The 57671-nt window shown below is 42.6% G+C and carries 55 protein-coding genes, 1 riboswitch and 1 other annotated feature (2 of these 57 running past the window's edge); of the genes, 41 read left to right on the top strand and 14 right to left on the bottom strand.

Features of this window, described 5'->3' with window-relative positions; translation table 11 throughout:
* Positions 1-7: the 3' portion of a lmo0937 family membrane protein gene (locus ACXAF2_RS07245; protein WP_113969836.1), read on the top strand. It extends 143 nt beyond the left edge of the window; the window shows 7 of its 150 coding nt (coding positions 144-150); the start codon falls outside the window, past its left edge; it ends in the stop codon at positions 5-7.
* A 52-nt stretch (positions 8-59) separates the two neighbouring features.
* On the opposite strand, the gene pckA is transcribed toward ACXAF2_RS07245, so the two are convergent.
* Positions 60-1649: a phosphoenolpyruvate carboxykinase (ATP) gene (pckA, locus tag ACXAF2_RS07240; RefSeq protein WP_475137986.1), complete on the bottom strand. Its 1590-nt coding sequence runs from the start codon at positions 1647-1649 to the stop codon at positions 60-62.
* A 324-nt stretch (positions 1650-1973) separates the two neighbouring features.
* Positions 1974-2118, top strand: a riboswitch (SAM riboswitch).
* Between the two features lie 212 nt (positions 2119-2330).
* Between pckA and metK the strand changes: the two genes are divergently transcribed.
* Positions 2331-3533, top strand: a complete 1203-nt coding sequence (metK, locus tag ACXAF2_RS07235) for a methionine adenosyltransferase (RefSeq protein WP_475137985.1) — start codon at positions 2331-2333, stop codon at positions 3531-3533.
* Between the two features lie 222 nt (positions 3534-3755).
* Here the strand turns inward: metK and ACXAF2_RS07230 are convergent, their stop codons facing one another.
* Entirely contained in the window at positions 3756-4271 is a 516-nt protein-coding gene (locus tag ACXAF2_RS07230) for a gamma carbonic anhydrase (RefSeq protein ID WP_475137984.1), read from the bottom strand.
* A gap of 84 nt (positions 4272-4355) precedes the next feature.
* Here ACXAF2_RS07230 and ACXAF2_RS07225 point away from each other — a divergent pair, with 84 nt between their 5' ends.
* The 4 genes from ACXAF2_RS07225 (at position 4356) to ACXAF2_RS07210 (ending at position 10047) form a co-directional block, all read left to right on the top strand.
* Entirely contained in the window at positions 4356-5159 is an 804-nt protein-coding gene (locus ACXAF2_RS07225; protein WP_148971009.1) for an alpha/beta hydrolase, read from the top strand.
* Between the two features lie 14 nt (positions 5160-5173).
* Entirely contained in the window at positions 5174-6247 is a 1074-nt protein-coding gene (locus ACXAF2_RS07220) for a tetraprenyl-beta-curcumene synthase family protein (RefSeq protein WP_475137983.1), read from the top strand.
* Positions 6248-6566: 319 nt separating this feature from the next.
* Positions 6567-8936 (top strand): immune inhibitor A domain-containing protein, encoded by a 2370-nt coding sequence (locus ACXAF2_RS07215; RefSeq protein ID WP_475137982.1) that lies wholly within the window; start codon positions 6567-6569, stop codon positions 8934-8936.
* Positions 8937-9042: 106 nt separating this feature from the next.
* Complete coding sequence (locus ACXAF2_RS07210) at positions 9043-10047, top strand: LLM class flavin-dependent oxidoreductase (RefSeq protein ID WP_475137981.1); 1005 nt, start codon at positions 9043-9045, stop codon at positions 10045-10047.
* A gap of 46 nt (positions 10048-10093) precedes the next feature.
* On the opposite strand, the gene mnmM is transcribed toward ACXAF2_RS07210, so the two are convergent.
* Complete coding sequence (gene mnmM, locus ACXAF2_RS07205) at positions 10094-10666, bottom strand: tRNA 5-(aminomethyl)-2-thiouridylate-methyltransferase MnmM (RefSeq protein WP_148971006.1); 573 nt, start codon at positions 10664-10666, stop codon at positions 10094-10096.
* On the bottom strand, positions 10663-11628 hold the full coding sequence (mnmL, locus tag ACXAF2_RS07200) for a tRNA modification radical SAM protein MnmL/YtqA (RefSeq protein WP_475137980.1): 966 nt from the start codon (positions 11626-11628) through the stop codon (positions 10663-10665). The genes mnmM and mnmL overlap by 4 nt, the downstream gene beginning before the upstream one ends.
* 201 nt (positions 11629-11829) lie before the next feature.
* Here mnmL and ACXAF2_RS07195 point away from each other — a divergent pair, with 201 nt between their 5' ends.
* The 3 genes from ACXAF2_RS07195 (at position 11830) to ACXAF2_RS07185 (ending at position 13627) form a co-directional block, all read left to right on the top strand.
* Positions 11830-12123: a YtzC family protein gene (locus ACXAF2_RS07195; RefSeq protein ID WP_113969827.1), complete on the top strand. Its 294-nt coding sequence runs from the start codon at positions 11830-11832 to the stop codon at positions 12121-12123.
* Complete coding sequence (locus ACXAF2_RS07190) at positions 12120-12284, top strand: glycogen biosynthesis protein GlgD (RefSeq protein WP_299739435.1); 165 nt, start codon at positions 12120-12122, stop codon at positions 12282-12284. Before ACXAF2_RS07195 ends, ACXAF2_RS07190 begins: the two co-directional genes overlap by 4 nt.
* Before the next feature lie 155 nt (positions 12285-12439).
* A complete protein-coding gene (locus ACXAF2_RS07185) occupies positions 12440-13627 on the top strand; it encodes an MDR family MFS transporter (protein WP_475137979.1) in 1188 nt (395 codons plus the stop codon).
* A gap of 343 nt (positions 13628-13970) precedes the next feature.
* Here ACXAF2_RS07185 and ACXAF2_RS07180 read toward each other — a convergent pair whose 3' ends face one another.
* The gene (locus ACXAF2_RS07180) at positions 13971-14480 is read right to left on the bottom strand and encodes a cupin domain-containing protein (RefSeq protein WP_475137978.1); all 510 of its coding nucleotides are present in this window, start codon (positions 14478-14480) and stop codon (positions 13971-13973) included.
* 174 nt (positions 14481-14654) lie between these two features.
* On the opposite strand from ACXAF2_RS07180, the gene ACXAF2_RS07175 reads away from it, so the two are divergent.
* The 6 genes from ACXAF2_RS07175 (at position 14655) to ACXAF2_RS07150 (ending at position 22500) form a co-directional block, all read left to right on the top strand.
* Complete coding sequence (locus ACXAF2_RS07175) at positions 14655-16016, top strand: sigma-54 interaction domain-containing protein (protein WP_475137977.1); 1362 nt, start codon at positions 14655-14657, stop codon at positions 16014-16016.
* 291 nt (positions 16017-16307) lie between these two features.
* Positions 16308-17630 (top strand): GntP family permease, encoded by a 1323-nt coding sequence (locus ACXAF2_RS07170; RefSeq protein ID WP_113969822.1) that lies wholly within the window; start codon positions 16308-16310, stop codon positions 17628-17630.
* A gap of 15 nt (positions 17631-17645) precedes the next feature.
* Positions 17646-18422 carry a 3-hydroxybutyrate dehydrogenase gene (locus tag ACXAF2_RS07165; protein ID WP_475137976.1) on the top strand — a complete coding sequence of 259 codons (777 nt, stop codon included), beginning with the start codon at positions 17646-17648 and terminating at the stop codon, positions 18420-18422.
* Positions 18423-18720: 298 nt separating this feature from the next.
* Positions 18721-18943, top strand: a binding site (T-box leader).
* Positions 18944-19026: 83 nt separating this feature from the next.
* On the top strand, positions 19027-21441 hold the full coding sequence (leuS, locus tag ACXAF2_RS07160; RefSeq protein WP_475137975.1) for a leucine--tRNA ligase: 2415 nt from the start codon (positions 19027-19029) through the stop codon (positions 21439-21441).
* Positions 21442-21731: 290 nt separating this feature from the next.
* Positions 21732-22046, top strand: a complete 315-nt coding sequence (locus ACXAF2_RS07155) for a rhodanese-like domain-containing protein (protein WP_113969819.1) — start codon at positions 21732-21734, stop codon at positions 22044-22046.
* 271 nt (positions 22047-22317) lie between these two features.
* The gene (locus ACXAF2_RS07150) at positions 22318-22500 is read left to right on the top strand and encodes a sporulation protein Cse60 (RefSeq protein WP_113969818.1); all 183 of its coding nucleotides are present in this window, start codon (positions 22318-22320) and stop codon (positions 22498-22500) included.
* Between the two features lie 50 nt (positions 22501-22550).
* Here ACXAF2_RS07150 and ACXAF2_RS07145 read toward each other — a convergent pair whose 3' ends face one another.
* Positions 22551-23813, bottom strand: a complete 1263-nt coding sequence (locus ACXAF2_RS07145; RefSeq protein WP_475139134.1) for a BaiN/RdsA family NAD(P)/FAD-dependent oxidoreductase — start codon at positions 23811-23813, stop codon at positions 22551-22553.
* Positions 23814-24016: 203 nt separating this feature from the next.
* Between ACXAF2_RS07145 and ACXAF2_RS07140 the strand changes: the two genes are divergently transcribed.
* On the top strand, positions 24017-25636 hold the full coding sequence (locus tag ACXAF2_RS07140) for a putative polysaccharide biosynthesis protein (RefSeq protein ID WP_475137974.1): 1620 nt from the start codon (positions 24017-24019) through the stop codon (positions 25634-25636).
* A gap of 114 nt (positions 25637-25750) precedes the next feature.
* Here ACXAF2_RS07140 and ACXAF2_RS07135 read toward each other — a convergent pair whose 3' ends face one another.
* The gene (locus ACXAF2_RS07135) at positions 25751-25975 is read right to left on the bottom strand and encodes a hypothetical protein (protein ID WP_475137973.1); all 225 of its coding nucleotides are present in this window, start codon (positions 25973-25975) and stop codon (positions 25751-25753) included.
* A gap of 150 nt (positions 25976-26125) precedes the next feature.
* On the opposite strand from ACXAF2_RS07135, the gene ACXAF2_RS07130 reads away from it, so the two are divergent.
* A complete protein-coding gene (locus tag ACXAF2_RS07130) occupies positions 26126-26851 on the top strand; it encodes a pseudouridine synthase (RefSeq protein ID WP_475137972.1) in 726 nt (241 codons plus the stop codon).
* A 112-nt stretch (positions 26852-26963) separates the two neighbouring features.
* Here ACXAF2_RS07130 and ACXAF2_RS07125 read toward each other — a convergent pair whose 3' ends face one another.
* Positions 26964-27185, bottom strand: coding sequence for a DeoR family transcriptional regulator (locus ACXAF2_RS07125; RefSeq protein ID WP_206851743.1), 222 nt, complete (start codon positions 27183-27185; stop codon positions 26964-26966).
* A 1133-nt stretch (positions 27186-28318) separates the two neighbouring features.
* On the opposite strand from ACXAF2_RS07125, the gene pepV reads away from it, so the two are divergent.
* From pepV to ACXAF2_RS07110, 3 genes are read left to right on the top strand one after another with little or no spacing between them, the layout of a single operon-like run.
* Positions 28319-29725: a dipeptidase PepV gene (gene pepV, locus ACXAF2_RS07120; protein ID WP_475137971.1), complete on the top strand. Its 1407-nt coding sequence runs from the start codon at positions 28319-28321 to the stop codon at positions 29723-29725.
* A 21-nt stretch (positions 29726-29746) separates the two neighbouring features.
* Positions 29747-30601, top strand: coding sequence for a D-amino-acid transaminase (gene dat / locus ACXAF2_RS07115; RefSeq protein WP_475137970.1), 855 nt, complete (start codon positions 29747-29749; stop codon positions 30599-30601).
* 13 nt (positions 30602-30614) lie between these two features.
* The gene (locus ACXAF2_RS07110; protein WP_475137969.1) at positions 30615-30893 is read left to right on the top strand and encodes a hypothetical protein; all 279 of its coding nucleotides are present in this window, start codon (positions 30615-30617) and stop codon (positions 30891-30893) included.
* A gap of 87 nt (positions 30894-30980) precedes the next feature.
* On the opposite strand, the gene cysK is transcribed toward ACXAF2_RS07110, so the two are convergent.
* On the bottom strand, positions 30981-31910 hold the full coding sequence (cysK, locus tag ACXAF2_RS07105) for a cysteine synthase A (protein WP_475137968.1): 930 nt from the start codon (positions 31908-31910) through the stop codon (positions 30981-30983).
* A gap of 165 nt (positions 31911-32075) precedes the next feature.
* Here cysK and thpR point away from each other — a divergent pair, with 165 nt between their 5' ends.
* The 5 genes from thpR (at position 32076) to ACXAF2_RS07080 (ending at position 37665) form a co-directional block, all read left to right on the top strand.
* Entirely contained in the window at positions 32076-32627 is a 552-nt protein-coding gene (gene thpR / locus ACXAF2_RS07100) for an RNA 2',3'-cyclic phosphodiesterase (RefSeq protein WP_475137967.1), read from the top strand.
* A 23-nt stretch (positions 32628-32650) separates the two neighbouring features.
* Positions 32651-33616, top strand: coding sequence for a nuclease-related domain-containing protein (locus ACXAF2_RS07095; protein WP_475137966.1), 966 nt, complete (start codon positions 32651-32653; stop codon positions 33614-33616).
* Entirely contained in the window at positions 33613-34566 is a 954-nt protein-coding gene (locus ACXAF2_RS07090) for a diacylglycerol/lipid kinase family protein (RefSeq protein WP_475137965.1), read from the top strand. Before ACXAF2_RS07095 ends, ACXAF2_RS07090 begins: the two co-directional genes overlap by 4 nt.
* On the top strand, positions 34560-36704 hold the full coding sequence (gene pulA, locus ACXAF2_RS07085; RefSeq protein ID WP_475137964.1) for a type I pullulanase: 2145 nt from the start codon (positions 34560-34562) through the stop codon (positions 36702-36704). Before ACXAF2_RS07090 ends, pulA begins: the two co-directional genes overlap by 7 nt.
* A 187-nt stretch (positions 36705-36891) precedes the next feature.
* Positions 36892-37665 (top strand): phosphotransferase family protein, encoded by a 774-nt coding sequence (locus tag ACXAF2_RS07080; RefSeq protein ID WP_148970986.1) that lies wholly within the window; start codon positions 36892-36894, stop codon positions 37663-37665.
* Between the two features lie 4 nt (positions 37666-37669).
* On the opposite strand, the gene ACXAF2_RS07075 is transcribed toward ACXAF2_RS07080, so the two are convergent.
* Entirely contained in the window at positions 37670-37948 is a 279-nt protein-coding gene (locus tag ACXAF2_RS07075; protein WP_475137963.1) for a YtzH-like family protein, read from the bottom strand.
* Between the two features lie 262 nt (positions 37949-38210).
* On the opposite strand from ACXAF2_RS07075, the gene trmB reads away from it, so the two are divergent.
* Together trmB and ACXAF2_RS07065 are read left to right on the top strand one after the other, a co-directional pair.
* Positions 38211-38855 carry a tRNA (guanosine(46)-N7)-methyltransferase TrmB gene (trmB, locus tag ACXAF2_RS07070; RefSeq protein WP_475137962.1) on the top strand — a complete coding sequence of 215 codons (645 nt, stop codon included), beginning with the start codon at positions 38211-38213 and terminating at the stop codon, positions 38853-38855.
* A gap of 141 nt (positions 38856-38996) precedes the next feature.
* Entirely contained in the window at positions 38997-39839 is an 843-nt protein-coding gene (locus tag ACXAF2_RS07065; protein WP_475137961.1) for a YtnP family quorum-quenching lactonase, read from the top strand.
* Positions 39840-39909: 70 nt separating this feature from the next.
* Here ACXAF2_RS07065 and ACXAF2_RS07060 read toward each other — a convergent pair whose 3' ends face one another.
* Entirely contained in the window at positions 39910-40224 is a 315-nt protein-coding gene (locus tag ACXAF2_RS07060; protein ID WP_475137960.1) for a hypothetical protein, read from the bottom strand.
* A gap of 222 nt (positions 40225-40446) precedes the next feature.
* On the opposite strand from ACXAF2_RS07060, the gene ACXAF2_RS07055 reads away from it, so the two are divergent.
* The 3 genes from ACXAF2_RS07055 (at position 40447) to ACXAF2_RS07045 (ending at position 42535) form a co-directional block, all read left to right on the top strand.
* Entirely contained in the window at positions 40447-41520 is a 1074-nt protein-coding gene (locus ACXAF2_RS07055) for a M42 family metallopeptidase (protein WP_475137959.1), read from the top strand.
* 114 nt (positions 41521-41634) lie between these two features.
* Positions 41635-42165 carry a DUF84 family protein gene (locus ACXAF2_RS07050; protein ID WP_475137958.1) on the top strand — a complete coding sequence of 177 codons (531 nt, stop codon included), beginning with the start codon at positions 41635-41637 and terminating at the stop codon, positions 42163-42165.
* Positions 42166-42304: 139 nt separating this feature from the next.
* Positions 42305-42535, top strand: coding sequence for a hypothetical protein (locus ACXAF2_RS07045; RefSeq protein WP_475137957.1), 231 nt, complete (start codon positions 42305-42307; stop codon positions 42533-42535).
* A 112-nt stretch (positions 42536-42647) separates the two neighbouring features.
* Here the strand turns inward: ACXAF2_RS07045 and ACXAF2_RS07040 are convergent, their stop codons facing one another.
* A complete protein-coding gene (locus ACXAF2_RS07040; protein WP_475137956.1) occupies positions 42648-44141 on the bottom strand; it encodes a peptide MFS transporter in 1494 nt (497 codons plus the stop codon).
* Between the two features lie 208 nt (positions 44142-44349).
* Positions 44350-44796 (bottom strand): YtoQ family protein, encoded by a 447-nt coding sequence (locus ACXAF2_RS07035; RefSeq protein WP_475137955.1) that lies wholly within the window; start codon positions 44794-44796, stop codon positions 44350-44352.
* Between the two features lie 172 nt (positions 44797-44968).
* Here ACXAF2_RS07035 and ACXAF2_RS07030 point away from each other — a divergent pair, with 172 nt between their 5' ends.
* The 9 genes from ACXAF2_RS07030 (at position 44969) to murC (ending at position 55091) form a co-directional block, all read left to right on the top strand.
* Positions 44969-45475, top strand: coding sequence for a hypothetical protein (locus ACXAF2_RS07030; RefSeq protein WP_475137954.1), 507 nt, complete (start codon positions 44969-44971; stop codon positions 45473-45475).
* A gap of 183 nt (positions 45476-45658) precedes the next feature.
* Positions 45659-46690, top strand: coding sequence for a PTS sugar transporter subunit IIC (locus ACXAF2_RS07025; protein ID WP_475137953.1), 1032 nt, complete (start codon positions 45659-45661; stop codon positions 46688-46690).
* Between the two features lies 1 nt (position 46691).
* Complete coding sequence (locus tag ACXAF2_RS07020; RefSeq protein WP_148970975.1) at positions 46692-47009, top strand: thioredoxin family protein; 318 nt, start codon at positions 46692-46694, stop codon at positions 47007-47009.
* 167 nt (positions 47010-47176) lie between these two features.
* Complete coding sequence (locus ACXAF2_RS07015; protein WP_475137952.1) at positions 47177-47986, top strand: DUF1444 domain-containing protein; 810 nt, start codon at positions 47177-47179, stop codon at positions 47984-47986.
* Entirely contained in the window at positions 47986-48591 is a 606-nt protein-coding gene (gene ytpR, locus ACXAF2_RS07010; RefSeq protein WP_475137951.1) for a YtpR family tRNA-binding protein, read from the top strand. Before ACXAF2_RS07015 ends, ytpR begins: the two co-directional genes overlap by 1 nt.
* A gap of 338 nt (positions 48592-48929) precedes the next feature.
* Positions 48930-51728, top strand: coding sequence for a DNA translocase FtsK (locus ACXAF2_RS07005; protein WP_475137950.1), 2799 nt, complete (start codon positions 48930-48932; stop codon positions 51726-51728).
* 108 nt (positions 51729-51836) lie between these two features.
* On the top strand, positions 51837-52940 hold the full coding sequence (locus tag ACXAF2_RS07000) for a nicotinate phosphoribosyltransferase (protein WP_475137949.1): 1104 nt from the start codon (positions 51837-51839) through the stop codon (positions 52938-52940).
* An 8-nt stretch (positions 52941-52948) separates the two neighbouring features.
* Positions 52949-53617 (top strand): hypothetical protein, encoded by a 669-nt coding sequence (locus ACXAF2_RS06995; protein WP_475137948.1) that lies wholly within the window; start codon positions 52949-52951, stop codon positions 53615-53617.
* Between the two features lie 157 nt (positions 53618-53774).
* A complete protein-coding gene (gene murC / locus ACXAF2_RS06990; protein WP_475137947.1) occupies positions 53775-55091 on the top strand; it encodes a UDP-N-acetylmuramate--L-alanine ligase in 1317 nt (438 codons plus the stop codon).
* A 260-nt stretch (positions 55092-55351) separates the two neighbouring features.
* Here murC and ACXAF2_RS06985 read toward each other — a convergent pair whose 3' ends face one another.
* The gene (locus tag ACXAF2_RS06985) at positions 55352-56467 is read right to left on the bottom strand and encodes an aminopeptidase (RefSeq protein WP_475137946.1); all 1116 of its coding nucleotides are present in this window, start codon (positions 56465-56467) and stop codon (positions 55352-55354) included.
* A 202-nt stretch (positions 56468-56669) separates the two neighbouring features.
* Here ACXAF2_RS06985 and ACXAF2_RS06980 point away from each other — a divergent pair, with 202 nt between their 5' ends.
* Both ACXAF2_RS06980 and ACXAF2_RS06975 read left to right on the top strand, forming a co-directional pair.
* Positions 56670-57182: a DUF948 domain-containing protein gene (locus tag ACXAF2_RS06980; RefSeq protein ID WP_475137945.1), complete on the top strand. Its 513-nt coding sequence runs from the start codon at positions 56670-56672 to the stop codon at positions 57180-57182.
* Between the two features lie 16 nt (positions 57183-57198).
* Positions 57199-57671, top strand: the 5' portion of a protein-coding gene (locus tag ACXAF2_RS06975; RefSeq protein ID WP_148970967.1) for a YtxH domain-containing protein. The gene runs 10 nt beyond the window's last position; the window shows 473 of its 483 coding nt (coding positions 1-473); the start codon lies at positions 57199-57201; the stop codon falls past the right edge of the window.

Here is a 57671-nt window from a genome sequence, read left to right as displayed (position 1 = left end):
ATTATAACCATAACAAAGGTCCGTCCCTCAAATAGAGGGACGGACCTTTGCTATATAGTTTATTTAACGGCAGGGCCGCCTTTAAGTTCGATTTCAGATGGTACGTTTGAGAATTTCTTGAAGTTTTCGTTGAATTTGTGGGCAAGTTCTTTTGCCTTCACTTCATAGGCTGCTTCATTGGACCAGGTTTTCTTTGGTTGAAGTACTTCGTCAGGAACACCAGGAACGTGAACAGGGATATTCAGACCAAAGATGTCGTCCGTTTCTGTTTCAACGTGAGTGAGTTCCCCTTCAAGAGCTGCTTGAATCATAGCACGGGTGTAGGATAACTTCATGCGGTTACCAACACCGTATTCTCCACCGGTCCAACCAGTGTTCACTAAGAATACTTGAGCATTGTGCTCATCGATTTTCTTCCCAAGCATCTCAGCATAACGAGTTGCCGGGAGTGGCAGGAATGGTGAGCCAAAGCATGTCGAGAATGTGGCCTGTGGTGAAGTGATTCCGCGCTCAGTACCTGCAAGCTTCGATGTATATCCGCTCAAGAAGTGGTACATTGCTTGTTCTTTCGTCAGTTTGCTGATTGGAGGTAATACCCCGAATGCATCTGCGGTTAAGAATACAATGGTATTTGGATGTCCTGCAACACTCGGTTCAACGATGTTATCCATCGCTTGAAGAGGGTACGCAGCACGAGTATTTTCTGTCAACGTGTTATCCTCATAATCAGCGATGCGGGAATTGTCATCAAGAACCACGTTTTCAAGGACAGAACCGAAACGGATCGCATCAAAGATTTGTGGCTCCTTTTCACGTGTCAGGCCGATACACTTAGCGTAGCAGCCGCCTTCGATATTGAATACACCGTTAGGAGACCATCCGTGCTCATCATCGCCGATTAAACGACGGTTCGGATCTGCGGACAATGTCGTTTTTCCTGTACCGGATAAACCGAAGAACAATGCCACATCTCCTTCACGTCCGACATTTGAAGAACAATGCATGGAAAGGATATCGGATTCTGGAAGTACGTAGTTCATGACAGAGAAGATCGATTTCTTCATTTCACCTGCATACTCAGTTCCACCAATCAGGACAATTCTTCTTTCAAATGATACAATGATAAATGTTTCAGAGTGAGTGCCATCTTCTGCTGGATCTGCCTTGAAGTTCGGGGCAGAAACGACGGTGAATTCTGATTGATGACCCTTTAGCTCTTCTTCTGTAGGGCGAATGAATAATTGGTGAGCGAAAAGATTATGCCAAGCGAATTCGTTGATCACTTGAATAGGTAGTCTATGTTTTGAGTCAGCACCTGCGAACCCTTTGAAAGAAAATACTTCTTCTTTTTCTTTTAAGTAATCTAATACTTTTGTATATAGTTTATCGAATGATTCTGAAGAGATTGGTTGATTGACAGAACCCCACTCAATCTTATCCTTTGTGGATGGTTCTTCTACAATGAATTTATCCTTAGGAGAGCGTCCTGTGTATTTACCAGTTTCTGCTCTGACTGCACCTGATGATGTTAAAACGCCTTCATTTCGTTGAAGGACTTTTTCAACTAGTTGGGAAACAGATAATTGTTCCTGAATGTTTTGACCGTTAAGTAATTCTGTTAATTCATTAGACATGCTCACTGAATTCATTAGAACCCTTCCTTTATATAAATTTAATGATCTCGTTTGCTTCACAAAAATAGTATAACACAATTGAACCATTAGTCTATACTATTTATTTAATTTTATAATGTGTCTTCATATTGTCACATTTTTTATCCGAAAATAGCTTGTACCTTCTTATATATATGAAGGAAAAATCATAATGTTTAGCCTCATTGCCTAATTAGGTTATTTTAAGAGGTCAAGATAGGTTGGAATCATGAAAAGACCAAGCTTGAATGGTTAAACATGTCACTTGAAAAAAGTTGACACCACCAGTACGAAACGTTATCATAGTTCCTTGAACGGATACTCTTATCCTGAGCTGGTGGAGGGAGCAGACCCTATGAAACCCAGCAACCTGCTAAATAGTGAATGGATCTTATTCTTTTGAAACGATCCGATTAAGCGAAGGTGCTAAACTGAGGCAAGGTCTGAGAACCTTGAACGATAAGAGAGAAAAGGCGCGGCTATGATCTGAAACCTTTCCTCTAATGCATGAATCATGAGGAAGGGTTTTTTCTGTTTATAGTGGATCAAATGCACATAATGCATGATTTTTTTATAAAAAAACCATGTTTACTTCATACTACTTAGGGAATGAGTACCGTATCTGTTTAATGTTTTGTTAGATCAAAGTCTAACAATTATGCTTAAGGAGGAACCTTGATGTCAACTAAACGTCGTCTGTTTACATCTGAGTCCGTAACCGAAGGACATCCAGATAAAATTTGTGACCAAATCTCTGATTCAATTCTTGATGCAATTCTTACAAATGATCCGAATGCTCGTGTAGCATGTGAAACGTCTGTTACGACGGGCCTTGTTCTTGTTGCGGGTGAAATTACAACGAGTACGTATGTCGATATTCCAAAAATCGTTCGTGAAACGATCCGTGAAATTGGCTACACTCGTGCGAAATATGGCTTTGATGCCGAGACATGTGCTGTATTAACATCCATCGATGAACAATCTGCTGATATCGCGCAAGGTGTAGATCAGGCACTAGAAGCTCGTGAAGGCCAAATGACGGATGAAGAAATCGATGCAATCGGTGCAGGTGACCAGGGGTTAATGTTTGGATTCGCTTGTAATGAAACGAAAGAGCTTATGCCTCTTCCGATTTCCCTTGCCCACAAAATTTCCCGTCGTCTGACTGAAGTTCGTAAAGAAGAAATCCTTCCTTACTTACGTCCGGATGGAAAAACTCAAGTAACCGTTGAATATGATGAAAACGATAAGCCGGTTCGTATTGACACAATCGTTATCTCAACTCAGCATCACCCTGAAGTGACGCTTGAGCAAATCCAACGTAACTTAAAAGAATATGTCATCGATCCTGTTGTACCGAAAGAACTGATCGATGAGCAAACAAAATACTTCATCAACCCGACTGGTCGTTTCGTTATCGGCGGACCACAAGGTGATGCAGGGTTAACAGGACGTAAAATCATCGTTGACACATACGGCGGATACGCTCGTCACGGTGGCGGTGCATTCTCTGGTAAGGATGCAACGAAAGTGGACCGTTCTGCGGCCTATGCAGCACGTTATGTAGCGAAGAACATTGTGGCAGCAGGACTTGCTGAAAAATGTGAAGTTCAATTAGCGTATGCAATCGGTGTGGCTCAACCGGTATCCATCTCAGTTGATACATTTGGAACAGGTAAAGTATCAGAAGACGTACTAATCGACGTTGTTCGCAATAACTTTGACCTGCGTCCTGCAGGAATCATCAAAATGCTGGATCTTCGTCGTCCGATCTATAAGCAGACAGCTGCTTACGGACACTTTGGCCGTAACGATATTGATCTTCCTTGGGAGCGTACAAACAAAGCGGAAGCATTAAAAGCGGAAGCATTAAGCGAATAAGGAAAGATAGTAGAAGAGACCAACACTTATCAAGGTGTTGGTCTCTTTTGCGATGTGTGACGGCGGTGGCGAAGGTTATTGTGCCAAATGGCAGGTAATCGTGATTTTGGCAGATATATGTTGAAAATGGCAGATGAATCCGAATCCGAAGCCGGGACCTGCTTACAAGAAAATCTTCCATGAGTATTCTCAGGAAGGTTGGGGTATCCCAAGTATAGGATATTAAAATGGTTTGATGCTTTTATAATATTGTCCTTTTTCTGCGTATTCTTTCGATATTCGCTTCATTTCGCTAATATCATGTTCATTTAACTCTCTCACCACTTTTGCTGGACGACCGAATGCCAGTGTGTTGGGAGGAATGACTTTCCCTTGTGGAACAAGGCTTCCTGCCCCAATAAATGCTCCTTCACCAATTTCAGCATTATCGAGAATGATGGATCCCATGCCGATCAATGCTTTCTTTCGGATTTTGCAGCTATGTAGAATCACTCCATGGCCTACGGTTACTTCATCTTCAAGAATAAGAGGGTTATTTGGACTCTGATGAAGAATTGAATTATCCTGTATATTTACTTTATTACCGATTTTGGTTGGAGCGACGTCCCCTCTGATGACGGTGTTGAACCAGATGCTGGACTCTTCACCGATCTCCACGTCCCCGGAGATGGTGACATAATCGGCAATGTATGCCGATTGAGCGATGATAGGTTTTTTATCATAATATGGATAGAGCATTTAATACTACCCCTTTCAAGAATATTTACTATAATAATGGTAGCAGAATTCATTCACATAGAGAACTATTAAGGAGGAATTGCCATGTGGAAATGGGAAACAGATCAAGAAGCAAAGGCAGTCATCGTCATCGTTCATGGAGCAATGGAGCATCATGGTCGGTACGGTTGGCTCATTGAAATGTGGCGTGCAGCAGGCTTCCATGTCATCATGGGCGATTTACCGGGTCAGGGGATGACTTCAAGAAGTAAAAGAGGACATATCGATTCGTTCGATGAATATATAGTGGAAGTAAAAGATTGGGTACAGGCGGCGTACCAATTTGAGTTGCCTGTATTTCTGATTGGTCATAGTATGGGTGGGCTTGTTGCGGTCCGTATGCTTCAGGAATCCCATGTGAACTTGGCGGGGGTGATCTTGTCCTCACCTTGTTTAGGCTTGGTCACGACTCCGTCAAAACCGATCGAGCTCTTGTCCCATGGTTTAAATAAGATCGCTCCCATGGTGAAGTTTCCATCAGGATTAACGATTGATATGGCAACGAGAAATGCCGATGTTCGTGAAATTGACAGCAACGATTCACTCTATATCACCAAGGTGTCTGTCCGCTGGTACAGGGAGCTCGCCCAAGCAATAAAACTGGCTTTTGTAAACCTGGAAAAAATGCCAGATGTCCCCCTGCTAGTGCTGCAGGCCGGTGACGACAAAATCGTTGACAAAAAAGCAGTGAAAAAATGGTTCAACGAACTGTCTTTATCTGAAATGCATTACAAAGAATGGCCGAAATGCTATCATGAAATCTATAATGAACCTGAAAGAGAAGATATCTTTGAGTACTCCAAAATTTTCATTGAAAGTCGTTTGAAAGCGCTAGGATACATTTTGTAAAAGAGGTGGTAAAGGTGTCGATACCAAGTGATCCCTTTTCGTTAATGACAAGAGTATACCGAAATGTTTTTCCGATTGTTCATAAAGAATTAGATGAGTGGAAGAGGCGGGCAGAAGCGATCCCCAATCAGGAATTAAGAAGTCAGGCCCTTGCCAGTATCGAACATAAAACGTTTCACTGTGAAGGTGGATCGATCCTTTCCCTGCTGGCACTGGACAAGAAAGAAGAAACGATTCGATTCATCGTCGCCTATCAAACGATAAGCGATTATTTGGATAATCTCTGTGATCGAAGCGTTTCCCTGGATCCCGACGATTTTGCCCTTCTTCATCAATCCATGAAAGACGCCCTGACGGTGGGCGCTGTGCCTGTCAATTACTATGCATTAAGGGCCGATCAGGATGACGGGGGGTACCTGAAAGATTTAGTGCTTGCCTGTCAGTCCGTTCTAGAAGCAATACAACACTATGGCAGCATTAAAAAGGATCTTATACAACTTTGTGAATACTACTGTGACTTGCAGATACATAAACATGTAAAGAAAGAAGAAAGGGTGGGAAGACTGCAGAGTTGGTTTGAAACTCACCGTTCGAACCTTCCTGAAATGAATTGGTACGAGTTTTCCGCCTGCTCCGGATCCACACTCGGTATCTTCTGTTTAGTGTCATACGCATGCCGGAGCGATTTTCAGCCGTCGCACACAGAAAAAATCAAACGTGGATATTTTCCATATATTCAGGGCTTACATATTCTTCTTGATTACTTCATTGATCAGGATGAGGACCAGGAGGGGGGAGACTTGAACTTCTGCTTCTATTACGAGGATGATGAGCATTTAAAAGAACGGCTGTTACATTTCCTTCAAAAAGCAGACGAACACACCCATGAACTGCCCCATGCCCATTTTCACCGCCTGATCAACAAAGGACTCATCGGCGTTTACCTGTCAGACGACAAGGCAAACAAACAAGAAAAAGTACAATCCTTCTCCAAACAATTCATCGCACAAGCCGGCTGGATCACCAGATTCTTCTACATCAACGGAAAAATCTACCGAAAATGGAGAAATCGTAGAAAAACATCCTAAAAAAGAGGGACGGACCTTCGACACTAGTGTCGAAGGTCCGTCCCTCTTTTTGTCTTTTTCATCAAACTTAAGTCGTATGAATAAATACTAAATTCGACTTTTAATACCATATTTATACAAAAAATATTCGTTGATTTCCTCCAAAATACGATAAAATACCCATCTGTTTTCTAGCGAAATATCGTACTATTTATCTGAAAATACATAATTTCGTAAGGCTAAATAACTAATGTATTCTGAAAATATTTACTTTTCAGAATAATGGAGTATATTTTAATTAGTGTAAAAATTTAGTACATAAAAAAAGGGGGAATACTGTTTGAAATCTCGTAAAGTATTATCGATGGCCATGGCTGCGGCATTGAGTGTAGGGGCATTTGCTGTACCTGCATCAGCTGCAACGACAGTACCTGAAAATGTGTTAGCGAAGCCGACGGTGAACAAATCTCATTCACATGGTGAAGGTCCATTTGACTTAGCCATTGCGAACGAAGAAAAGTTGATTGAAATGCTTCAAAAGAGCGGTAAATTATCTAAGAATGCCACAGCTGGACAAGCAGAAAAAGCTGTCCAAAAGTTCTTGAAAGAGAAATCTGAAGGCTTAAAGGAACTTGAAGATGACGGCGAATTAAAAGAAGAGAAAGAAAAGATCGAAAAAGATATCCATAAGCACAAAAAGGGCGATAAGCATAAAAAGAAAAAGAGAAATTTAGACCCTGTAGTGGAAGAGGATTATACTGGTGAAAAAAGAACCGATAAAGTTCTGGTATTATTAATGGAATTCCCTGATTTCCCGCATAATTCCATCAAACCGGAAGATTCTGATATGTATTATGAAGATTACGTAAAAGAACATTATGAGGATATGGTATTTGGAGAAGACGGATATACCGGTCCAAATGGCGAGAATCTCATTTCCATGAAGCAATTTTATGAGCAGCAAACGGACGGGGCCTATTCCGTTGAAGGTGAAGTAGCAGGCTGGTATCAAGCGTCTAAACCGGCAGCAGCTTATGGTGGGAATGATCCGGCAGCAGGAGATAATGATAAAGATGCAAGAGGACTTGTACGTGAAGCTTTAGTGGCGGCAGCAAATGACCCTGAAGTGGACTTGTCTGACTATGATCTGGAAGACCGCTATGATCTTGATGGCGACGGAAACACACGTGAAGCAGACGGATTAGTCGATCACTTAATGATTGTTCATTCAGCTGTAGGTGAAGAAGCTGGTGGAGGTAGTATTGGTGAAGATGCGATTTGGTCTCATCGCTGGAACTTAGGTGATGTGTTCCCTGTAGATGGTACGGAAGCGGAAGTTCCGTATTGGGGAGGTAATATGGCTGCATATGACTATACAGTTCAACCAGCTGATGGAGCTGCCGGCGTATTCGCCCATGAATATGGTCACGACCTCGGGTTACCTGATGAGTATGACACTCAATATACTGGTGAAGGTGAAGCGGTAGCATACTGGTCCATCATGGCAAGCGGAAGTTGGGCTGGTAAGGTTCCTGGAACAGAACCAACAGGCTTCAGTGCCTGGTCGAAAGAATTTTTGCAAGCAGCCCATGGTGGAAACTGGTTGAAACATGAAGAAGTGAATCTGGATGATATCGATAAAAAAGGTATTGAGGTTTACTTGGATCAGGCAAATACAAAAGGGACAAACCCTGATGCGGTTAAAATTAATCTACCTGATAAAGAAACAGTAGTGAATACACCGTTTAGCGGAGAATATGAGTACTTTAGTGGAAGTGGCAATGACCTGGATAATTCTGCGGTCATGAGTGTAGATTTAACATCTTCCCAAAATGCAGAACTTACATTCAAAGCATGGTATGACATTGAGCAGGATTGGGATTACGGTTCAGTTCAAGTTAGTGAAGACGGTGAAAATTGGACGAGCATTCCAGGAAATGTAACAACAGATACAGATCCGCATGATCAAAATCCTGGTCATGGAATTACTGGGAACTCAGGTGGATGGATAGATGCCGCATTTGATTTAAGTCAGTATGCAGGAAAAGAAATCCAAGTGAAAGTAAACTATTGGACAGACGTTGCAGCAGTGAATCCAGGATTATATGTGGATGATATCAAAGTGACAGCAGGCGGTAATGAGTTATTCTTTGATGATGCTGAAGGTGATGACACGAACGTTTCACTTGAAGGATTCACAAAAGATACTGGGGTGAAAACATCCAAGCATTACTACCTGTTGGAATGGAGAAACCATCAAGGTGTGGATGAAGGTTTAGCTCACATTCGCCGTGGTGACAGCCTGATGACCTATGATCCAGGTCTGGTGATCTGGTATGCAGATGAGAAATATGGTGACAACTGGACAGGTGCTCACCCAGGAGAAGGCTTCCTTGGAGTGGTGGATGCTGACCAACGTGAACTAAAATGGAGCGACAATTCAATGGCATCGACTCGATATCAAATTCATGACGCAGCATTCAGCATGGATAAGACAGAGAAAATGTTTATTGACTATCGAGAGTTATTAGGGTTAACACTCGAGGATAAACACACTCATAAGAATCAGGAGTTTAATGATAAGCGCAGCTACTTAAACGAGAAATTACCTGATGCAGGACGTAATGTACCTGAATATGGGTTAAAGATTAAAGTCACTGGTCAAAGTAAAGATAAATCAGTGGGAAGAATTGAAATTAGTAAAAAATAATTTCAACATCAAAGGGTGACTGCCTTCCCGGCAGTCACCCTTTAAGCATGTTATTGGACATTTTTTACTACTGAATTGATAATAATACTCACATCAATTAAAGGAGATGTCCATTTTGAAGCTCAGTGTTTTAGATCAATCACCCATTTCAGAAGGAATGAGCCCACAAGAGGCTTTACATCATACAGTACAACTAGCACAGCATGTCGAGAAGTTGGGATTCGAACGATTCTGGGTATCCGAGCATCATGATTCCACGGGACTTGCGGGTTCCTCCCCGGAGGTCTTGATCGCTCACCTTGCACAGAATACATCAAGAATTCGTGTCGGTTCCGGAGGGGTCATGCTTCCTCATTACTCTTCTTATAAAGTAGCGGAAAACTTCCGGTTGCTTGAAGGGCTGAATCCGAATCGGATTGACCTAGGCCTCGGTAGGGCACCAGGCGGAATGCCAATGGCGACGATGGCCCTGCACGACGGGAAGCCGAGGGACGTCAATCGTTATCCTGAACAAATCGATGATCTGCTGGGGTATTTAACTGATTCATTACCGGATACCCATCCCTATCAAGGGTTAACGGCAGCCCCGATGATTGAAACGATGCCTGAAGTGTGGATGCTCGGTTCAAGTCCGTCCAGTGCGATGCTTGCGGCACAAAAAGGATTACCGTATACCTTTGCCCAGTTTATTAACGGGGAAGGCGGCCCTCAATATTCGCAGGCTTACAGAAATAACTTTGTTCCTTCCGAATACCTGAAGGTGCCGAAGAACATCGTAGCCGTGTTTGCCATCTGTGCTGAAACGGATGAAGAAGCAGAAAGAGTCGCATCCAGCATAGACTTGGCGATCTTGATGATTGAACAGGGCATGCGTTCAAATGGGACACCGAGTCCTGAAAAAGCGGCAGCTTATCAGTACACACCTTTCGAAGAAATGAGAGTGCGGGAAAATCGCAAACGCATGGTAGTAGGAAATCCTAAAAAGGTGAAAGAACAACTACTTTCACTCAGTGAACAGTACGAAACAGATGAAATCATGCTCGTCAGCATCACCTATGATTTCCAGGACAAACTCAAATCATTCGAATTAATTGCAAACGAATTGTTATAAAAATAGGGACGGACCTCGAAAAGGTCCGTCCCTATTTTTATTATTTTCATCTCTTCTCCAACGCTACAATAAATGGAGGATTATTCAGCTGGTTCATGAATTGGTATCTCAGGACATGAACATAGTTTTGATCCAGCCTTTCAACATAGCGAAGGATATAATCCCTCTCTACCGCACCCTCAGGATGTCCGTGATAAATGACAAGGACGAGGATCCCTTCAGGTGCCATCATTTCCAGAATTTGATTCAAGGCGAGTATCGTCGTTTTCGGACGGGTAACAATATCCTTATCACCGCCCGGTAAGTATCCAAGATTAAATACCGCCCCCGTCACTTTCCCGTGATGCAATGGAGGAATGACGTTCATCACTGTTTCGTGCCCTTGGTGAAAGAGTGTCACCCGGTGAGCAAGATCATGGGTGATGAGCTGTTCTTTCGTGTTTTCTATGGCATCCTCTTGGATATCAAAACCGTATACACGGCCATTTTCTCCGACTAATCGAGCCAGGAATAAGGTGTCATGCCCATTCCCGAGTGTTGCGTCTATTGTAATGTCTCCAGGTTTGACAGCCCGTTCCAGAAGCTCTCTCGCAAAAGGTAAGATTCGATCTAATTTCATGCTTTCACATCCACTTTATAAAATTTTCCCTGCCAGCTGTCCCGGCGTTTAAGTTCATCGTCAATCGCGTTCAATACACTCCATTTGTTGACGCTCCACATCGGTCCGATCATCAGGTCGATAGGTCCGTCCCCCGTAATGCGGTGAACGATCATTTCAGGTGGTATGACTTCCAGCTGATCGCAAACCAGTTTTACGTAGTGGTGAAAATCCATGAAGTCGAGCAGTCCTTTTTCGTATTGCTTGACCATGGGAGTTCCTTTCAGCAAATGCAAAAGGTGGATTTTAATTCCCTGGACGTCAAGCTTGGCCACTTCACGTGCTGTTTCCATCATCATTTCTTCATCTTCTTGAGGAAGTCCGTTAATAATATGGGAACACACCCGTATACCGTGTTTTCTTAACTTATTGACTCCTTCGACATAGCATTGATAATCGTGGGCTCGATTGATCAGTCCGGCGGTCTTTTCATGAACGGTTTGCAGGCCCAGTTCTACCCATAAATAGGTTCTTTCGTTCAATTCAGCTAAGTATTCGACCACATCGTCAGGAAGACAATCCGGGCGGGTGGCGATGGAAATACCTACAACACCATCTTGCCCGAGAACTGATTCATATTTCTCTCTTAGCACATCCACAGGTGCGTGAGTGTTTGTGAAGGCTTGGAAATACGCCATATACTTACCGGCTTTCCACTTCTTATGCATTCTTCCTTTAATGTCATTGAATTGCTTTTCTAAGGAGTCGACCCTGCTCCCGGCAAAGTCCCCAGAGCCTGCTGCACTGCAAAAGGTACAGCCGCCATGGGCGACCGTGCCATCACGGTTCGGGCAATCAAAACCGCCATCCAAAGCAACCTTAAAGACTTTATGTCCAAAGTGATTTCGTAAATGGTAATTCCACGTATGATATCGTTTTAAATCTGTGGCATATGGAAATGGGTTTGTCTCGATGACAAACACCTCCTACGTTTCAATATGTGTAACAGTATGTATGACGCTCAAAAAGATTTTATCATGAACACGTGGTCAAATGTATCCTTCATAGAGAAATAGGTGAAGATTACCACTTCTGAAACGGGCAATCAAGTTCAAACTAAGATGGAGGAGAGTAAGGATGGGACCTTCCTCTTCTTTAGTCCAATCATCAAGGAGGTAGTCGTAATGGCAACAAGAAATTCGGTTGATGAATGCATTCAAAAGTGTGAAGATGCCATTCGTTACGCTCAGGAACAATATAAATCAGGGACACAGCAAGAGCATTATCATGATGTGGAGTATACTCAAGCCATGCAGCAGCTTGAAGAAGCGGTGAATGATGTGGCTCATTTGGCCAATAGCGCCAACTCTCAACAGCGTGAACAATTGCATCGCATGAGACTTCAGCTTCAGGCCTTACAAAATGAGATGATTTTGTTAGATCATGACCCTAATGTAGTGGGAGGTAAATTACATTGACCACACGTTCTGACAAAAAAAACCCTGAACAAAAGACCCGAAGTGATTTCCGTAATTTAGATACAGAATTCGGAGCTGAAAACAATCCTGTCAAAGCTGCGAAAAAGCGCTACGAAAAACAGGGACAGCCTGTTAAATCCGATCATCATAACGGAAAATAATGGACGTAAACCAGGTGCTCTTTAAATACGGGCACCTGGTTTTTTAATAGATGAAAAAGGACATCTATTTTAAGAAATAATTCTTGCCCCCTTTCGCAAAAAAGAGTAAAATCCTTTTGGGACTCGAAATAAAATGATGGAAAGGGGGCAGAAGCATGCCCAAATCTTTATGGTTGCTTGTCATTGGAATGATGGTGAATGTGACAGGTGCCTCTTTTTTATGGCCTCTTAATACAATTTATCTACATGAGAATTTAGGGAAATCACTGTCTATAGCGGGAATTGTGCTGATGATGAACGCTGGGGCAAGTGTAATCGGAAATCTGATCGGGGGAACACTTTTTGATAAATTTGGTGGATACCGCTCAATATTAGTAGGGATTTCCATTACTTTGACTGCTCTGGTCGGAATGAATATTTGGCATGGCTGGCCGCACTATGTGGTCTTCTTGACCATTGTTGGATTTGGTTCGGGAATCGTCTTTCCTTCCATGTATGCCATGGCAGGTTCGGTATGGCCTGAAGGTGGCCGAAAAGCCTTCAATTCCGTCTATGTGGCGCAAAATATCGGAGTTGCGGTTGGAGCTGCATTAGGTGGGTTCGTCGCCTCATTTTCCTTTAACTATATATTCTTAGCGAATCTTAGTATGTATATCGTCTTTTTCTTCATTGCTTTATTGGGTTATCGAAACATATCCGTAAGCGCTCATCAAACATCCGTTTTGAATGAATCTAAGGTGATTAGGGATAAATCGAAACTGAAGGCATTGCTCTTCATTTGTGTGGCCTATTTATTATGCTGGATGGGTTATGTACAATGGCAGTCCACCATTGCAACATACACCCAGGAAATCAACATCAGCCTGAAACAATACAGCCTATTGTGGACAATCAATGGGGCATTGATTGTGCTCGCACAGCCACTTTTATCAAAAGCCATCAAGCGTTTTGAACATAATTTAAAGCTTCAAATTATGATTGGGACGATTATTTTCATGGTTTCCTTCGCTGTGGCTTCGATAGCCGATCAATTTCAATGGTTTGCCATTGCGATGATCATTCTGACGATTGGTGAAATGCTCATATGGCCGGCTGTTCCGACCATTGCTAACTCACTTGCTCCAAAAGGGAGAGAGGGATTCTATCAGGGAATCGTCAATAGTACAGCAACAGGAGGAAGAATGATCGGACCGTTTATCGGAGGAGTATTAGTGGACGTATTCAGCATGCAGGTACTGTTTATGACGTTGATCGCTTTCTTCATGGTCTCATTAATCATTACGAGTCAATATGACCGACCGTTAAAAAAGAAAAGCGAAGTCTCCATATCGGTTCAACAATAAAGAAAACCCCAATGAGAATTCATTGGGGGTTATTCCATATAAAAAGGGCTCCCGTTTCCTACGGAAGCCCACTTGCAAAAAATTGAGGCGAGAGATCAGCAAACGCCACATCGTTTGTTGTCACAAGGACGTGATCCCCGACTTACACAATTCAGCTCATCGCTATAATAGAATAGCATAGGACTAATAAGAAAACAAGACTATTTTACAAAAAATAATCTAATCGCTTAGATTATAGGAAGTTTTAGAAATATTTATAGTCGTTTCTAAGAAGCATTACTATAGAAAAATAGGAATGGAAAATATCGAACAAAAGCGTAACGATTGGATGCAGAACGTTGGGTTAAACCATTTTTTTGAGCCAATATTTTATGAGTGGACCCGTTTCCCCAAACACAGGGTCCGATGATGGACGATGAACATTCTTAATTTCAATTAAAACACTCGGCCGTTCACGCAATGAACCTTTTTTCAAATTATAATCGTCACCGTTCGGATAGGCACCTGCGACTTTAAAATCGGGACTTGAGGATAATTTCTTATGGCCGGTCCCGGCTGGAAGGATGATCACATCACCTTTATGGACCGTCACCTCTTCGCCCATTTCACCACCTAATTGAACGGTTGCCTCACCTTCCATGACCCCTAATACTTCATGTGCATTACTATGGTAATGGTGGTAATCATATATGCCATTTGTCCAACTATTGAGCCATTGATTTCTGTTAAAGAGCTCTTCGGCGTCATGAGGATGATCAAGTGCATTCCGGTAAATGAGTGCGGGCAGGTCCGGGTTATTCGGGATGATTCCATCGTCTTCGAAATAAAATATTTTCAGTTCTGCGATTTTCATCCTTTCATTCCTCCATTCATTGTTAAGAAGTTTCCCTAATTCCGTATACATTAAACCGAATCTCCACTGGTAATTGAAAGATTTGCAATTCGCTTACATTTTCATATCGACAGTTAGTGTATGTGCTACTATAGATGTATATGTTCTCTTTCAAATACAGAGGAGGCAGTGGAAATGAGCAGCTTATTAAAAAAGGTATCCGTCGAAATGATCGAAATCATTCTTGAGAACGCTTTCGAATGGTTGGTCGTCGTTGATAACGAAGGCACGATTATCTATATAAATGACAATTACTGTCGCTTTCTTGAAGTTGAACGAGATAAAGCTATTGGCTCACATGTGACGAACGTCATCGAAAACACACGTATGCATATTGTTGCGGACAGTGGTAAAGAGGAAGTGGCAGACCTTCAATATATAAAAGGGAACTATATGATCGCCAATCGTATTCCGATTCGGGTTGATGGTAAAGTGATAGGAGCATTTGGATCGGTGATCTTCCGGGACACGAGTGAATGGATGCAAATGAGTTCTCACGTAAAGAACATGATGTCTAAAATTCAAAGCTACATCCAGGATATCAATACAGGCGTGAAATACACGCTGAATGATATTATCGGTGAATCACCTGGAATGTATGAATTGAAGGACAAAGCTCAAATGATTGCCCCCAGTGATATCTCGATCCTGATCAGAGGTGAGAGTGGAACGGGTAAAGAGCTGTTCGCCCACAGTATTCACCAGCTTAGCGAAAGAAGCGGGCAACCTTTTATTAAAGTAAACTGCGCCGCGATCCCGGAGCAGCTCCTGGAATCAGAGTTATTCGGTTATGAAGAAGGAGCTTTTACAGGTGCGAAAAAAGGTGGTAAAAAAGGAAAGTTTCAGCTGGCCCATAAGGGAACACTTTTCCTTGATGAAATCGGGGACATGCCTCTCAATATGCAGGCGAAGCTTCTCAGGGCTTTACAGGAAGGGGAGGTGGAGGCAGTTGGTTCAAACCGTGTTCAACATGTGGATGTCCGCATCATCGCAGCCACGAACCGGCCCCTTGAAAAAATGATGGAAGAAAAGCGATTTCGAAGCGACCTGTACTATCGTATTAATGTAGTTCCCTTTCAAATTCCCCCTCTTCGTGAGCGGAAGGAAGATATCGAGAATTTGGCTGCTTTTTTCTTGGGAAAATCCACAAAATCATCAGGGAAACGGATCCAAGGGTTTGAAAACGAAGTGATGCAGATTTTTCGTTCCTATAGTTGGCCAGGGAATTTGCGTGAATTAGAAAATGTCATAAACGCTTCCACCTATTTGTCCAATGAAAGCTGGATCTCTCTTCAGTCACTGCCTTCTTATATGAAGGTAGGAAACTTATATGATGTCGGCTCTAAAACATTAAAAGAAATCCTCGAAGAAACGGAGAAATCCGTGTTGACTCAAAGTCTGCAAACTCATCAGCATGATAAACGAAAGGTGGCAGAGACACTGGGAATAAGTAAATCAAGCATGTATGAGAAGTTAAATAAATATCAGCTTCTATAATTTGGTTGTGCAGGCAGTCCGGAAATGTGGAAAAAAGTCCATATTTCCGGACTGTTTTATTTTTAGTGTAAATATGTACATTTCGTGTCTGAAATGCCGGATTTGTCCAGAATCCTGGAATTGTTACAATGCGTGGGTGAGAAAATGATTGGATGATTAGTAATCTGAAAGTTGGCACAATTATTGCATGTATTCTATTTGAAAGTATTTTATGGAAAGGAGAGAAGAAGAGTAGATAAAAATGTAAACGATTTCATTTAATCATCTTTAGAGAACAAAGGGGGAAATATCATGTTAAGCATGATCGGTCTTATTGGAGGACTCATTTTATTAATCTTTTTAACGATGAGGGGCATGAACATATTGATTGTTGGTCCCATATCGGCTTTATTCGTAGCAGTACTGAGTGGGATGCCGCTCTTTCCGCAGTTAGCGGGTGAAGGGGAAGCGAACCTCGTTTCAAACTATATGTCAGGTTTTACAAGCTTCGTCGCTGCCTGGTATCTGATGTTCTTATTGGGTGCCGTGTTCGGAAAAGTAATGGAAGACAGCGGGGCAGCGGATAGTGTCTCCCGCTTTGTAGTAGAAAAACTGGGGATGAAGTATGCTGTGTTTGCCATTGTGCTTGCCTGTGCGGTTTTAACATATGGGGGAGTCAGTCTCTTTGTAGTGGCGTTCTCTGTATATCCTATGGCCGTTAGTTTATTTAAACAAGCGGATCTGCCGCGTCGCTTCATTCCTGCCGCATTAGCATTCGGGTCGGTCACGTTCACGATGACTTCTGCAGGTTCACCGGAAATCCAAAACTGGATTCCCATTGAATATCTGGGTACGACACCTTATGCAGGCTGGGAAGTCAGCTTGATCGTCGCCGTGTTTATGGCAGTGTTTGGTTACTGGTGGTTAAAGCGTATGATCACCAAAGCAGTCAATAAAGGAGAGAAGTTCCATTCACGTGAAGAAGATCCGGTCATTGATGAAGGAAGACCACTGCCTAACCCGTTCATGGGGTTGGTTCCATTATTAGTCGTCCTTATTCTGGCTTTCACTTTCCACGATTCTTTAAAACAATCAGCACTTATCATTGCCTTGTTAGGTGGTGTGATTTCTGCTTACGTGTTAAACCGCAAATATTTCAAAGGCTTCTGGGGTGCTGTTTCCGAGGGCACGGTTGGAGCATTGATCGCCATCGGTAACACAGCAGCCGTCGTTGGATTCGGAGGAGTGGCCAAAGCCGTTCCAGCCTTCAGTACAGCAGTCGATGTCATGACGAATATTCCTGGATCCCCATTGATCGGTGGGGCCATCGCGGTCAGTGTGATAGCAGGGATGACCGGTTCAGCATCCGGTGGTCAAGCGATCGCATTGCCGATCCTCGCACCTCACTATGTTGATATGGGGGTGAACCCTGAAGCCCTTCACCGGGTAGTGGCGATATCTTCAGGAGCACTGGATTCATTGCCGCACAATGGATATGTCGTAACGACGATCCGTTCGATCTGTAATGAATCACATGGAGAAGCGTATGGTGCAGTAGGAGCAGTAACCGTCATTGTCCCACTTATCGGTTTAGCATTAGCGATTCTTTTATTCTCATTTGGCGTAGGGATCTAAGAAAGGAGTATCATCATGATTGAAAATAAAGTTGTATTCATAACAGGGGCAGCACAAGGGATCGGCTTCGAAATCGGAAAAGAATTCGCTGCAAATGGAGCCAAAGTCGTATTGACGGATCTGCAGGAAGATGCCGTTCAAAAAGCTTCTAATGCCCTTGAGGCAGAAGGATATGAAGTTCTTGGATTGCGCTGTGACGTGACATCGGAATCCGATTTAAAAGAGGCAATCGCTAAAACGGTGGATCACTACGGGAAGCTGGACGTATTAATCAATAATGCAGGACTTCAACATGTGTCCCATATTGAAGAGTTCCCGACTGAGAAATTCGAACTTCTCATAAAAGTCATGCTGACCGCTCCATTTGTTGCGATCAAGCATGTCCTTCCCCACATGAAGGAGCAGGGATTTGGACGGATCATCAACATGGCGTCCATTAACGGATTAGTCGGTTTTTCCGGCAAAGCAGCCTATAATTCTGCCAAACACGGAGTCATCGGCTTGACGAAGGTAGCTGCATTGGAAGCGGCACAACATGGAATTACCGTAAATGCGGTTTGTCCGGGGTACGTTGACACTCCGCTGGTTCGCAATCAGCTGGGGGACCTTGCCAAAACGCGCAATATACCGTTTGAAAGAGTGATAGAAGAAGTCATCTATCCTCTCGTACCGCAGCGAAGGTTACTGGATGTAAAAGAAATTGCAGACTATACCATGTTCCTGTGCAGTGATGCAGCGAAGGGAATCACCGGGCAGGCAGTTGTATTGGATGGAGGGTATACGGTTCAATAGGTAGGTGAAGGAAAAACGACCTTTTAGGAGGTCGTTTTTTTGATGTGGAGTGGAGGGAAAGGTGAAGTGTGTATATTTGGATAAAACGTCAATCGGCTGGATTTTTGATGAAAACGGCCGGATTATCCTCGGTTTTGGCTGGATTTTTCGTCAAAGAGGACAAAATTTACCCTTGAGCGACACCTGGAACCTCATACAATTTAATAAAAAGTCAATAATCTCATCCATTAACCAACAATAGGCTTGCGCTTCTGTATATTTTTCACTAAAATAGTGAATACATATATTGTTTACTTATATCGAAACGTTGATCAGGAGTAGTAATGACGGATTTCTGACTTAGAGAGTTGACGGGTGGTGAAAGTCAACCAGAAACATCATGAACTCGCCTGCTGAGTTGCAAGTGTGAACGAACAGTAAGACTTGCCGTTTTCCGCGTTAAGGATGAATGAAGCTGAGTGCGCGTACACTAATGTGGGTGGTACCGCGGGAGAATGTACATACAGACTCTCGTCCCAAATATTTATTTGGGATGAGAGTTTTTTTATTTTTTAAAAAAGAGGGGCACCTGCCTTTCAAATGACAATTAAAGGAGGATCTCAATATGAGTTTTGATCATAAAAGTGTTGAGACAAAATGGCAGCAGTATTGGGAAGAAAACAAAACGTTCAAGACGACAGAAGACGAGGGGAAATCCAATTTTTACGCACTGGATATGTTCCCGTATCCATCAGGCGCAGGCCTTCACGTAGGACATCCGGAAGGGTTTACGGCAACGGACATCCTTTCACGCATGAAGCGTATGCAAGGGTACAATGTCCTTCATCCGATGGGGTGGGATGCATTCGGTTTACCGGCTGAGCAGTATGCCCTTGATACAGGGAATGACCCGGCAGAATTCACACAAAAAAATATCGATACCTTCCGCCGTCAAATTAAAGCACTAGGATTTTCTTATGATTGGGACCGCGAAGTCAATACAACAGATCCAGGCTACTACAAATGGACACAATGGATCTTCACCAAACTTTATGAAAAAGGCTTGGCTTATGTGGATGAGGTTGCCGTGAATTGGTGTCCGGCACTGGGGACGGTCCTTGCCAATGAAGAAGTCATCGATGGGAAGAGTGAACGTGGAGGGCATCCTGTAGAGCGTCGTCCGATGAAGCAGTGGATGCTGAAGATCACCGCTTATGCCGACCGTCTTGTGGAAGACCTTGAAGATGTAGATTGGCCTGAAAGTATTAAAGATATGCAACGCAACTGGATCGGACGCTCTGAAGGTGCAGAAATCAATTTTACGATTGATGGTCATGACGAATCTTTCGATGTTTTCACAACACGTCCGGATACGATCTTTGGTGCAACGTACGCGGTTCTTGCTCCTGAGCATCCGTTCGTCGCGAAAATCACAACGGACGAACAACGCTCGAAAGTGAATGAGTATATCGACAAGATCAAGTCGAAAAGTGATCTTGAACGTACAGATCTTGCGAAAGAAAAAACGGGTGTATTCACTGGCGCGTATGCGATCAATCCGGCTAACGGAAGCAAAATGCCGATCTGGATTGCCGATTACGTTCTAATGAGCTACGGTTCTGGTGCAATCATGGCCGTTCCTGCTCATGACGAGAGAGATTATGAGTTTGCCAAAGAATTCGACCTTCCAATCGTGGAAGTTGTCGCTGGAGGCAACGTTGAGAAAGAAGCTTATACAGGTGACGGAGATCATGTGAATTCCGGTTTCCTTGATGGACTTGGGAAGGAAGAAGCGATTGCAAAAGCCATTTCATGGTTGGAAGATAAAAACATCGGAACGAAGAAAGTGACATATCGCCTTCGTGACTGGCTATTCAGCCGTCAGCGATATTGGGGTGAGCCGATTCCAGTCATCCACTGGGAAGATGGCACAACGACAACCGTTCCAGAAAGTGAGCTTCCACTTGTCCTTCCAAAGACGACTGAAATCAAGCCGTCCGGTACAGGTGAATCTCCACTTGCGAACATCAGTGAATGGGTGAATGTGGAAGACCCTGAAACAGGTAAAAAAGGCCGCCGTGAAACAAACACAATGCCTCAGTGGGCAGGAAGCTGCTGGTACTACATTCGTTATATCGATCCACATAACGAAGAAGCCCTGGCAGATGCGAAGAAAATGGAAAATTGGCTGCCGGTCGATACGTATATCGGAGGAGCCGAGCATGCGGTGCTTCACTTGCTTTATGCCCGTTTCTGGCACAAGTTCCTTTATGATATCGGCGTAGTGCCAACGAAAGAGCCGTTCCAAAAGCTATTCAACCAAGGAATGATCCTGGGTGAAAACAATGAAAAAATGAGTAAATCAAAAGGGAATGTTGTGAATCCGGATGAGGTGGTAGAATCTCACGGTGCAGATACCCTACGTCTTTATGAAATGTTCATGGGTCCACTTGAAGCTTCCATCGCCTGGAGCACAAACGGACTGGACGGAGCCCGTCGCTTCCTTGACCGTGTATGGCGCCTGCTTGTCGAGGAGGATGGTACTCTGTCCTCGAAGGTGACAGATGCACCGAACAGTGACCTGGACAAAACGTATAATCAAACTGTGAAAAAAGTGACAGAAGACTACGAAGGGCTTCGTTTCAACACAGGGATTTCCCAGCTGATGGTATTCATCAATGATGCGTACAAAGCTGAAACACTTCCTAAGAACTATGTGGAAGGTTTCATTAAGATGCTGGCACCGATCGCACCGCATATGACAGAAGAGCTTTGGAGCAAGCTAGGTCACGAAGGAACGCTTTCCTACGAAGCATGGCCGACATTCGATGAATCGAAGCTTATCGACAACGAAGTCGAAATCGTTCTTCAAGTAAACGGTAAAGTGAAGGCGAAAGTCATGATCCCTCGAGATATGAACAAAGAGGATCTAGAAAAAACCGCCATGGAAAACGATGAAATCAAAAGCCAAATCGAAGGCAAAACCATCCGCAAAGTCATTGCCGTACCTGGCAAACTAGTGAACATCGTAGCCAACTAATATTGTGAGTTGAGTGTGAGTTGAGGGACGGACCTTGAAATGCATCTGATTGGTAGGAAATGCTATCAATCGGGGATTCTGTATTTCACCAAGGTCCGTCCCTCTTTTCTGTTTAGGGGGGACGGACCTCTATATGGGCCGGATTTTAATCGGGAGCCGCATTAAATCAGCATTCCATTGAGGTCCGTCCCTCTTTCAATCTGATTTTTTTGTTTGGGAGACGGGCTTTGGTATAATTGTGATGAATGAATGATGAATAATGAATGAATGATGAAAGGAAGTTGAGAAGAATGGATACAATTAAAACGATTACGACTGATGAATTGGAGCAAAAGTTGAAAAATGGTGAAGATCTGCTTTTAGTGGATGTTCGTGAAGATGAAGAAGTGGCAGAAGGAGTGATTCCTGGAGCAAAGCATATCAAAATGGGTGAGATTCCTGAGTCACTGGATCAATTTGATAAAGACAAAGAGTACATCTTTATCTGTCGTTCAGGAAACCGCAGCGGAAATGTCGCACACTACATGCAGGAACAAGGATACAAAGTGGTGAACATGGAAGGCGGCATGATGAACTGGGCTGGGGAGACAGCTGAGAAGAAATAATATGTTTTTCAGGGAAGAAGCACATCCTTTTTTTGAAAAGGGTGTGCTTTTTTTATGTATTTAGTGGAAAATGGATGAAAAACGGCTTCACTACAGAGTTCTATGTGGAATGTAAGGCGGTTTATCAGCGAAATCGACAATATATCAGCGAAATCAAAAAAATACTAAACTCAACGAAACATTCAATCCTCAATAAAAATCCCCCATCAATTGTTTGAAAATTAAATATTCTGACGATACTAATACCAATCAAAAATGGGGAGGGAGCTCTATGATTCAAGTGAAAGTCTTCGATTATGAGCATGAGAAAGATTTAGAGAAAGATATGAATCATTTTCTCAGTAAACTGGAAGATAAAAAAATCGTGGATATCAAATATCATGTAGCAGCATTGTCGGAGGAAGTAGAAGATCAGATTTATTGTTTCTCGGCCATGGTTGTTTACAGAAAATAAAAAGGTTGATCGTACTGCAGATGCAGATGGGATCAACCTTTCTTTTTGAATTATACTTTTGCCGCATTAAAGCCTGCAAGTCTTCCTGTAACAAGGGCAGAAGTAATATTATAGCCGCCGGTATATCCGTGGATATCAAGCACTTCTCCACAGAAGAAGAGTCCGTTCATCTTTTTCGAAGCCATCGTTTTCGGTTCGATTTCTTTAATGGACACACCGCCGCCCGTAACAAACGCCTTATCAATGGACAATGTTCCGTTCACATTGAAGGTGAATTGTTTTAACAACTTGGCAAACTGTCGGATTTTTTCTGAGGAGATATGATCTCCTTTTTCATCGTGATCGATTTCCGCGCGGTCCAGTAAGAACAACAGGTATCTCTCAGGAACCAATCCTTTGAATATATTCTTCGCGGCTTTCTTTCCGTCTTCTTTCACCTGTTTATGGATAGACTGGAATAGCTGCTCTTCATTTTGATCAGGCATGGAATCGATCTGCATGGCAACATGGGTCAGGTTCCATTTCTTCATGGCCTTTACCACATATTGACTGCAACGGAGAACAGCCGGTCCGGAAATTCCTAGATGAGTAAAAATCATATCCATTTTATGCGTAATGATTTTCTTTCCCTTAGGATTCAATACGCTCAGGTCAACGCTGCGCAATGAAAGTCCTTGGAGTTCTTTCTTTTTAACAAAAGGCTCGTCCGACGTAAGGGGAACCTCGGTCGGGAACAAGTCGGTAATCGTATGCCCGGCTTTCGTTGCCCAAGGATACCCATCGCCAGTCGATCCGGTGTGAGGGACGGACTTGCCTCCAACCGCGATGACGACAGCCTTTGCTGCAATCGTTTCTCCGTCTTTCAAGAGGATCCCGACCGTCTCGCCGTTTTCGTACAGAACTTCATCCACACTTGTGCTCGTCCGGGTGTCCACCTTTAACTCCTTCATGCGTTTCAACAAGGCTTCCACAACATCCATGGCCCGGTTCGAGACAGGGAACATCCTTCCGTGATCTTCCTCTTTTAATTGTATTCCCAGCTTCTCAAAGAAAGCGATGATATCTTCATTATTGAATTCGGAAAAGGCACTATATAAAAAGCGTCCATTTCCTGGAATATGCTTAATGATTTCTTCTATCGGAAGTCGATTGGTCACGTTGCAGCGGCCGCCTCCGGAAATCGCGAGCTTTCTTCCAAGTTTCGTTCCTTTATCTACAAGAAGGACGTTCGCTCCGTTTTCCCCAGCTGCGATACTGGCCATCAATCCGGACGGTCCTCCACCTATGACAATCACATCGTATGTCTTTACCATTTTTCCACCAACTTTTAGTTTTGCTCTTTCGTTTCTCAAAAGAAGTTTCTCCTTATTTTAAATGGGATGGGTTTTAAATACAACATTCGAAAAAAATTGTCATTCGATTCGTACAGTAGTAAACTACTGATAGTGTGTAAATTTTCAAGTTGGATTTTATTTTGTTTGTTTAATGAGCAACAAGATATATAGAGAGGGATACTATGTCATCTAAATTAATAAGAGGGACGTTTATATTAACGTTAGGGACCTTTATTTCGAAGTTTCTGGGTCTTTTTTATGTTATACCGTTTGATGATTTGTTAAAAGGTCATGAAGAGGGGGCTTCCCTTTATCAATATGGTTATGTACCGTATACAATCTTCCTGACTGTAGCGACTGCAGGTGTGCCCCTGGCCGTTTCAAAATTCGTTTCAAAATATAATGCCATAGGTGAATATGCCGTAGGACGAAGGCTGTTTAAGTCAGGTTTGGTGCTGATGACGCTGACGGGGATTGTTTCGTTCCTCATTATGTATGCATTTGCTCCTATATTCGCAGAAATGACAATCAAAAGTGATGAACAGGTGATTTCGGTTGCACAGGTGACGACCGTCATTCGAGCAGTGAGTTTTGCTCTGATCATCATTCCGTTTATGAGCTTGATCAGGGGCTTTTTCCAGGGACATCAATCCATGGGGCCGACAGCGGTTTCCCAGGTGATCGAACAAATTGTCCGGATTGTTTTCTTACTGGGCGGGATTTATGTAGTATTAAACATTTTAGATGGGTCTGTGACAACCGCCATTGCTGTAGCGACATTTGCTGCATTTGTCGGGGGGCTGGCGAGTCTCGGGGCATTGATTTGGTATTGGTTTAAACGAAAGCCTCATTTAGATGAGCTCTTAGAGGAAGATCGCGGTCAGGAAGAGGTTTCATTACGATCGATGTATAAAGAGATCATCGCCTATTCGATTCCGTTTATTTTTGTAGGACTTGCCAACCCGTTATTTCAACTGGTTGATCAGATTACCTTTAATACTGCGATGTCTGCGATTGGTAATGCAAAAGTTTCCGATCATGCCTTTGCCGTATTGAACTTCTATACTCATAAGCTTGTGATTATTCCAGTGTCATTGGCAACCGCCTTTTCTATGACGCTGATTCCGTTGATTACGACGTCTTATACAAGCGGCGACCGGAAGACGATGCGTAGAAACATCGACCAAACGTTTCAAATTCTATTGTTTTTAACTGTACCGGCAGCTTTAGGAATTGCGCTATTAGCTGAGCCGACGTATACAATGTTCTATCACAGTGATGAATTAGGAACTTCTATCTTAAGATCATATGCACCTGTTGCGATTCTCTTTGCTTTATTTGCTGTTACGGCAGCGATTCTTCAAGGAATTGACGAACAGAAATTTACAATCTTCAGCTTGCTTGTCGGTCTGCTTCTCAAGCTTGTCCTGAACATACCGTTGATTCGCTTGTTTGAAACTCAAGGTGCAGTCATCGCCACTGTGATTGGGTATGCAGTAGCGATTCTAATTAATTTATATGTCATCAAGAAATACGCGAGATATCAATTCAGACTGATTATGAGGAGAACCATGTTCATTGGAGCACTGAATGCCGTCATGGCAGTAGTGGTAATAGTGTTATATGGTATACTGGTTCAATTCCTCAATCCCGAGTCCGGGTTCCAATCGATTCTTCTCGTTGCGATCTGTGGCGGGGTGGGAGCGCTCGTTTACTTCTACTTAAGCTTAAGAAGTAAATTGGCAGATCGTTTATTCGGGGATAAAATCACGAGGATTCGCAGTAAACTTCGCATAGGGTAAAAGGTAAAAGGGATGATACATGCCGATCATCCCTTTTTTTATTGAATGGACAGTGAGCCCTGCTTCTATCTAAGCCGTCATGCACTTTTCATCAATCATTGTAATAGGAGAGGGCTAATTATTATAATACCCAAGCTGTCTTTCAAGTCGCTCTACTTTTCGTTCCAAGCGGTCGACTTTGCGGTCCAGACGCTCATATTGTCTCTCAAGCCGATCTAACCGGTCGTTGACGCCGCCATATCCTTGACCAGGAAAACCTGGATATCCCTGTCCGCCGCCTCCAGGAAGTGGAATAGGGATCAATAATCCACCTGATCCTTGTTGTCGATATGGATACATACGCTTCACCTCATTTATTTTTATCATAGTTGCTTACCTTTAGTAGCCTATGTTAAAAATAGAAACATGAATGGGTAAGTGCCCATGGACTGGTCAAATCACTAATAAAACCAACATGAAAGAATAAGAACTCAACATAAACGGAGCGTGATGAATGTGAGAATAGATAAAATGCTTGCCAATATGGGTTACGGCAGCCGGAAAGAAGTAAAGAAATTATTAAAGGATGGCGGTCTTCAAGTCAATGGAGAGGTCATTAAGGATGGTAAAGTGCATATCAACACGGAAAAGGATACAGTGATGCTGTACGGAGAACAGGTTGAGTATCGTGAATTCATCTACCTTCTCATGAATAAACCGCCTGGAGTCATCTCAGCAACTGAAGATGGACAGGATGAAACCGTCATTGATTTACTTCAGCTGGAAGATCAAATATTCAATCCATTTCCCGTTGGAAGGCTGGATAAGGATACAGAAGGATTCCTTCTCATAACAAGTGACGGTCAATTATCCCACCAGCTCCTCTCTCCGAAGCGCCACGTTCCGAAAACGTATTTTGCCGTGATTGACGGGGAAGTGACAGAGAAGGACGTGGAAGCCTTTAAAAGTGGAGTCACGTTGGATGATGGCTATGAAACTAAGCCGGGGGAATTGACGATTCTAAAATCAGGCCTGACTTCTGATATTGAATTGACGATCACTGAAGGGAAATTTCATCAGGTGAAAAGAATGTTCGAAAGCGTAGGGAAGCGCGTTATGTATCTGAAGCGTTTAACGATGGGACCGCTTGAGCTTGATAAAGATCTGGAGCTTGGTGAGTACCGTGAGCTGACCGACGAGGAAGTAATTCTACTAAAAGAGTACAAGCCTGAATAAAAAAACGGGGCAGCACCCTTCGATAAAGGTGCTGCCCCGTTTCTTTGTTTGATAAGTCATATTAGTCCGCTATTCTGTGATCAGATCCGGCAGCTAAACCGTCGAAATCTGATTAAGAAGTCATCTTCACTTTCTTCTGCGTAGTTGTCCATTGACCCCGACTCGGGCTTTGCACCAAGTCATTGTAAGCTAACACGTTGAGATCTCTTTGTATGGTGCGAGGAGTAATGCCAAATTCGTCTACAAGATCTTGAGTTGTTACAGTACCTTTCTGTTTAATGTACATGTACACAGCTTTGATTCTAGTGAGCATACGATTGGTTGAAGGTTTCAAAGAACCACTCCCTCATCATTTTTCCAAAGGCAAAGACTACATGCGTCGTTTGTGCACCTCACGTGCTACCATATGTACTATGCGCTTTAGACAACCCCTTTTCTACATATAAAGTTTACTCATAAGATGTCAGACAATTACATTGTACTCCTAATCCGACAAAATTTCAAAAGTATTGTCCAAATTTACAAACAATTTACGTAGTAACTTGATGGTTGTATTCCTAGAATATGAAGAAAATGCTAAATATATGTATTTTTTATCTTATAAAGCTCTTTTGGTAAAGATTGTTGCTATTTCACAGAAGTAGGAAAGTGGTTAATTTCCGCTAGAGAATGAGTGTAGGAACAAAACGTGGACCGTTCCTTTTCGCTCCAGGCACAAGATTCCCCGGGGAGGAAGTCGAGCCTCCTCGGGCTTTGCCCTGTGGGGTCTCGACCTTTCCTCTATTTCCCGCAGGAGTCAAGTGCCTTCCGCTACAATCCACTCTGTGCTTCTATATTCTGACCGCCTAGTGACGGAGAGACAAAAACAATAAAGATCCTATTGGAGATATGTTGAGCGTATGTTCCAAACAGATTATATACAGAGGGATACCAAATGGACCTCATTATGATAGCTTAATAATAAGTTAATATTACCCATGGAGGATTTAGATTGCCTCTTTTAATTTTATTAACTATTAAAAGTTATACGATCTCAGCTTGTTTATGATAAAGATCTGTTTTGATTCAGCCTTTTTGCTCTGTCACTAAAAATCTATTAAAGATGGTGAGGGGAACTGCGCAGACTCCTGCGGAAGTACGGGCGTGCCGAGACCCCGGAAGCGAAGCTGAGGAGGCTCGGCCGCACGTCCGCGGAAAGCGGAGCAGTTCCCCTCACCATCCAGTACACACTTGATTGACAGAGCCCATGGAGGCTATATGTAAAAAAATAACATTTACGAAAAAAGCCTTTTATAAATATTGTTGTTAAGAATGAGAGAGTAGTCGAGTTAAAGTGAATCCCCATCGAATCAAGCAATATGTTCATTGAATAGAGCTAAGCACTTAGGATTCTCTCTGTTTGGATTTCCCCATGAAACAGTATAAAATGATAGGAGAAGTAAATACATATAGAGCAGGTGGATACGAATGAGTATTAATTGGACGAATGAAGTGGAGAAGCGGAAAGACGATTTGCTTAAGGATCTGCAGCAATTCCTGCAGATTAAAAGTGTGCTGGATGAAGAGAATGCGACAGAGGATGCACCACTGGGGAAAGGTGTGAAAGAAGCGCTGGACTATTTATTAACCCTTGGTGAGAAAGACGGTTTCATCCCTAAGAATGTGGACCATCTTGCCGGACATTTAGAGTTTGGGAATGGAAGTGATCTTCTCGGTATCCTATGTCATGTGGATGTTGTGCCGGCAGGGGATGGTTGGAGTGTCGATCCTTATGGCGGCGAGATAAAAGACGGTAAGATTTTCGCCCGCGGAGCGATCGATGACAAGGGTCCTACAATGGCTGCCTATTATGCCATGAAAATCGTGAAGGATCTTGACCCCACCTTCAATAAGCGGGTCCGGATGATCATTGGAACAGATGAAGAAAGTGACTGGAGATGTGTAGAGCATTATTTCAAAAAAGAAGAAATGCCTACAATGGGGTTTGCCCCTGATGCCGACTTCCCGATCATCCATGCAGAAAAAGGGATTGCCGACTATGATTTAGTCCAGATAAAACCGGCAGATGTGTCTCAATCGGCCATCAAGGTCCTGTCTTTTGAGTCCGGACGACGCTACAACATGGTTCCTGACTATGCCAAAGCGGTACTATTGGTCGAAGAGGATCACACAAAATGGGTTCAAAACTTTGAAATTTTCACAAAGGAAGAAAACATCAAAGGCAACTATTATATCGAAAACGGCGAGCTTGTTTTTGAAGTCGAAGGTGTTTCTTCACATGGAATGGAGCCTGACAACGGGAAGAATGCGGGTCTCTACTTAGCCGCATTTTTATCACAGCTGCCGCTATCTTCTCAAGGAAAAGAATTCTTTGAGTTCACGACCAAGCATTTTTTTAAAGATTCAAGAGGGATTCAACTCGGTGTAAGTTACCGTGACGATATTACAGGGGACTTAACTATCAACGTAGGGAAGCTTCGCTATTCAGATACTGAAGGCGGACGATTAGGCTTAAATATGCGTTATCCGGTTACGTTTGAGATGGAAAAAGGAAAGGCAATCATTGAGAACGTAGAAGGCTATTCGATTGAAAACTTCTCAGATAGTAAACCTCATCATGTGTCTAAAGACGATGAACTCGTTCAAACGCTGAAAAAAGTATATGAGGATCAAACCGGTGAGAGAGGCGAGTTATTAAGCATCGGTGGAGGGACTTATGCCAGAAGCTTAGAGGCAGGCGTAGCCTTTGGGGCATTATTCCCAGGCCGTGAAGATATTGCTCATCAGAAGGATGAATATATGTATATAGAGGATCTCCTGAAAGCAACGGCTATTTACGCACAGGCTATCTATGAATTAGCATGTGAATCTTAAGAGAGACAAGGGGAGAGCAGAATGAACACAGTATTTGTAAATGGGGAAGTCATCGATCGTGCCGATGCGAAGATTGATATTGAGGATCGAGGTTATCAATTCGGGGATGGAATCTATGAAGTGATCCGCGTTTACGGCGGAAACACGTTCACGATGAAAGAGCATATGGAGCGGCTTTATCAAAGTGCTGAAAAGATGAAGCTGGCTATTCCGTATGCAGAAGAAAAACTGACTGGGTATCTCCTGGAGCTTATCGATTCCAATCAAGTGAAAGACGGGATTGTTTATTTGCAAGTGACCCGGGGGGTGTCTCCCCGTCAGCACCATTTTCCTTCGAAAGAGGTTTTGGGAAGCGTCGTTGCTTATACGAAGGATTTTCCTGTTCCTCTTCACCAGATGGAGCAAGGTGTAACGGCTAAGCTGGTCGAAGATATCAGGTGGCTGAGATGTGATATTAAGAGCTTGAATCTTCTCGGAAACCTGTTGGCAAAAGAAGAAGCTGCTTCTGATGGTCATTTCGAAGCCATCTTGCATCGAGGGGACACAGTGACGGAAGGTTCCTCTTCTAATGCATTCATGGTGAAAGATGGAGTCATTTACACGCATCCCGTAACAAACCTGATACTCAATGGGATTACGAGAAGAGTCATTGAAGATTTATGCAGAAAAAATAATATCTCTTTTCAAGAAGAGGCGTTTCTTGTCCCTGATCTTCTCGAAGCGGATGAAGTATTCATCGCAAGTACGACTTCAGAAGTCATGCCCGTCATTAAGATCGATCAACAGGTGATTGGGAATGGGAAACCCGGTTCTGTAACGAAAAAGCTGCAGGTACTCTTCAGTGAAAGAAAAAGGGAGCAAAGCCCGGTAAAATAGTTGGAGGCTTTACATGAGATTGATTTGTTCACAACCATTTATGAAGACCGAACGAAGAATAGAAGACAACCAGCAATTCACGGTAGAGACAGAGGAGCACCTTTATTTATACAGTGATCGAATCGAGACACCTACGAAAAGCTTCACCATCAAGGACGTGATGGATGTGACAAGCAAACCATTGTCAGCTTTCTATACTTTTTTGTATCTTCACACGATTGAAGGAGTGTGGACGTTTGTTGTTAAGTCGTCTCCTGAACATTTCATCACGCAGTATCAAAAGGTTAAATGAACATAAGAAAGAGGCTGCGCCGTCATGGGCGCAGCCTCTTTTGGTTATCGTCCGGATCGATGAGTAGGTCGAAGCGGCTTTTGTATATTAAAATCTGAACAGGTCGCTTGATAGATATCTTTCTCCTGTATCGCAGGCAATGCACACGACTACATCGTCAGGTGATAATTTCTTCGCCACCTCAATGGCTGCATAACAAGCGGCCCCTGATGAAGGCCCTACAAGGATTCCTTCTTCACTTGCCATTCTACGGGCAATATCGTAGGCGTGCTCGTCTTCGATCTTATGGATCTCATCGTAAACACTGGTATTCAGTATATCTGGAACAAATCCTGGGCTCGTCCCTACTAGCTTATGCTTCCCGGGCTTTCCTCCAGAAAGAACAGGAGATCCCGCCGGTTCCACGACATGAACGGCGAGGTCCGGATAATGCTCTCTTAACACTTCACCCGTTCCTGTAATCGTCCCCCCCGTTCCGGCAGTCGCAACAAATGCAGATAAGGGCTTGCCGATTTCTTTCATGGCTTCCACAATCTCAAGGGCCGTCGTTTTTCGGTGGGCATCCGGGTTCGCATCGTTTTCAAACTGCATCGGCATGAAGCTGTTTGGGATTTGCTCTGTTAATTCTTTCGCTTTTTCAATAGCGCCCGGCATTTTGTCATCTCCAGGTGTTAAGACTACTTCAGCTCCGTATGCTTTTAACAGATTGATACGCTCTTGAGTCATCGTATCGGGCATGACCAGGATTGCGCGATATCCCCTTGCTGCTGCATTCATGGCAAGGCCGATACCCGTGTTTCCGCTTGTTGGCTCTATGATGGTCGATCCGTCTTTTAATAAGCCTTCCTTTTCTGCTTCAACGATCATTTGAAAGGCTGCACGGTCCTTCACACTTTTACTCGGGTTATAGAATTCCAATTTGACATATACATCCGCTCCGTCAGCTGGATTGAGTCGATTCAATTTGACAAGGGGAGTGTCCCCGATGAGTTCAGCTATATTTTGTACAACTTTCATGGTCAACTTCCTTTCAGAAAACGTTCTTCTTCTATCGTACTAATTCAGATAAAGCTTATCAAATAAATGAGCTTTGTATTTCATTTTTATTGCATTTCTTTCTAGTCATTCTCTCTCATGACACATTTTGCTAAAATGGTAGTAACGAATGAAAGGACGAGTGATATGTTGAAAGCTCACTATTTCTTTGCACTATCTCTATCTCAAGAAACGAAACACTATATACATAAGTGGACGCAGCCAATGAAGGATGAGGGTTCTTTTCAGAGCTGGGTGCACCCCCAGGACTATCACATCACATTGGCCTTTTTGGGAAGTGCAGATGAACTCCAACCCGTGATCCATAAAGTGGATGCGCTGGATTGTCCCCCATTTTCATTAATCCTTGATCACTACGGTACTTTTGGAAAAAGTGATTCACCGAGAATTCTATGGTTGGGCGCTCAGCCTTCTGAAATCTTACATCGGGTTCGGGACAGCGTGTATGGTGTGTGTGAAGATGCGGGCTTTCAATTAGATAAGAGACCTTTCTCTCCACATATCACCGTAGGGCGAAAGTGGAACAGAGAGTTTCCTTTTACTTCCGAATGGTTGAAATCGTTTCAGCCGCCTGACACCCATTTGTTCACTGCAAGAGAAGTCGTGTTATATCGAACGCACGTAGACCGTCTGCCTAAGTATGAAGCTATTTATACCAAACCGTTACATGCAAATTGACCGTCATGAAAGGACCGATCCATATGGCACAGCTGATTAAACTTCAAGATTACGTTTCCAGGTACGAAACGGATTTATATAGATATCCTTCCCAATTTGTCCGATTAAAAAAGCAGCAATGGGAAAAAATGAAACAACATTGGGAAAACGGTGAATTCCCTGTAGCTTCCCCGATCATGAAGGAGGCAGAACAAGAACAGGAAAGGAACTCCATGAAAGAGAAGCTCTTTTCACTATTCAAAAAGAAAGAAGAGGAAGAAGAGCTCTCAAGCTCCATTCAGGCAAATGATGAAGAAATCGCATTTGAAATGGAATCACATCACGATATCTCTACGGAGGAAGAATTGAAGGTTTCCTTCCTGGACCTTGTATTTGATTTTCAGTTGAGGTGGGCAAGCTCCACGATCATGGAGAAATCCTATGTAGATAACAGCTATCATTATGACGAACGATTACGGTACCTGCTTCAGCGTTTTCCAGATAACATTTTTGTATTGTACAACCCGGTATTAAAAATTAAGCATGCCCCTGTAGAACTCGAAACCATTTTGATCACCCCAACAGGGATCTGGTGCTTAACTTTTCTTGAATTTGAAGAGGGAACTGCCTACATCGGTTCAGGAGACCGTTTCTGGTTAAAAAAATGGGGAGACGTAGAGACGAAGGTATTAAACCCTCTAATCGGACTGAGAAGGATGGAGAGAATACTCCATCAAATCATTCAATATGCAGGTGTGGACCTTCCGATTCATAAAGGCGTGATAAGCAGAAATGGATACATAGATTACCCACAGGCCCCGGTGGGCATTCAGTTTCTTGACAAACGTCTCCACAACGAATGGTTCCAGCAGCAGCGCTTGAGCTCTTCACCGATCAAGAGTGTCCAGTTGAAAGCGGCACAAGCCATCATGGAGTATTGCCAAACTACTTCATTTAAAAGGCTTCAGTGGGGAGATCATGCTGTTGAATCAGATGAGAACCAACAATGAGGACGATTTTTATCGTGAATCCTTCAGCAAAGAATCATCACTCCTTATCTTCGTGGAATCAATTTAGTCAAACCATCGATATTCCACATGAGGTCTTTTTGACTGGTCACCCCGGTGACGTGAAGAAGATTGTTTCGAGTGTGGTCAATCAATCTCCAGACGACTGGCTCCTGGTAGTGGGAGTAGGTGGTGATGGGACCATGAACTCTGTGGTGAGTGGAACAATCGGTTTTGACAAGGTCGTAATAGGGTATATTCCATCAGGAAGTGGTAATGATTTTGCAAGGGGCTATAATTGGCCTAACAATAAAAAACAAGCATATACCTTAATAAAGGAAGGTATAAAAAAAGGGGAAATCGTGGCCTTGGATTCAGGTCAATTTACCATGAACAGCGGACCAATTGGGTATTTCGTGAATAATATAGGGATAGGATTTGATGCTGAGATTGCCCGTAAGGCAAATCGTTCATCCTTTAAGAAGTGGTTGAACAAATGGTCCCTTGGACAACTGATCTATCCTATCCTCCTTTGTAAGGAAGCGTTTACGTATAAACCTTTTTCCCTTTCGATAAATGTTGATGGAAAAGAGCAGGTGTTTCACAAGGTATGGTTTGTGACAGTTTCGAATCAGCCTTTTTTTGGTGGAGGAATGAAGATTGCCCCACAGGCTAGCCCTTATGATGGATCTATTGATATGACCCTTGTCCATGGGTTGTCTAGGTGGAAATTACTCCTGGTCTTTCTATCTGTCTTCTTCGGAAAACATACGGCTTTCAAAGAAGTCAGTACGTGCACGGGAACAGCGATGACCATCCGATCGAGTCAGGATGTACCAGTGCACGCAGACGGAGACACAATGGAAGAACTGAAGAAAGGGTATGAATTGAAGCTGCATGTTCTTCCATTAAGTTGGAAAATGTTAAACAAAAGTGGGTGGCAGAAGTGTTAGTCATTAGCAGGCATTACGATGCGTTTTTAGATACGTTCAATACGGTTACATTGATTCTTCCATACGATTATCATGATGGGAATTCCAGTCACTTCTCTCTCATAAAAGGCAGTGAAAAAATAGCTCTTCATATTGAAGAAAAGATTCCCCTCAATGATGCGATGAAATATGTCACGACGATTCAGAGTGAGAAGGTTGTCCTGGGTGAAGTCTATGAAGTTGTCGATGAGCATAACACAAAGACAGACCTGCAAATCGGAGCGGTCATAAGGACCGAAGAGTTTGACCAACGTTTTTATTACGACGGGGATGACCTTGGTGTTACATACCAAGAGGGGTGCACCGTTTTTAAAATATGGTCTCCGACGGCAACAGAGGTAAGACTTAAGCTGAAATCCCCTGATGATGAAGAAATCCAGTACCCATTCGCGAGAGGCGAGAAAGGCGTATGGGAATGTAAGGTGAATAGCGATGTAGATCGCTATTATTATACAATTCTAACGTGTATCAACCTGGTTTGGGATGAACTGATTGATCCATATGCTAAATCGGTTTCATACGACAGTGAGTGGGGATGTGTTGTGAGCCTTGGACGAATGGAGGGACCTTCTTCCTTGGCACCGTTATCTTCACCTGCAGATGCTGTCATTTATGAATTGAATGTCCGTGATTTCTCAGCCCAAAAAGAAAGCGGCATGAAATTCGCAGGGAAATATCGTGCCTTTACAGAAAAAGGGACTTCTACCCCGAAAGGATTCAGTAGTGGAATTCAGTATTTAAAGGAGCTGGGTATCACCCATGTTGAACTGCTTCCTGTCAATGATTTCGATGGGGTGACGGATCACCCTTCCGATAAAAGCTACAATTGGGGATATAACCCTTTGTTTTTTAACGCGCCGGAAGGGAGCTACAGCTTACAGCCTGCAGATCCCTATGAGCGGATCAATGAACTGAAAAGCGTGATCCATAGCCTTCATGAAGAAAATATCAGGGTCATATTGGACGTGGTATATAACCACGTGTTCATTCGGGAGGATTCATCCTTTGAAAAGCTTGTGCCCGGGTATTTCTTCCGTCACGACGAAAATGGCTTACCTTCAAATGGGACGGGAGTGGGAAATGATTTTGCTTCAGAACGCCTGATGGCCAGGAAATTCATCGTTGATTCGATTCTTTATTGGATAAAAGAGTACGGTGTCGACGGCTTCCGTTTTGACCTGATGGGAATTCTTGATACTAAGACCATGACGACCATCCGTGAAGAAGTGGATAAGGTTTTGCCTGGAGCGATCATCATAGGAGAAGGCTGGGACCTGAACACACCCCTGCCACCCCATCAAAAAGCCAACCTGCGTAACGCCCATCAGCTTCAAGGGATCGGTCAATTCAATGACTGGTTCCGGGACACCATTAAAGGAAGTACGTTTAACTTATATGACAAAGGGTTTGCCCTCGGTCACGGACATTTGGAACAAAAGGTGGAACTCGTCCTGACTGGAAGTATCGGGATGAAAAGTGGGGAAAGAGGACTCTTTAAAGAGCCGACCCAATCCGTCAACTATGTGGAATCCCATGATAATCACACCCTTTGGGATAAAATGAAAGCTTGTTTAAATGAAGATGAAGAAACCCTTATGAATCGACATAAATTAGCAACCACGATGGTACTGCTATCTCAAGGGATCCCGTTTATTCATGCAGGACAGGAATTTTACAGGACGAAAAAGGGGATTGAAAACAGCTACAAATCTCCTGTGGAAATTAATCAATTAGACTGGACGAGAAGAGAAGAATTCGATGATGTGGTTCAATACGTGAAAGCACTGATTCAAATCCGTAAAAGTCACGGTGCCTTCCGATTTCAAAGGAGCGGCCTGATCCGGGAACATGTGGAAGTCTCTCATAGCATCGAAAATCTTGTTGTGGTCCGCTATCAGAATGTCCATCCGTATGGACCGTGGAACGATATATTCATGGTCTTCCATTCAGATTCGAAGAAGTGTCAGTATTCCCTCCCGGCAGGAAAAGATTGGATTTGTTTGTCTGACGGAAACAGGGCAAATGTAAGCGGGCTTTATGGGGTAGAAGAGCCAACCATAACCCTTGAACCTGTCTCTTCCTATGTGTTTGTAAGGTAGCAGTTCATTCCAGTGCTTGACGAAAACGCAAGATGACGATAAAATCTTAAACAGATGGCTATTGATTGTATTGCCCAATAGCTGTCTTTTTTATTTTATAAGACTTTTTTTGATGTAGTGAATGAATTCAAATTTTAACGTAACTGAACATATAAACATGACAAAGGACCAATAGAAGGTGAATATATTGGAACACTTATTTGACCAAGATTGGGAAATAGTCCCCGCAGGCGGTGCTACTGGAGAAGCGTTCTTTGCTCAGTACCAAGAGCAAAGGTTATTTCTGAAACGCAATTCCTCTCCTTTTGTGGCTGTATTGTCTGCAGAAGGAATCGTACCCAAGCTAGTTTGGACAAAAAGACTAGAGAACGGGGATGTCATAACGGCACAACACTGGTTAAATGGGAGAGAATTAAAGCCGGAAGAAATGAAGGATGAACGGGTGGCAAGGCTGCTTAACAAGATTCATTCCTCAAAGCCGCTTTCAACCATGCTTGAGCGGTTGGGAAAAGAGCCGTTTCAGCCGGAGCATATGCTCACGGAAGTGGAGACAGGCTTAGAATTCGATCTTCTTTCATTGCCTGTTATTAGAGAGGCGCTATTATTTCTTCAAAAAGAGCTCTTGGAAGTTCATCAGGAAGAATATGTCGTCTGTCACGGTGATGTCAATCATAACAACTGGCTGCTGTCTGATTACAACCAGTTGTATTTAATCGACTGGGACGGGGCGATGATCGCCGACCCGGCCTTTGACGTAGGTCTATTATTATACTGGTATATCCCTGAAGACCAATGGGAGAGTTGGCTGACTCAATATGGTGTTGAGTTAACCGATAACTTAAAGCTGAGAATGAAATGGTATGTGGTCGCACAAACGATATTATCCATTCAGTGGCATAAAGGAAAAGCCCGGTTTCACGAAATGAATCACTGGATTGAATATCTTCACAAAGTTATTTGATTTATTAAGAGTAGTTGTTCATATCCGTAACCCATTGGGTCAAGTTTGCTTGATTGGACGTAATATGGTTGGATAAGTCAGCTGAGGATATCCCGCTTTGACTATACTGATAAATTTCCTGCAGGACAGGCTTTACGTTTTCGTGAATATCAGCATTAACCATTAATGACTTCACCAATCGTTCAACTTGCTCACATTCAGAAACCGAACCGCAGCAATCCGTACTGTGATTGCTTAAGATATCTGATAATAACTGCATTTGATTCTGTGAATTTAAAGGCATAGAGTACACCCTTTCATTTTCGTCTGCAAAGATTTAAAGAAACACGTACTTTTTCAGCCCTCCAAAATGACCAGACCCGAAAAAGGAATTCACTAATAGTGTGTGAATTCCTTTTTCAATTATGCGCGCTTTTTGAGGGACGGACCTGAAGTGGGTGTATATCAGCCAGAAAATCTGAAGCGAAATTGGCTCTATTTTGACTCTTGCACAGGACGAAGAGTCGTGGTATGTTTTTTTCGATAATAAAAAAAGAGGTGTCTACATGCGTTTACGTAATAAACCGTGGGCTTCTGAGAAAATCAGTGACCATCCACAGTATGTTGTGGCAGAACCCCAGGAGATAAAAGGTCAATGGAATATAGAATTTGGCAATGATAATCCTATTCACATCGAAGTAGGAACTGGAAAAGGTCAATTTGTCACGGAAATGGCCAGAGCCAATCCGGACATTAATTATATTGGAATCGAGTTATATGAAAGCGTCATTGTAACAGCTCTTGATCGTTTAATCGAGGCTGAGCTTCCTAACGTCAAGCTGTTAAATGTCGATGCAAAGAACCTGACTGAATACTTCGCATCAGGAGAAGTAAGCAGAGTGTACTTGAACTTCTCTGATCCATGGCCGAAAAACAGACATGAAAAACGTCGATTGACGTATAAAGATTTTCTGAAGCTATATGAAGATGTACTGATCAAAGGCGGAGAAATCCACTTTAAGACAGATAATCAAGGCTTATTCGAGTACTCATTAAAGAGCTTCTCATGGTACGGGCTGCATCTGAATTTCTTGAGTCTCGATCTTCACAAAAGCGATTTTGAAGGAAATATCATGACTGAATATGAAGAAAAATTTTCAGCCAAAGGCCAAAGAATCTACCTGGTCGAAGCCCAATATCAAAATCAATAATTCACTGTTAAAGCAGCCTTGCGATCTCGCAGGGCTGTTTTTTTCATGTATTCATGATGGTTGCAGCGATTAGAGCATCCACCTATAAGTTGTCCATAAATTCTGATAAAATAAAAGGGTATGAACAAAGGAGGAGTCAAAATGGAAACGTTGAAAGTTGGAGATTTAACGGTACACTGGCTGAATGGCGGCGTCACTCACATGGATGGGGGAGCTATGTTCGGAGTGGTCCCAAAGCCTCTTTGGTCAAAAAAATATGCCGTGAATGACTTGAATCAAATCGAATTACGGACAGATCCGCTCTTTTTTAAATGGGAAGGGAAGAATGTATTAATTGAATCAGGTATAGGTAAAGGGAAGCTGAATGAGAAACAAAAACGTAACTATGGTGTGCATGAAGAGTCGGATATCGAGAAATCCCTTGAAGCACTGGGCATGAAACCAGATGAAATTGACGTGGTGTTGATGACCCACATGCATTTCGATCACGCTTGCGGTTTAACAAAATATGAGGGAGATACGCTTGTTCCAGTATTCCCGAATGCAACCATTTACACCTCCCAAGTGGAATGGGATGAAATGAAAAATCCGAATGTGCGCTCCCGCAATACATACTGGAAAGAAAATTGGGAGAGTATTCAATCCCAAGTGGAAACGTTCGAAGGAGAAAAGGAAGTACTTCCTGGAATCACAATGGTGCATACGGGAGGTCACAGTGACGGGCATTCAATTATCCTTTTAGATCATAACGGGGAGAAGTTCATTCATATGGCGGATATCATGCCTACTCACGCCCACAAAAATCCACTGTGGGTACTGGCTTACGACGACTATCCAATGACGTCCATCGATGCCAAAGACAAGTGGATCAATCAAGCGATTGAAGGAGAATACTGGTTCCTTTTTTATCATGATGCGGTTTATAGAGGGATCAAGTGGAATAGAGATGGAGAAATCGTTGATCACGTACTGAGGGAAAAATAATAATGTATAGAAAAAGGATGGTCCCAGGGCATTTTGGGATCATCCTTTTTATGATGCTGCTATGCCATTTTTAAGATAAAGGATACACATCCACAACAGTACCCGTATACGCATCTGCTAAAAACTCATATTGTTCCAGTTCACCGTCTTTTCTTCTGGATACGCCACCTTTATAGACTTTCGTTCTGACCGAGTGCTTCTGATAGTCTTCGGGCTTCATTCCGATCCAGGAGCCGTCAATGTTCCCCTCTTTTTTGAATGAAAGTTTTACGTCCCTTAATACTTTTTCGGCAGAAACCATGTTTGAATCATCCAGTTTTTCTTTAAGAAAATATCCGCCTACTGCTCCGACTCCGATTCCGATCATGAAAGATTTCCAGTTCATTTTTATTCCCTCCACAGGCAATGAGTATTTGATGTTTAGGGATAGCATACTATCCACTATCTCCCTGGTGATTCTCGATAATTTTCCATCTATAGGTACATTCTATCAAAGAAATAATAAAAAAGAGAACTCCTTTTCTTCTCAATTGGTGGTAAGACGTTCGAAAGTTCTGTAAAATAAGATTATACATAAAGTAGATTTTAAATAAAAGGGGCATACGACATGAAACAAGATACGTTGGAACTTTTTAAAACATTGACTGAATTGCCGGGAGCACCCGGTAATGAGCATGCGGTCCGTAAATTTATGAAAGAACAATTGTCTCAATACTCAGATGACATTGTCCAGGATCGCCTGGGCGGGGTGTTTGGAGTGAAAAAAGGCATTGATCAGGATCCTGTTGTGATGGTTGCAGGGCATATGGATGAGGTAGGGTTCATGGTCACGTCTGTTACGGATAATGGAATGATTCGTTTTCAAACCCTTGGAGGCTGGTGGAGTCAGGTTATGCTTGCTCAGCGTGTTCAGATCATCACAGATAATGGCCCGATTACCGGTGTGATCGGAAGCATCCCTCCTCACCTGCTCGGAGAAGAACAACGTAGGAAGCCAATGGAGATCAAGAATATGCTTATTGATATCGGTGCTGATGATCGGGACAATGCACTGGAAATCGGGATTAAACCAGGACAGCAGATCGTACCGATTTGTCCGTTTACACCAATGGCAAATGAGAAAAAGATCCTTGCAAAAGCATGGGATAACCGTTATGGATGCGGATTGTCCATTGAGCTGTTAAAAGAGCTGCAAGGTGTGACACTTCCCAACACCCTATATTCCGGAGCCACGGTTCAGGAGGAAGTGGGATTACGCGGTGCCCAGACAGCAGCCAATATGATTAATCCTGATATTTTCTTTGCCCTCGATGCAAGTCCGGCAAATGATATGTCAGGAGACAAAAATGAATTTGGCCAATTAGGGAAAGGTGCTCTCCTTCGCATTCTTGATCGATCAATGGTTACCCACAGAGGCATCAGGGAATTCGTTCTAGATACAGCTGAATCAAATGATATTCCATATCAATATTTTGTCTCTCAAGGCGGAACAGATGCCGGAAGAGTACATATGTCAAATGAAGGGGTCCCAAGTGCAGTTGTTGGTATCTGTTCAAGATATATTCACACACATGCATCCATGATCCATGTAGATGATTATGCGGCTGCGAAAGAACTGATTGTCAAATTAGTGAAGCAATGTGACCGTTCCACAATTGAATCCATTAAATCAAACGGCTAATTCATGTTCAAAATAAAATATACTAAAAAGGCTGTCTCATTTATGAACTTCTTGAGACAGTCTTTTTCTAGAGACAAAAAGGGAGTGACTCTCCCTTAGAAATGAGGTATCAATTTGTTGAAAATAGCAATTGGAACGACAAATCCTGCAAAGGTACAAGCCATTCAAAAGGCTTTTAAGGAACACTATAAGGACATAGAGTTCGAGTGTTTCAAAACAGAATCAAATGTAGGTGAGCAGCCAATCTCTGATCAAGAGACCATCGAAGGTGCGTTAAATCGTGCCAAGAACATATTGAGGGCAACTGATAGCGATATTGGGATCGGTCTTGAAGGAGGAGTGACGGAATCACTTTACGGAATGTTTGTCTGTAACTGGGGGGCACTTGTGGATCGGAGCGGCAACGAAATCATTGGTGGAGGTGCCAGAATCCTCCTTCCTAAAGAAATCAGCAGTCGGTTAAAGGGAGGGGAAGAGCTGGGACCCTTGATGGATGAGTACACTCAAATCTCAGGGATAAGGAAAAAAGAGGGCGCAGTGGGTGTGTTTACGAATGGACTCATTACAAGAGAGGCTATGTTCCTGCACGTGGTTCAGCTATTAATAGGTCAGTGGCAGTTGAGAAACAAAGAGCAGGACAAATAATCGATAGACTTTTGCCCTTAGAGGGTACTTGGCCCATACCAAATCTACCTGTTATTCATAGGATGGAGTATATCAGACTTTATTTTATCTGATAAATTCTTTCTAAGGAGGTAAGAATTTATGGGATGCCATTATTGTAATGACCGAGTTGGGGGTCGTCGTGATGACCGTCGTGATGACCGTCGTGATGACAGAAGATGCTGTGACTGGAATAAGTTGCTTTTTGGTGACAGAAGAAGACGTGACCGCAGAGATGATGATGATCGTAGAAGATGTCGCAGAAGAAGAGATGACGATGTCTTGGGAGCTGAAGATAACCGTAGAAGAAGACGAAGAAGAAAATGTGGCTGTGGCTCTTTCTAATAGGTAGAATGGAACTCCGTTTTGATGCGGAGTTCTTTTTATACCTTAACAGATATTGAAGAAGTAACTCCTTGAAGGTAAATAAAAACCCTCTGAAAACATTCAGAGGGTTAAATCAATTATTTTACACCTTTCATATATTCCTGAATCTTAGGTGAAAGCAGGAATAGAGCGATACTCAATACGATTGCCATACCTCCGATTGCCCCGAAGTACAGCGTTTCTGTTTCTGGTGTGTAGAAACGGACAAGTTGTGCATTCAACGCCTGTGCAGCAGCTGAAGCTAAGAACCAAAGACTCATCGTTTGTGCAGAGAAAGCTTCTGGAGCTAATTTGGTTGTGGCAGAAAGACCGACTGGTGATAAGCATAGCTCACCAAGTACAACAATCAAATAGCTAAGCACTAGCCATAAAGGACTTACTAGTGAATCTTCTCCTGTGAAGTATGCAGGTAATAGAATCACTAAGAAAGATAAACCGGCAAACAATAGACCGAATGAAAACTTCTTCGGAATCGATGGTTGACGATCACCAAGTTTCACCCACATCCAAGCAAACACTGGAGCTAATAGAATGATGAATAACGGGTTTAACGATTGGAACCAGGCTGGAGATATGCTGATCCCCATGAATTCAAGCTCAGTTCGTTTATCTGCGTAAACTGCAAGGATGGTTGATCCCTGTTCTTGAATCGCCCAGAACATAACCGCTGCGATAAATAATGGAATATAAGCGATGACTCTGGAACGTTCAGTTTGCGTTGTTTTCGGACTATAGTACATCACGATAAAGTAAATGGTTGGAACGACGATACCGAAGATACCTACCAAATTAATAAAGACGTTTAATGTAAATAAGCCTGCAGGAATCGTAATACCTAAAATGATGGCAAGTCCAACAACAACTAATCCTGCAATTAAACCATATTTCTTCTTCTCAGCTGGTGCAAGCGGGTTTGGAACATAGGTACCGGCAAGACCAAGATTCTTTTTCTTTGTTGCCATGAATACGACAAGACCTAAGAACATTCCGATGGCTGCAACCGCAAATCCCCAATGGAATCCTTTTGTTTCCATAAGCTTACCAACAATTAGTGGAGCGATGAATGCACCCAGGTTGATACCCATATAGAAAATACTGAAAGCTGCATCGCGGCGAGTGTCACTTTCGCTGTACATTTCACCGACAACTGTTGAAACATTTGGTTTTAATAATCCTGTTCCGACAACGATCAATACCATCGAAACAAAGAACATGGCTAAACTTCCTGGAAATGATAAAGCAATATGACCAAACATGATGAATATTCCACCGTAGAAGACGGCTTTCGAAGTTCCGAATATTCTATCTGCCAACCAGCCTCCGATTACCCCGGACATATATACAAGTGAACCATAAATCGACATGATTGCTAAAGCTGTGTTTTGCTCTAGGCCCAGTCCGCCTTTTGAAACCTCATAGTACATGTAGAATACGAGGATGGCACGCATTCCGTAATAGGAAAAGCGCTCCCAAAATTCTGTGAAGAATAAAGTGAATAATCCCTTCGGATGTCCAAAGAAACCTTTTTGAGGGACACTATCCACAATTTTCTGTTTATTCATTGATGACATGTTACTACCTCCCTTATTCTTTTACTATAATATTTTAATATTTTCATAAAGTCAAAAAAAGTTTATAAATTGTTAATAATAACATAAAATATCTTTAGATTGCCAATATTAAGTTATTTTGAAATAGTAAAAAAGTTTTGGGGATTATGTAATGAACATAAAAAAACGCATGCCGCCCAAATAGGACGACATGCGTATTTTCTTGATTTTATTCTGTTTCAAAAACGTATGATAACGCCTTGATCGCCTGATCTATGTTTGTCACGGTGACATTTGACTTGCTTGAAAGTTCTTTTAACGGATGATGTAGTTCCTCAGGACGAATAAGAATCAGCGGCTTTCCAAGTGTGATGGCGGTGCTTGCATCCATAGCAGTATTCCATTGTTTGTACTTTTCTCCAAACAAGGCAATCACCACATCGGCCTTTTTCATCAGTAACTCTGTTCGAAGATTGTTAATACTCGAAGCTGCCTCATCGCGGAGTATTTTGTTTGGTTGTTCACCAAGAATTTCTTCCCCGATTGCATCGGAACGTTCATGATTTTCCATCGGACCGACGAAAGAGAGAGGGAGACGAAGGTCTTCTGCTTTCTTTTTAAGCTCGTTTCTCCAGGAACTATGTATTTCCCCTGCCAGATACACTGTGAATTCCATGTTTTTCACCCTCCTTTTTTTAGTCATTTTATCATAAATACCCTATGCAAGTTAAAAATAACCTGTTTTCCCATTAAAAAGGCAGGATTTATTTTTGGAAGGGTTGTCAATGGGACTTTGTGAGGGTATCATAAGCGTAGGTCCTAAGCATGAAAGGGAGGATAAGTATAGGATGAAAATCAAACAGACAGTCATTTTCTTTATTCTTGTGCTTATTTTAGCCGGATGCAACACGACGATCGATCAAGAAAAAGAAGAGACAGCCAAAGTGGTGGAGAACACATTAAGTTCAAATGAAGCAGCTAAAGAAGAGGCTGGAAACATTACCTTTTATCTTCCATTTGGAGCAAAAATAGAAAAAGAATCGCCGAATAATATCATTATTTCAAAAAGCTCTGATACTTTTATACTTTTCACGAACCCTCAGGAAAATAAGGATAGTGAACTTCTATATAAAATGGCCATTAGTGACAATGAAAATCTCTTGAAACATGGGACTTTTAAAGAGGACAATCGCTTAGGATACTATGTCATTAAGAAACTGCCCGATACAGAAGAATACGAACTTATTGTTGGAGTGGGTGGAACAAAGGTAACGACACAAGCGGAATTAGATGATCTGGCAGATCATGCAGAGATTATGATGAAAATGGCAGCTTCAGTTAAACATAAATCATAACGTTAAGACCGATTTTCCGCTAGGCGGAAAATCGGTTTTTTTATATACGTGAATAAGAACGCTTTATTATAAGGAAAATAGAAGGAAATTGATTGCCGGGTGAAGGGAAAATGTATAGACAAAACAAACAAGTGTCTTTACACTAGTAAAAGGAAGAAGGTTAACACAGAGGAGAGAAATCAAGTGAGAGAATTCTTAAAGAGTAAAGGCATTACATTATCTGCAAAGGTGTATTTCATAGATGCGTTAAGTTATATGGCGTTAGGGTTGTTCAGTTCATTGATCATCGGATTGATCATTAAGACGATCGGGGAACAGCTTCCACTTTCCCCTGGCTTGAGTGAATTTTTCATTGAGATGGGCGGTCTGGCGATCAGCTTGATGGGTCCTGCGATCGGGGTAGCCATTGCCTTTGGTCTTGGGGCACCACCCCTTGTCTTGTTTGCTGCGGTTGTTACGGGAGCAGCAGGTGCAAGCTTAGGTGGACCGGCGGGAGCTTATGTAGCAGCTGTCATATCAACGGAAATAGGTAAGTTAGTCAGTAAAACGACGAAAGTCGATATCATTGTCACTCCATTCGTCACCATCTTTTCAGGGTTTACGATAGCTTATTTTATAGGACCGGGAATTGCCGACTTTATGAGCATGTTTGGCAGCTGGATCAGCTGGGCGACTGAACAACGTCCTATTACTATGGGAATTCTGGTTGCTGCCCTCATGGGTCTTGCTTTGACAGCACCGATTTCGAGTGCGGCCATCGCCCTTATGCTTGAATTGAATGGAGTCGCTGCCGGAGCCGCAACGATTGGATGTGCTGCTCAAATGGTAGGATTTGCTGTCATCAGTTACAGGGAGAATAAAGTAGGTGGATTATTGGCTCAGGGAATAGGTACTTCTATGCTTCAAGTGCCGAATATTGTCCGAAATCCCCGCATTCTCATTCCTCCGACCGTAGCGGGCATGATATTGGCACCCATCGGAACTACGATATGGTTGATGGAAAACAATGCTGCCGGAGCCGGAATGGGAACCAGCGGATTCGTCGGTCAAATCATGACATTTAAAACGATGGGATTCACTTGGGATGTAACATTGAGAATCCTTCTGTTGCATTTTGTTGGACCTGCATTCATAAGCCTGTTAATATCTGAATATATGCGTAAACTAGGTTGGATTAAACCTAATCAAATGACGATTGAAACAGGGGGCAAATAAAATGCGTAAACTTGAATCAGTGGAAGAGTTTCACCAGTTGAAAGAAAGCGGCAAGCATGTATTTATGTTTTCAGCGGACTGGTGTCCGGATTGCAGGATCATCGAGCCGATCCTCCCGGAAATCGAGAGTCAATACTCAGAGTACACGTTCCTATACGTAGATCGAGATCAATTCATTGATCTGTGCATTGAATTGGATATCTTTGGAATCCCAAGCTTCCTGGCATACGGAGACGGCCGTGAACTTGGACGATTTGTTAATAAGGACCGTAAAACAAAAGAACAAATCGAGAACTTCATGAACACATTATCTTCATAATAGGATGAAAAGGGATCACCTTATTTTGGGATCCCTTTTCTTTTTGCCTGAAATGAAACAGGTTCCTTTTGTATTCTAAGCATTTTGATGTAAAATGTTATAAGTGAATGCATCAGAGATGGATCGATACTTTCTATTATAATAGTACCACCAAAGGAGGATCAGATTTGGACATAAAAAAGCTAAAAGGTATACTCCAGGAACGATTAGAGAAACCGAATCGTACGTTTACATATGATCGAGATAAGGATTCACTTAGAATTGAGAACACTGATACGAAAAAAGGCATCAACGTCGCCCTGCCACCGATTGTATCCAAGTGGAAAGAAAACAATAAATCCATTATCGATGAAGTGGTGTATTACGTGGAAGAAGCATTAAACGTAATGGGTACCGGTGCAGACCTTGGGGATAAAGAGAAAAAAGTGTTTCCAGTGATCCGTTCCACTTCTTTTGCCACAGAATCCAATGAAGGGGTTGCCCTCGTTACAGATGATCATACAGCTGAAACACGTATCTATTATGCTGTTGACCTGGGGAAAACCTACCGCCTGTTAGATGAGAATATGCTAAAGGCTGAAGGATGGTCTCACGAGCAAATGAAGGAAACCGCCTTATTCAATGTCAGAAGCTTACCAACTGAAATGAAGAAAGATGAAGTCGCAGGAAACTTCTTCTATTTTCTAAATAATAATGATGGATATGATGCAAGTCGTATTTTGAATGATGCTTTCTTAAAGCAGGTGAGCAAGGATGTTCAAGGTGAAATGACTGTATCCGTACCTCATCAGGATGTTTTGGTCATCGGGGATATTCGCAATGAAACGGGCTATGATGTTCTTGCCCAACTGACGATGAGCTTCTTTACGTCAGGGAATGTTCCGATTACGGCACTATCCTTTGTGTACGAAGAAGGAGAATTGGAGCCGATTTTCATTCTGGCAAAAAATCGCAAAAAGGAAAGGGAGAAAAAATAATGAACGTATTTTATAACTTAGAAGGTATTGGTGATACCCTGATTGTTACCATGCATCCAGGGTTCGAGGGAGAAGTTCTACATGAAAGAAAAGAAGATGCTGCACGTTTGTTTGATGAGAAAACAGGGAAAACACTTGGGTATAACCTATTCCATGCATCAAAGTATATGGATTTAAGTGAAGTGGGGCCTGTCGAAATGAATGAAGAGAAGCTCCAATTGATCAATGAAGCCATCAAGAAGAACGGTTTCGATGAAGTATTGGAAGCAGACTTTTCACCAAAATTCGTGGTAGGGTATGTGTCTGAAAAAGAGAAGCATCCAAATGCGGATAAATTGAACATCTGTACCGTGGATGTTGGGGATGAAACCCTGCAAATCGTGTGTGGTGCTCCTAACGTTGACAAAGGACAAAAAGTCGTTGTTGCGAAAGTGGGCGCTGTCATGCCAAGCGGAATGGTCATCAAGGATGCAGAACTTCGCGGAGTGGCATCATCAGGCATGATTTGTTCGGCCAAAGAACTGGCACTTCCGGATGCTCCCCAAGAAAAAGGGATCCTTGTTCTTGAAGATACTTACCAAGTTGGTCAACCATTTACAGCTTAAAAATGTATACCTGAGTCCGGAATGTGGGCTCAGGTATTTTTGTTTCTATTTATGTTAGAGGTCGTATGATTGGGATGGATAGAACATTCATAAGTTGATTGGAGCGGAAGGTGCTCCACTCACGCCCCGCGGAAAGCGAGCACCTGGAGCGGAAATCAACCACCACTCGCTCTGCTACATAGTTCCGAAGATAATCTTCCAAAACGTATTACATTCTCTTTACACCTATGTTTGTTTCGACACAATTCTTTAACAATTCTCTTATTCTATCGAAATGACTCGAATTTTTCTCTTTACCTGATAAAATATAAATAAGTATGAAAGAAAGAGTGATGTTTGTGAGCTGGATTAAAAAAATGTTTGGTAAATTATCAGATAATGATGATCAATTTGAAGAGATTTATGATGAAAACAATGATGAAGTTCAGCATGTTGAACGTAAAAAGACTGAACGTAAAAATATAGTAGGGCCCAACCATTCACGTGATGTAGAAGCAAGGATGACGTATCAATATCCTAAAGGGACTTTTCGCTTTCCTCTCATATCGGATGGAGAAGATATAGAGCGTCCACGAACGAATAGAAATCGAAGAAGTCAGGAGAAGGAAGAGCCGCCTAAGGAACAGAAGGAAAAGAGTCAGGACCACGCTCCTAAAAATAGAAAGTGGAAAGAAGAAAAACCATCGGTTAAAGTTCAACCGAAGAAATCTCCTAAAGTGGAAAAGGGAAACAGCAGGCCGTTCACCCCTACAGAAATCCCTTCCCCCATTTATGGTTTTAGAGGACGACCGGTAAAAAAGGAAGACAAGGTAGAGTTCGAGCTTAAGAAATTTTTACATAATGAAGAAGAGAACAAAGAGGCTGTGATTGATCATGAGACTCTATCTGTAGTGGAGGATTCAATTCCCGTGGAACAAGAATCAGCATCCATTGTCGAAGTTGAACCAGTTGAATCCGAAAAACTTATTAACGATGAACCTGTTGCAATGATGAATTTTCCGGAAGAACAACGTGATGAATCGAAGGTTGAAGATACTCTATTGGTTGTAGCTGAAGATAACAATGAACCAATTCCAGTTGAAAATTCTGATCAAAAAGTGGAGCTTATTGAAGAAGTTTCCCAGAAACCAAGTGAACGTGTTTCACTTATCTCTGAAATGGAACAACCAACCCAGGAGCTGGAGTATTCATCACATAAACAGAAAGAGCTTGATGACTCTGTGCAGGAAAATCCACCACAGCAACCTGTTCACTCTGTACGTGAAGATCAAGGAAATGAAGAACATGTTCAGGAACACGTTCATCCTGTTCAAGAAAAAACGGTTCAAGAAAAACCTGTTGCACAAAGTGAATCCATGATTGAGGAGGAACGAGTAGAGGAAGTATCAGAACCTGCACGTTCCCGACAAGCGCCGAGGGAGGAAGAGCCCCGTCCGAGAAAGAGATCTCATCTTCCTTTTAACGTATTGATGCTAAACCAGGATAAGCGACAGTTGAATAAACGCAAAGCCGGAAATGAAGCGACTCCCCGCAAGGAAAGTGAGCATCAAGCCTTAACACAGAAAGCAGGAGAAGAAGAGAAGAAGGAACAGCCTGTAAAGGTAGAAAATCAAGAAAGGGCTGCACTCATTCAGCATCCAGAAGAGAAATCATCTCAATCCGGCCCTGTTCAAGGAGAGGAAGCGGTAAAGAGCTATAGCGAATTAAGCTCATCTTCTAAAAGGACAAGAGACTATGTCTTTCCTGAAATGGATTATCTGATGCCTCCTGTATCAAAGGAAATGAGCGAAGAGTGGCTCGATTCACAAAGAATATTACTGGACGAAACCCTTCATAACTTTAACGTGAGGGCAAAAGTAGTGAATGTCACACAAGGCCCATCAGTCACGAGGTTCGAGGTTCAGCCGGAACCTGGCGTGAAGGTGAATAAAATTACCAATCTATCAGATGATATTAAGCTGAGCCTGGCTGCAAGGGATATCCGAATGGAAGCCCCTATTCCCGGTAAGCATACGATTGGTATTGAAGTACCCAACCGGGAGAGCCGTCCTGTCTGTATTAGTGAAGTGATCGCAAGTCCTGAGTTTCAAGAGCCGTCTTCCCCTCTGACCGCCGCTCTTGGTCTCGATATTTCCGGACAGCCGATCGTGACTGATTTAAGCAAAATGCCACATGGACTCATCGCCGGTGCTACCGGATCGGGTAAAAGTGTATGTATCAACTCGATACTCGTGAGTCTCTTGTACAAAGCATCACCGGATGAATTGAAGATGCTTCTCATTGATCCGAAGATGGTAGAGCTTGCTCCCTATAACCGGATCCCACATCTCGTCAGTCCGGTCATAACGGATGTGAAGGCAGCTACTGCAGCACTAAAATGGGCTGTTGAAGAAATGGAAAGAAGATACGAGTTATTCGCTCATACAGGTGTAAGGGATATTAAACGCTTCAATGAACTGGCTAAACGGAATAAACAATACAGCGATATGCTGCCGTATTTAGTCATCGTCATTGATGAGTTAGCTGACCTGATGATGATGTCGCCTGCAGATGTTGAAGAAGCGATTTGCCGGATCGCCCAGAAGGCCCGTGCATGTGGGATTCATTTAATCATTGCGACCCAACGTCCATCAGTCGATGTCATTACAGGCTTGATCAAAGCGAATGTACCGACACGAGTGGCGTTTTCCGTATCATCAAGCGTCGATTCAAGAACGATCATCGATGGAAGCGGGGCTGAGAGGCTTCTTGGTAAGGGGGATATGCTCTTCCTGGAAAATGGATCATCGAAGCCGGTCCGCCTGCAGGGAACCTTCGTGTCAGATGACGAAATCGATGACATCATCAATCATGTAAGAGAGCAAAGAGAACCGGATTATCTCTTCCAACAGGATGAACTGATCAAGAAAGAACAGGTTACCGAGGAAGAAGATGAATTATTTTTAGAAGCCTGTGAGTTTGTCGTCGACCAGGGGGGGGCCTCTGCATCGGGCTTGCAGCGAAGATTCAGAATCGGTTATAACCGTGCGGCAAGATTGATGGAAATGATGGAGAGTAATGGAATTATTTCAGAGTCCAGAGGCAGTAAACCAAGGGATGTCCTGATTTCCGAAAGTGAATTGGAGACTCTGGCATAGACTAGTAGAATCATTTAATACATGGTATTCTGTTTATATGTGTCCTTTTCGGATTCAGTAAACAGAATACCTATTTTTGTGTAGGAAAAGCCATAAGGAGCTTTAGTGATGAAAGAAATAGAATTGAAACTTCAAGGAAAACTCAACAGATTGACCAATCATACATTTAAGTTTGACGAAAGAATCAAGGACGGCTGGTTTTCAGCGGTTTATTTCTTGAAAACGAAGGAAATTGCCAAAAAGTATAAACCGGATGCCGTTGTCACCATGCAATTCTTTCAAAAGAATCATGCCGTTATTTGTGGAACGGATGAAGTGATTGCACTTCTACATAGTTTCGCTGATAGCCCGGAAAATCTTGAAATCCATTCCTTAAAGGATGGAGATCAAATCTCGCCATTTGAAACCGTTCTGACCATCAAGGGTCGTTACCAGGACTTTGGCTATTTAGAAGGAATCATCGATGGTATCCTGGCAAGAAGAACTTCGGTGGCGACGAGTGTCTACAACGTAATGAAAGCTGCCTCTATTTCAGGGAAACAAAAACCTGTCATCTTCATGGGGGATCGGGATGATCACTTTACTCAGCAGGCCGGGGATGGATATGCAGCATTTATCGGTGGATCCACAGCTCAGGCGACCCATGCCATGAACGAATGGTGGGGAAAGAAAGGGATGGGGACCATGCCCCACGCCCTGATCCAATTATTCAATGGGGATATCGTAGAAGCCACCAAAGCGTATCAGGAAACATTTCCTGAAGACGAGCTCATTGCCCTGGTTGACTACAATAATGATGCCATTACAGACTCATTAAAGGTAGCACGGGAGTTTGGCCCTGAATTAAAAGGGGTAAGGGTAGATACATCAAGAATGATGATCGATAAGTATTTCCTCCGTAATCAACATGTGCTTGGAACATTTGATCCGCGGGGAGTAAACATGCAACTGATTAACGCATTAAGACATGCCTTGGATGAAGAAGGATTCCACCACGTCAAGATTGTGGTGTCAGGTGGATTTAATGAAGATCGTATTCGCCAGTTTGAGGAAAATCAAGTTCCAGTCGATATGTATGGAGTGGGAAGCAGTCTTCTGAAAATCCATGTCGGATTTACGGGAGATAACGTCGTGATTGACGGTTCCCCTGAAGCAAAGGCAGGAAGAAAACTCCGTCCAAACCCCCGTCTGGAAAAAGTAGAATTCGAATAGGTGAGAGGATGCAAGAACCAGAAAGCCTTTTAAATCTAGAAAAATATAGACAAAAAAAGCAGGGAATGGCCGAAGACCAAATAAAAGACCTGTATAGAAAAGCGTATGACTTCGCTTTGAAGGAAACGAACATCAGAGAAAAGGTACGGGCCAAGATGATTTTCTCGAAGCGTTTCCTTACACATGATGACATCCAAATGGATGAAGAAGTCGAACAGCTGTTTCAGGAATGGTTTTTATTTGATTATAAGACCATTAAAGGTCAAACCCTGTTCTTTCAATTTCTTCAGTCCCATTTCCTGCATGAATCAGTCAAACTGCTCGGTGCCATCGTGCTGACTGCAGCTTGGGAACCCATCATCATTAGAAAAATCGATACTCTGAACAAAGAAGTTACGTTTACTTGTCAGAATGTCATTCAGGATGAAGAAGTTTCTGTTAAAACAAACCTTGATTGTAAAGAAAAGGGAATCTGTGAGGGCGGGGTCTATTTCGTGAGGAAAGTCCCGTTAGTAACTCATCAGTGGATCTTAGGTCCCGTTTTCCCCGTCAAATCAGAGGAGATTTTATCAGACGTGAAAAATCATTATGGTCAAATGAATCAGAAAACTGGGGTATTATGGAGAACATATTTAAAAGAAGAAGCACCAAACTTCATTATCCGCAGTCTTTCGTAGCTTGTGCATGGTCAGGGATTTTAAAAAATGATATAATGTTTCAAGTTGAAGAAAGTTCGCTTTTTTCTATACTAGATATCAAAAGCTTAAGACCGATAGCAAAATAATATTCATTTCATATAATGCTTTTAGATAGACGATTGTTGGAGGTTCTATTATGACTATATATCATTTCGTAGGAATTAAGGGGTCGGGCATGAGTGCATTAGCCCAAATACTCCACGATATGGGCTACGAGGTCCAAGGATCTGATGTAGATAAATATTTCTTTACTCAGAAAGCTCTGGATGAATCAAATATAAAAATTCTCCCGTTCCAAAAAGAAAACATTGGAGGGGATATGCATGTGATCGCAGGAAATGCATTTCCTGATACACATGAAGAAATTCAGGCAGCTGTAGAGCAAGGTCTACCCCTCACTAGATATCATAAATTTCTTGGAGACTTCATGCAGAAATTTACAAGTGTAGCGGTGACCGGTGCACACGGAAAAACGTCTACAACAGGATTGTTGGCACATGTCATCAGTGGCGCAAAGCCAACATCCTTCCTGATCGGGGATGGAACAGGGAAAGGGGAAGTGGATGCACAATACTTTGTTTTTGAAGCGTGCGAATATCGCCGCCACTTCCTGTCTTATTTTCCTGACTACGCCATCATGACGAATATTGACTTCGATCATCCCGATTATTTTGCCAATGTGGATGACGTTTTCTCTGCCTTCCAGGAGATGGCGATGCAAGTGAAAAAGGGAATCATCGCATGTGGAGATGACGAACAGTTACAGAAGATCCAGGCTCAAGTGCCAGTCGTATTTTATGGCTTCGCTGAGGAGAATGACTTCCAGGCGAGAAACGTTTCAAGGGACAGATCCGGGACTTCATTCGATGTGTTTGTCCGTAATGAATTTTATGCGGCATTCAAGATCCCGACATTCGGTGACCATAACATCATGAATGCTCTATCCGTCATTGCCATCTGTCATTACGAAGAGCTTGATACAGCTATCGTCCAGGAAAGATTAAGCTCATTCAAAGGGGTTAAACGCCGTTTCTCTGAAAAAGAAGTGGGCAACCAGATCCTGATCGATGACTACGCTCATCATCCGACTGAAATTAAGGCAACCGTAGATTCGGCAAGACAGAAATATCCTGAAAAAGAAATTATCGCTGTCTTCCAGCCTCACACTTTCACACGTACGCAAACCTTCCTTTCTGAGTTTGCCGAAAGCTTGAGCCTTGCTGACAAAGTGTATTTATGTGAAATCTTCGGATCTGCACGTGAAAATCATGGCAAACTTTCGATCCACGATCTTGAAAGTAAGATCGAAGGATGCGACATTATAGACGAACAAGATACCACTGCCCTTTTAAAACACGACAACAGCGTGCTTATTTTCATGGGAGCAGGAGATGTACAAAAGTTCCAACAAGCGTATGAAAAAACGCTGGAGGAACAGGTAGCAGAAAATTAATTTGGAAAAACCGGTTCTTATGAGAGCCGGTTTTTTATGCTTTGAGATAGGTTTGACAGGATAATGTTTGTAGAAATTCACCTGTTAAAAAAAGAGGGATATTCAGCAGGAGAATAGGATGCGAAAATCAACAGTTGAAATGAGAAAGTTGTTCAGCAGGAGAATATCTGACCTTATTCATGAGATGATTCAACATGATCTTTCTTGCACCCTGAAACAAAAAAGCCACCGTCATGATTCATGACGGTGACTCTTCAGTCTTACTTCAAATTCTCAGGATTCAGCACTTCAAGTTCTTCAATGACAAATCGCCCGTCTTTTCGAATCAATACATCATCGAAATAGATTTCACCGCCGCCGTACTCAGGACGCTGAATCATCACCATATCCCAGTGAATGTTCGAGTGGTTTCCATTGTACGCTTCTTCGTAGCATTCACCTGGCGTAAAGTGGAAGCTGCCATCAATTTTTTCGTCAAATAAAATGTCCTGCATCGGATGCTGGATGTACGGATTCACACCAATGGCGAATTCACCTACGTATCTTGCCCCTTCATCCGTATCAAAGATTTTGTTGATTCGATCTGTGTCGTTTGCAGTAGCTTCTACAATCTTGCCTTCTTTGAATGTCAATTTTACGTTTTCGAAGGTAAATCCATTATAAGGTGATGGTGTATTGTAGGAAATGATTCCATTTACTGAATCCTTTACAGGTGCACTATATACTTCTCCATCGGGAATGTTCAGGCGTCCCGCACATTTCACTGCAGGAATGTCCTTGATTGAGAATGTAAGGTCCGTCCCTTCTCCGACAAGGCGGACTTTATCCGTATTGTTCATGAGCTCAACCAGGTTGTCCATGGCTTTGTCCATTTTGCTGTAGTCCAGGTTGCAGACATCGAAGTAGAAGTCTTCGAATCCTTCTGTGCTCATGTTGGCAAGCTGCGCCATGGATGAAGTAGGATAGCGGAGCACGACCCACTTTTTCTTAGGGACGCGAATTTCTCTATGTACTTTTTTACCAATCGTATTTCCATGGATCTTCATCTTTTCATCAGGCACATCCGATTGTTCACTGATATTACCACCTGAGCGTAAACCGATATACGCATCCATCTGTTCCATGACATTCGCTTCAAAGCTTGCAATCATGTTATATTGTTCTTCTTGGGCGCCCATCAATAATGCGCGGTCGACTGCGTGATCTTTGATGGATACGAAAGGATATCCCCCTGCTGCGTATGCCTCTTTAACGAGTGCTGTTACAAGCTCACGCTGTAATCCGAAGTTTTCGATCAATACTTTCTCTCCAGGCTGTAGCTGCACGGAATATTGAATTAAATTTTTTGCCAGTTTTTCAATGCGTGGATCTTTCATTGGATCTTCCCCCTTTTGTGTGGTCTTTATTATTGTACCCTAAAACAAAAATGGATGAGAGAAACAAAATGTGAAATGATAAATCAAGAAATATTTTTTATTTTTTCATGCAGGAAAATTCATGGGGAAGGAAGAAATACTAGTATAATGTTTATTTGTTTATCATAAGGGTAAAGAATTTCTATACATGGAGGTGTGGCATATGGAAATCATTCTTTATCTAAGCGTGGCTGTAATTGCAGTTGCATTTTTTATTTTAGTTATGAGTGTAATGAAGACCTTGAAGTCTTTAGGATCTACCCTCGACAGTGTTTCGACTACATTGACGGGTCTAGAAAGCCAGCTTCAGGGAGTAACAAAAGAGTCTACTGAATTACTACATAAAACAAATCTATTAGCTGAGGATATCCAGAAGAAATCTGAGGATCTGAACACTGTTGTTTATGCAGTAAGAGATGTAGGGCATTCCATCCAGAACCTTAATAACTCGGTTAAGAAAGTAAGTACTTCCATTTCATCTGAACTTGAACGTAATCAAGGGAAAATTTCACAGGTTGTTCAGTGGGGGAATGCCTTTATCGAGTTAAAGGACAAATGGAAACAAAAACAGGAAAAACAGCCAAGTCAACCTGATGCAGCTGTTCAAAACCAAGCATCTAAAGAAGTTCGATCTCGAGAAAAATTGATTAAAAGAGCAAGATCTTATAACAATTAGAGAGGGGAATTTTTAAATGACACAACAGTACAATCAAAATCAGAACCAAAACCAAACAAATGACAGCAACAACATCAACTCAAAAGACTTCATGATCGGAACACTGATCGGAGGAATCGTTGGGGCGGCAACAGCTCTTCTACTGGCTCCTAAATCAGGTAAAGACCTTCGTCATGATATCAACGAGCAGGCTGGCGTACTGAAAGAAAAGACAGGTCAGTGGAAAGACACGGCTGTAGAAAAGAGCAATGAGCTTGCAGCAGTAGCAAAGGAAAAATCATCTGCCCTTTCAAAATCAGTACAGGAGCAATCCAACAATGTCGTTGGAAAGCTGAAAACATACCGCTCTAATAATAACGAGCTTCAAGAAACAAACGATGAACTTCAAGCTGTTGCTGTAGGTGAAACCACACCTGTGGAAGAAACAGAAGATGTGAATCAAAAGCTCGAAGAAACAAAAAAGGCGTTTGACGAAACTGAAAAAACATA

The sequence above is a fragment of the Rossellomorea sp. ABR4_004 genome, from assembly GCF_056159585.1.
The sequence above is the reverse complement of the archived record's forward strand: the minus strand, read 5'-3'. Positions and strand labels throughout refer to the sequence as shown.

Coding starts and splice junctions, on each gene's coding strand:
- pckA (WP_475137986.1), bottom strand. CDS start 1,649: ATGAATTCAGTGAGCATGTCTAATGAATTAACAGAATTACTTAACGGT.
- metK (WP_475137985.1), top strand. CDS start 2,331: ATGTCAACTAAACGTCGTCTGTTTACATCTGAGTCCGTAACCGAAGGA.
- ACXAF2_RS07230 (WP_475137984.1), bottom strand. CDS start 4,271: ATGCTCTATCCATATTATGATAAAAAACCTATCATCGCTCAATCGGCA.
- ACXAF2_RS07225 (WP_148971009.1), top strand. CDS start 4,356: ATGTGGAAATGGGAAACAGATCAAGAAGCAAAGGCAGTCATCGTCATC.
- ACXAF2_RS07210 (WP_475137981.1), top strand. CDS start 9,043: ATGTCCATTTTGAAGCTCAGTGTTTTAGATCAATCACCCATTTCAGAA.
- mnmM (WP_148971006.1), bottom strand. CDS start 10,666: ATGAAATTAGATCGAATCTTACCTTTTGCGAGAGAGCTTCTGGAACGG.
- ACXAF2_RS07195 (WP_113969827.1), top strand. CDS start 11,830: ATGGCAACAAGAAATTCGGTTGATGAATGCATTCAAAAGTGTGAAGAT.
- ACXAF2_RS07185 (WP_475137979.1), top strand. CDS start 12,440: ATGCCCAAATCTTTATGGTTGCTTGTCATTGGAATGATGGTGAATGTG.
- ACXAF2_RS07180 (WP_475137978.1), bottom strand. CDS start 14,480: ATGAAAATCGCAGAACTGAAAATATTTTATTTCGAAGACGATGGAATC.
- ACXAF2_RS07175 (WP_475137977.1), top strand. CDS start 14,655: ATGAGCAGCTTATTAAAAAAGGTATCCGTCGAAATGATCGAAATCATT.
- ACXAF2_RS07170 (WP_113969822.1), top strand. CDS start 16,308: ATGTTAAGCATGATCGGTCTTATTGGAGGACTCATTTTATTAATCTTT.
- ACXAF2_RS07165 (WP_475137976.1), top strand. CDS start 17,646: ATGATTGAAAATAAAGTTGTATTCATAACAGGGGCAGCACAAGGGATC.
- leuS (WP_475137975.1), top strand. CDS start 19,027: ATGAGTTTTGATCATAAAAGTGTTGAGACAAAATGGCAGCAGTATTGG.
- ACXAF2_RS07155 (WP_113969819.1), top strand. CDS start 21,732: ATGGATACAATTAAAACGATTACGACTGATGAATTGGAGCAAAAGTTG.
- ACXAF2_RS07150 (WP_113969818.1), top strand. CDS start 22,318: ATGATTCAAGTGAAAGTCTTCGATTATGAGCATGAGAAAGATTTAGAG.
- ACXAF2_RS07145 (WP_475139134.1), bottom strand. CDS start 23,813: ATGGTAAAGACATACGATGTGATTGTCATAGGTGGAGGACCGTCCGGA.
- ACXAF2_RS07140 (WP_475137974.1), top strand. CDS start 24,017: ATGTCATCTAAATTAATAAGAGGGACGTTTATATTAACGTTAGGGACC.
- ACXAF2_RS07135 (WP_475137973.1), bottom strand. CDS start 25,975: ATGTATCCATATCGACAACAAGGATCAGGTGGATTATTGATCCCTATT.
- ACXAF2_RS07130 (WP_475137972.1), top strand. CDS start 26,126: ATGAATGTGAGAATAGATAAAATGCTTGCCAATATGGGTTACGGCAGC.
- pepV (WP_475137971.1), top strand. CDS start 28,319: ATGAGTATTAATTGGACGAATGAAGTGGAGAAGCGGAAAGACGATTTG.
- dat (WP_475137970.1), top strand. CDS start 29,747: ATGAACACAGTATTTGTAAATGGGGAAGTCATCGATCGTGCCGATGCG.
- ACXAF2_RS07110 (WP_475137969.1), top strand. CDS start 30,615: ATGAGATTGATTTGTTCACAACCATTTATGAAGACCGAACGAAGAATA.
- cysK (WP_475137968.1), bottom strand. CDS start 31,910: ATGAAAGTTGTACAAAATATAGCTGAACTCATCGGGGACACTCCCCTT.
- thpR (WP_475137967.1), top strand. CDS start 32,076: ATGTTGAAAGCTCACTATTTCTTTGCACTATCTCTATCTCAAGAAACG.
- ACXAF2_RS07095 (WP_475137966.1), top strand. CDS start 32,651: ATGGCACAGCTGATTAAACTTCAAGATTACGTTTCCAGGTACGAAACG.
- ACXAF2_RS07090 (WP_475137965.1), top strand. CDS start 33,613: ATGAGGACGATTTTTATCGTGAATCCTTCAGCAAAGAATCATCACTCC.
- ACXAF2_RS07075 (WP_475137963.1), bottom strand. CDS start 37,948: ATGCCTTTAAATTCACAGAATCAAATGCAGTTATTATCAGATATCTTA.
- trmB (WP_475137962.1), top strand. CDS start 38,211: ATGCGTTTACGTAATAAACCGTGGGCTTCTGAGAAAATCAGTGACCAT.
- ACXAF2_RS07065 (WP_475137961.1), top strand. CDS start 38,997: ATGGAAACGTTGAAAGTTGGAGATTTAACGGTACACTGGCTGAATGGC.
- ACXAF2_RS07060 (WP_475137960.1), bottom strand. CDS start 40,224: ATGAACTGGAAATCTTTCATGATCGGAATCGGAGTCGGAGCAGTAGGC.
- ACXAF2_RS07055 (WP_475137959.1), top strand. CDS start 40,447: ATGAAACAAGATACGTTGGAACTTTTTAAAACATTGACTGAATTGCCG.
- ACXAF2_RS07045 (WP_475137957.1), top strand. CDS start 42,305: ATGACCGAGTTGGGGGTCGTCGTGATGACCGTCGTGATGACCGTCGTG.
- ACXAF2_RS07040 (WP_475137956.1), bottom strand. CDS start 44,141: ATGTCATCAATGAATAAACAGAAAATTGTGGATAGTGTCCCTCAAAAA.
- ACXAF2_RS07035 (WP_475137955.1), bottom strand. CDS start 44,796: ATGGAATTCACAGTGTATCTGGCAGGGGAAATACATAGTTCCTGGAGA.
- ACXAF2_RS07030 (WP_475137954.1), top strand. CDS start 44,969: ATGAAAATCAAACAGACAGTCATTTTCTTTATTCTTGTGCTTATTTTA.
- ACXAF2_RS07020 (WP_148970975.1), top strand. CDS start 46,692: ATGCGTAAACTTGAATCAGTGGAAGAGTTTCACCAGTTGAAAGAAAGC.
- ytpR (WP_475137951.1), top strand. CDS start 47,986: ATGAACGTATTTTATAACTTAGAAGGTATTGGTGATACCCTGATTGTT.
- ACXAF2_RS07000 (WP_475137949.1), top strand. CDS start 51,837: ATGAAAGAAATAGAATTGAAACTTCAAGGAAAACTCAACAGATTGACC.
- ACXAF2_RS06995 (WP_475137948.1), top strand. CDS start 52,949: ATGCAAGAACCAGAAAGCCTTTTAAATCTAGAAAAATATAGACAAAAA.
- murC (WP_475137947.1), top strand. CDS start 53,775: ATGACTATATATCATTTCGTAGGAATTAAGGGGTCGGGCATGAGTGCA.
- ACXAF2_RS06985 (WP_475137946.1), bottom strand. CDS start 56,467: ATGAAAGATCCACGCATTGAAAAACTGGCAAAAAATTTAATTCAATAT.
- ACXAF2_RS06980 (WP_475137945.1), top strand. CDS start 56,670: ATGGAAATCATTCTTTATCTAAGCGTGGCTGTAATTGCAGTTGCATTT.